Below are 57671 nucleotides of genomic sequence, written 5' to 3'. Positions count from 1 at the left end.
TGGCGTCCATCAGGTGGGTGCGGCCGGCCTTGACGACCTCGGCCCACTGCTCCGCCTTGACCTCGAGCGACTCGGCGAGCTGCTCGAGCGAGGGGATCAGCGACTCGATCAGCGCGCCGGTGACGGCGACGTGGACCGAGGTGGGGAACACGTCGTTGGAGGACTGCGAGGCGTTGACGTGGTCGTTCGGGTGCACGGTGCGGCCGAGGGCCGTGGTCGCCAGCGAGCCCAGCACCTCGTTCATGTTCATGTTCGAGGACGTGCCCGAGCCGGTCTGGTAGACATCGATCGGGAAGTGCGCGTCGTAGCCGCCCCCGACGACGAGGTCGGCCGCGTCGGCGATCGCCGTGGCGATGTCGGCGTCGAGCACGCCCAGCTCGGCGTTGGCCAGCGCCGCCGCCTTCTTGATGCGGGCGAGGGCCGCGATCTGGGCCGGCTCGAGGCCCGCACCCGAGATCGGGAAGTTCTCGACCGCCCGCTGGGTCTGCGCGGCGTAGAGGGCGTCGCGGGGGACCCGCACCTCGCCCATCGTGTCGTGCTCGATGCGGAAGTCGCCGGAGTCGTCGGTCGGGGAGTGATCCACCACGCTGTGTTCGTCCTTGTCTGATCGGTTGGTGCTGTGCTGTCCGGAGCCGCTCACGCGGGATCCGATCCCACCGCGCTCGGAGCGGCGGCGGAGGAGGCCGAGCCGGAGTCGCGCTCCAGCTCGGAGACGTAGGGGCTGAGCTCGGGCGGATCGATGCCGAGCACGACATCGGACATCACGGTGCCGTCCGAGAGCCGGTAGTTGGCGCCGACGAGGGCGAGCCGCCCGGTCGCGACAGCGTCGGCGATCAGCGGGGAGCGCTGGAGCAGCTCGGCGACCGTGTCGCGCAGGTGCTCGCGGCCGACGGCCAGCGCGTCGGTCGCTGACGGGTCGACGAGCACGCGGCCGTCCGGCTGAGCGCCCACGAGGCGGCGCACCGCGGGGATGATCGGCTCGATCAGGTGCTCGATGTGCGGGGGGAGCCGCTCGGCGCCGGGCGCCTGCGACTGGATCGCCGCCCGGACCGCTCCGCACTCGTCGTGGCCGAGCACGAGCAGCACCTTCACGCCGAGGACGGCGACGCCGTACTCCAGCGAGCCGATGATGGAGTCGGCGATCACCTGGCCGGCGTTGCGGACGACGAAGAGGTCGCCGAGCCCCAGGTCGAAGATGATCTCGGCCGCGAGGCGGGAGTCGCTGCAGCCGAAGAGCGCAGCGAGCGGGGCCTGCGCGGCGGCGAGCTCGGCGCGGCGCTCGACGTCCTGGCGGGGGTGGCGGGGCTCGCCGGCGACGAAGCGCTGGTTGCCGCGGAGCATCTCCTTCCAGACCCACGCCGGCGGGCGGGACTCGCGGGGGACGGTGCTGCTGGTTCCGAGGCTCATCGGGACTCCTCCTGGCCGATCTGCGGGGTGATGGCGTCCACGACCAGGCGGATCTCGTCCGTCGGGGCCGTGCCGTAGACGAGGTAGGTGCTGGAGCCCTCCGTCGTTTCGAGTGCGTAGGGCGTGTTGCCGGTGTCGTCGCCGGAGTCGCGGTGGTCGTAGACGGTCCAGTCGCGGCCGTCGATCGTCTCGACGCCGGTCGCAGCCCGGCGGTCGAGCTGCGTCGCGACCCAGGCCGCGTCCGCGTCGAGCCCCTGGCTCAGGCCGATGTAGCCCGCCTTCGGGGTGATCAGGCCGACGTACCAGTAGTCGGTGCCGTTCTCGCGGCGGAGCTCGGCCGCGTTGGCCTTCCAGCCCTCGGGCAGGGAGGGCACGGCGAGCGTCTGCTCCTCGCCCAGCTGGACCTGCGCGGCGACGCGGGGGACGTCGACCGAGGAGAGCTCCACGGTGTCGCCGCGGGGGACGAGCAGGACGATGAGCGCCACGGCGCCGACGGTCGCGAGCAGCGAGAAGACGAGGTTGTTGACCGTCTTGCGCTGACGGTAGAGCCGGGAGTTCTCGGCCTTGCGGGCGGCCGTCTCGGCGGCCGTCTCCGGGCGCCCGAGCTCGGCGACGACCCGCGCGGGCTTCGCGCGGCTCATCCGGCGGCCGCCCCTCCGGAGCGGGCCGCGTCCAGCCGGGCGCGTGCTCCGATCAGCCACTCCTCGCAGCGGGCGGCGAGGGCCTCGCCGCGCTCCCACAGGGCGAGCGAGCGCTCGAGGGTGGAGCTGCCCTGCTCGAGCTCGGACACGACGCGGACGAGCTCGTCGCGCGCCTGCTCGTAGGAGAATCCCGAGACGTCGGAGTCGGTCGCCGGGGCGTCGGGGGAGTCGGGCATGGGTCTGATCCTATCGATCGGGGCTGAGGGGGGACGGGTGGCGCGGCGGGCTCAGGACCGGCCGGCGGGATCGCCGGTGGGCCCCTCGGAGCGGGCGCCGACGGCCCCCACCGCGAGCGTGAGGACGAGTGCGCCGCCGGCCGGTGCGTCGCCGGGCGCCCGGACGACGTGCCCGGCCGCGTTCTGGACGATCGCGTAGCCGCGGTCGAGGGTGTGCTGGGGGGAGAGGGCGCGCAGGTGGCCGTGCAGGCGCTCGACCTCGAGGTGCGCGCGCTCGAGGCGGCGGTCCACCAGCTCGGCGCCGCGCGCGACCCAGCGGGTCAGCTCCTCGGAGTGCCGGTCGACCAGCACGTGCGGCTGGGCGAGCACCGGCCGCGAGCGCAGCTGCGAGAGCCGGTCGATCTCGTGCGAGACGAGCCCGCTCACGCGGCCGGTCATCCGCAGCCGGGCCTGCTGCACGCGCAGCAGCTCGTCGGAGACGTCGGGCACGACCCTCTTCGCGGCGTCGGTGGGAGTGGAGGCGCGCAGGTCGGCGACGTCGTCGAGAAGCGGGCGGTCGGCCTCGTGGCCGATCGCGCTGACGACCGGAGTGGAGCAGGCGGCGACGGCGCGCACGAGCGCCTCGTCGCTGAAGCCGAGCAGGTTCTGGAAGTCGCCGCCTCCGCGGGCGATCACGATCACGTCGATGCTGTCGTCGGCCTCGAGGGTCCGCAGGGCCGAGAGCACCTCCGGGACCGTCCGGTCGCCCTGCACGGCCGAGTGGACCACCCGGAAGCGCACCGCCGGCCAGCGCAGCTGCGCGTTCCGCAGCACGTCCTTCTCGGCGTCCGAGTCCTTGCCGGTGATGAGGCCCACGCCGTGCGGGAGGAACGGCAGCGGCTTCTTGCGGGAGGCGTCGAACAGCCCCTCCGACGCCAGCTGCCGGCGGAGCCGCTCGAGCTTCTCCAGCAGACCGCCCAGGCCGACGTGGCGCATCTCGAAGACCTGCATCGAGAGCGTGCCGCCCTTGACCCAGTAGTTGGGCTTCACCAGCGCGATGACCCGATCGCCCTGCTTGAGGTCGGCCGGGAGGCGGCTCCGCACCGACGACCAGACGGTGAAACCGACCGTCGCGTCTCCGGACAGGTCCTTCAGCTTTCCGTAGACGTTGCCGCCGGACGCGCCCCACTGGGTGATCTCGCCCTCGACCCACGCGGTGCCGAGGCGCTCGATCCAGCCCTTGATCTTGCTGGCGAGCAGGCCGACCGGCCAGGGTGCGTCGGCGGTGGGTGGGGCGTCGGTCATCGCTGCCTCTGCTCGGAGGGACGGGGGGAGCGGGAGTGCCCTCCCGCGACGACAACGGTACGGGACGGGTCCGACACCGGGACGGCCCGGGCACAGGATGCACCACGTAGAATCAGGGGGTGAGCCAAGTCCCGATCAGCCTGCCCATGCCGCGCATGCCCCGCGCCACAGGGCGTCTGCGCGACGTCCCCGTCGAGGGCCGCAAGCGCGTCCTCCTCGCCGCGCCCCGCGGCTACTGCGCCGGAGTCGACCGCGCGGTCGTCGCCGTCGAGAAGGCCATCGAGCACTACGGTGCCCCGGTCTACGTGCGCAAGCAGATCGTGCACAACGTGCACGTCGTCTCCACGCTCGAGAGCCAGGGGGCCATCTTCGTCGACGAGGTCGACGAGGTGCCCGAGGGATCGCACATCGTCTTCAGCGCGCACGGCGTCTCACCGGCCGTCGTCCAGGGCGCGGCCGACCGCGGTCTCCAGGCGATCGACGCGACCTGCCCCCTGGTGACGAAGGTGCACCGCGAGGCCGTCCGCTTCGCGCGCGACGACTTCGAGATCCTCCTCATCGGCCACGAGGGCCACGAAGAGGTCGAGGGCACCGCGGGCGAGGCTCCCGATCACGTCACCCTCGTCGGCAGCCCCGACGACGTGCCGAACATCGTCGTGAAGGACCCGGACAAGGTCGTCTGGCTCTCGCAGACGACGCTCTCGGTCGACGAGACGATGGAGACGGTGCGCCGTCTCCGCGAGCGCTTCCCCAACCTGCAGGACCCGCCGAGCGACGACATCTGCTACGCCACGCAGAACCGCCAGGTCGCGATCAAGAAGGTCGCCGCGGGCGCCGAGCTGGTCATCGTCGTCGGCTCCGCGAACTCCTCCAACTCCGTGCGCCTCGTCGAGGTCGCCCTCGAGTACGGCGCGAAGGCCGCCTACCGGGTCGACTACGCGAGCGAGATCAAGCAGGAGTGGCTCGAGGGCATCCGCACCGTCGGCGTCACCAGCGGCGCCTCGGTGCCCGAGGTGCTCGTCCAGGAGGTCCTCGACGACCTCGCCGCCGCCGGTTACGGCGATGTCGAGGAGGTCAAGACGGCGGAGGAGGACCTGATGTTCTCGCTCCCCAAGGAGCTGCGCAAGGACGTCGCCGGCAAGCGCGACGCCCGCGGCGTCGGTGGACGCATCAGCGCGGGAGCGGGCGCCTAGAGCGTTCCGGCCCGGACACGGAAGAGGCCGCCCTCCCTCGGGAGCGGCGGCCTCTTCCGTGTGCGGTGGAACGGGGATCGACGCTAGACGTCGGTGCCGGCGCCGCCCTGCGAGCCCGACATGCGCGTGACGTACTCCGCGAACGTCGGGTCGCCCAGGATGGCGATCGCCGCGACGATCAGGGAGAGCAGCACGGTCGCCGCGATCCCGAGGATCGGGACGAGCACGGCGCGCTTGCCGGCGCGGAGCCGCCGGATCGAGATCCACACCGCGAAGGCGACGATCAGCGACTGCGCGAGCGCCACCACGACGCCGAGGATCCGTGCGAGCTCCGGCGACGCGTAGGTGCCGATGCCCTGGGAGCGGTAGAGCTCCTGGAGGGTCGTCGCGAAGCTCGAGGGGTCGAGCAGCGTCGGCACGGCGAAGAACACGCCGAGCGCGAGCAGCACGATCGTGAGCAGGCGGTCGACGGGATGCGCGACCGGCTTCGCGGCCGGAGCGGTCGCGGGCCTCGGATCGGTCTCCGACCCCCGTGGGTCGGGGACGACCACGGCGTCCTCCGGCGGCTGCCACGACCAGCCGGGCGGCGCGTACTCGCCGTACTGCGGCTCCGGACGCCTGTCGCCCGGCTGATCGTGTGCGTTCGTCACGGAGCGGTGCCCTACTTCCCGGAGTTCCCGGCCGAGCCGAGCTGACGGGTCGCCTCGGCGACGCGCGCGGCCATCGCGGTCTCGGCGATCTTGCCCCACGAGCGCGGGTCGTAGACCTTCTTGTTGCCGACCTCGCCGTCGACCTTGAGGAAGCCGTCGTAGTTCTTCAGCACGGTGTCCGCGACGGAGCGGCTGAACGCGTACTGCGTGTCGGTGTCGATGTTCATCTTGACGACGCCGTTGCGGACCGCCTCGGCGATCTCCTCGTCGGTCGAGCCCGAGCCGCCGTGGAAGACGAGATCGAGGGGGAGCGCGCCGGTGCCGTACTTCGCCTGCAGGCCGTCCTGGATCTCGCGGAGCAGCTCCGGGCGCAGGCGGACGTTGCCCGGCTTGTAGACGCCGTGGACGTTGCCGAAGGTCAGGGCGGCCATGTAGCGGCCCTGCTCGCCGAAGCCGAGGGCCTCGACGGTCGCGATCGCGTCGTCGAGCGTGGTGTAGAGGTGCTCGTTGATGTCGTGCGAGACGCCGTCCTCCTCGCCGCCGACGACACCGATCTCGACCTCGAGGATGGCGTTGATGTTCTTGACGCGCGGGAGGATCTCCTTCGCGATGGCGAGGTTCTCGTCGAGCGGGATCGCGGAGCCGTCCCACATGTGCGACTGGAACAGCGGCTCGCGACCGGCCTTGACCTCCTCCTCGGAGGCGGCGATCAGCGGGTAGACGAAGCCCTCGAGCGCGTTCTGCGGGCAGTGGTCGGTGTGGAGCGCGACCGTGACCGGGTAGTTCTTGGCGACCTCGGTCGCGAACCTCGCGAAGGCGATCGCGCCTGCCGCGCGGTTCTTCACGGTGTGGCCGGCGAAGTAGTCCGCGCCTCCGGTGGTGACCTGGATGATGCCGTCCGAGCCCGCCTCGGTGAGGCCCTGGAGGACCGCGTTGATCGTCTGCGACGACGAGACGTTGAACGCCGGGTAGGCGAAGCCGCCCGCCTTCGCCTTGTCGAGCATCTCTGCGTACTGGTCCGGGGTAGCGACGGGCATGGCATCTCCTTTGACGGATGAACGAAGGGGGGTCGGGCGAGGCCCGCGTCGCGGACGAGTCTAGCGAGGCGCCCCTCCGCGGTCCCTCCGCCCGTGGAGGGCCCTGGACTAGGCTTCGGGCAGGGATGGGGATCCGCTCCGCGGGTCCTGCGACGACGTGCACGAACTCGACGACGAAGGACTCCGCTCTGTGATCGACAACGACTCGCTCTACCTCCACCCCGACCGCAACCTCGGCATGGAGCTCGTCCGCGCCACCGAGGCCGCCGCGATCCGCGCCGTGCCCTTCATCGGCAAGGGCGACAAGAACGCCGCCGACGGCGCAGCGGTCGATGCCATGCGCACCTTCCTCGGGACCGTGAACTTCGACGGAGTCGTCGTGATCGGCGAGGGCGAGAAGGACAACGCGCCCATGCTCTTCAACGGCGAGCACGTCGGCAACGGCTCGGGGCCCGCCGCCGACATCGCCGTCGACCCGATCGACGGCACCTCGCTGACCGCCGCCGGGCGCCAGAACGCGCTCTCGATGATCGCCGTCGCCGACCGCGGCGCGATGTTCGACCCCTCCGCCGTGTTCTACATGGAGAAGATCGTCACCGGGCCCGAGGGCGTCGGGATCATCGACATCCAGCGCCCGATCGGCGAGAACATCCGCGCCCTGGCCCGCGCCAAGCGCAAGCCCGTCGAGGAGATGCGCATCGCGGTGCTCGACCGCCCGCGCCACGCTCAGCTGATCGAGGACATCCGTGCGGCCGGAGCCGGCACGCGCCTCCTGCTCGACGGCGACGTCGCGGGCGGCATCAACGCCGCTCGCCACGACTCCCGACTCGACATGTGCGTCGGCACCGGAGGCACGCCCGAGGGCATCATCACGGCCTGCGCCATCCGCGCGCTCGGGGGAGTCATCCAGGGCATCCTCCGCCCGAAGGACGACGACGAGCGCCAGCGTGCCATCGACGCCGGGCACGACCTCGACCGCGTCCTCCACGCCAACGACCTCGTCCGCAGCGACAACACCTACTTCGTCGCGACCGGAGTGACGAACGGCGGGCTCGTGAAGGGCGTGCGCAAGGAGGGCCACGTCATCACGACGGAGTCCATCGTGCTGCGCTCCCGCTCGGGCACCATCCGCCGCGTGACCGCCCAGCACCTCGCGGAGAAGTGGGTCTAGGCCGTCACGCTCTCTCAGAGACGCCGCACTGCTGCCGAGGCGCCGCCCCGCTGACGGCGCACTCGTCGAGGACGGCGGCGTCTCGGCGTGCAGGACGCGGAAGGACACCGGCCTCGGTCACCGAGGCGAGCGGGCGGGGCCGCGGCGGGTCTCGAGACGCCTCGCGGGCGCTCCTCCGCCGAGCCGCGGAGGTGGAGCGCCGTCGCGAGCTGCGGTCGTCCGGGTGTCGAGCCGGATGGACGGCGCCGCTCGCGCCCGGCCTGCACGCCCGGTGCTCGCTCAGCGGGGACCCGGGACCCTACGCGCTCCGCTCGGACTCGTCGTCCGCGGCGAGCAGCTCGACGGCGGTGAGGCGGCGCGGCGAGGAGGCGACTCCTCCGACCGGGGCGATGACGCGCGACTCGTCGAGGGAGTCGAACTGGCGTGCGGTGACCAGCACGCGGCTCTCGAGCGAGCCGGCGAAGGCGTTGTAGGAGTCGACCGTCTTCTCGAGCGAGCGGCGCAGGCCCTCGGCGTGGTCGGCGAGGGTGCCGAGACGGGCGTAGAGCGTCTTGCCGAGGTCGAGCAGGCGCTTGGCGTCGTCGGTGAGCACGTCCTGCTGCCAGGTGTAGGCGACGGTCTTCAGCACCGACCACAGGGTCACGGGCGAGGCGAGGGCGACGCGCTTGCGGAACGCGTACTCGAGCAGGCTCGGGTCGGCGTCGAGCGCGCTCGCGAGCAGCGGCTCGCTCGGCACGAACGCGATGACGAACTCGGGGCTCGCCGGGAGACCGGTCCAGTAGGAGCGGGCGGCCAGCGCGTCCACATGGCCGCGGAGGGCGCGGACGTGCGCGCGCAGGAGCCCCGCGCGCCGCGCCTCCTCCTCTCCGCCGGCGCCCGCGGGGATCGCGCTCGCCTCCAGGTACGCGTCGAACGGCACCTTGGCGTCCACCGCGATCGCCTTGCCGCCGGGCAGGCGGACCACCATGTCGGCGCGGCCGCGGCCCGCCTCGCCCTCGAGCCCGAACTGCACGTCGAAGTCGACCCGCTGGGTGAGCCCGGCGGCCTCGACGACGTTCCGCAGCTGCGTCTCGCCCCAGGCGCCGCGGCTCGTGGTGGAGCGGAGCGCGGAGGCGAGGGTCTCCGTCGTCGAGCGCAGCTGCTCGCCCGCCGCCCGCTGTCCCTCGAGCTGCTCGGTGATCGCCCCGAACTGGGCGGCGCGCTCGCGCTCGAGCCGGCCGACCGCCTCCTGCATGCCGCGCAGGCTCTCGGCGACGGGGGAGAGCGTCTGCAGGATGCGCGCGTCGTGCCGCTCGCGCTCGGCGACGACGCGCAGCTGCTCCTGGAGCTCGCGGATCTGGTCGCGGGCGGAGCCGAGGTGCTCGCGGTGCTGCTCGACGACGGCCTCGTGGCGCTCCTCCAGGCCCTCCGCGCGTGCGCGGGCCGTCGCGAGGTCGAGGGCGAGGGCGGCGTCGGGCGTGCGGGAGCGGGCGAGGAGGACGGCCACGACTCCCGCGAGGAGCGCACCGACCACCAGGCCGAGGACGAAGGAGAGATCCATGCCGCCGATGACACCACGCACCTCCGACATCGAGCGATCGACGCGCCACGACCACCGAACGAGGGCCAGGACGCCCTGCGACCGCCTCGTAGACTTCGCGATCATGGGGAATCACCACCGCTCATCGCGCCTGCTCACGGCCGCGCTCGCTCTCGCCGTCGGGCTCGGCACCGCCCTCGTCCCGATCACCTCCGCCTCCGCCGCCGAGGACGCGCCGTCGACCGTCTCGGTCGAGACCGGCGCTCTCGACGCGTCCCTCGACCGCGCCGACCTCGGCGTCCCGGACCAGTCGACGCAGTACAGCGCCGAGGAGACGAAGAGCTTCCGCGCCGGCTTCATCGTCAGCGACGCCCAGTTCTTCGACGGCGACGCGCTGAGCACCGGTCAGGTGCAGTCGCTCCTGAACGAGAAGGGCAGCCGCTGCTCCACCGCCGGCACCGCCCCCTGCCTCAAGAACTTCTCGCAGGCGACTCCGTCGAAGGCGGCGGACGCGATGTGCAGCGCCTACCAGGGCTCCGGCAGCGAGTCGTCGGCCTCGATCTTCACGCGCGTCGGCCTGGCCTGCGGCATCAACCCGCTCGCCCTGGTCGTGCTCGTGCAGAAGGAGCGGAGCCTCGTCACCGACGCGACGCCGAGCCCCGAGGACTACGCCAAGGCGACCGGCTACAACTGCCCGGACACCGCGGCGTGCGACCCCGGCTCGGCGGGCTTCTTCACGCAGGTCTACAGCGCGGCCCGCCAGTTCAAGCGCTACGCCAACCCGCCCGGCTCCGGCTCGAACTTCACCACCTACGCTCCGGGCACGACGCCGAACGTCGCCTACTACCCGAGCACCGCGTGCGGCTCCTCGCCGGTCACCATCCGCAACCAGGCCACGGCCGACCTCTACTACTACACGCCGTACCAGCCCAACGACTACGCGCTCACCGGCTCCGGCAACGCGGCCTGCGCGACCTACGGCAACATCAACTTCTGGTACCTCTTCAGCGACTGGAACCCGAACGGCACCCTGGCCAACGCCGGGATCGCCCCCGCGGGACGCGTCGACGCCCCGCGCATCTCGGGCAGCACGCTGAGCGTGTCCGGCTGGGCCGTCGACCCGACGACGCAGCAGGCCGCGCTGACCACGACGGTCACGGTGACCGGCCCCGACGGCACCCGCACGGTCCGCACGCAGACCGCGAACGGCGACCGCGGCGACATCCCGGGCGAGTACTCCGTCGCCGGCCGCGCCCACGGCTTCGGCGCCACCACGCCCGTCTCGGCACCCGGCACCTACCAGGTCTGCGTCTCCGCCGACTCCGTCGACTGGAACCGCTGGGTCGGCACGGGCGACTCCCGGGGCCCCGGCCGGAAGGATCTCGGCTGCTCGTCCGTGAGCACGTCGGCCGGGATCGACGTCTTGCGTCTGGCCGGCACCGACCGCCAGGGCACCGCCGTCGCGATCTCGAAGGCCGTCTTCGGCCCGAACGTCCCCGTCGTCTACATCGCGACCGGCGCGAACTTCCCCGACGCGCTGAGCGCCGCCCCGGTCGCGGCCAAGCAGAAGGGTCCGCTGCTCCTGGTCGACCGCGACTCGATGTCGCAGCCCGTTCGCGACGAGCTCAGCCGGCTCAAGCCGGCGAGGATCGTCGTGGTCGGCTCCCCACTGAGCGTCGGCGTCGGCCTGCTGAACCAGCTGAGGTCCTACTCGCCGACGGTGGACCGCATCGGAGGGAAGGACCGCTACGACACGTCCAGGCTCATCATCCAGAGCGCGTTCCCGAGCGGCTCGTCGCGCGCCTGGCTGGCGACCGGCGAGAAGTTCCCGGACGCGCTCGGCGCGAGCGCCGCAGCCGGCTCGGTGAACGCTCCCGTCGTCCTGGTCAACGGCACCGGCAGCACGGCCGACGCCGTGACGAAGGGCATCCTCTCGAAGCTCAAGGTGCAGAACCTCACCATCGCGGGCAGCCCCCTGTCGGTGAGCGAGGGGATCAAGAACTCGCTTCCGGTGCCGACGATCACCCGCATCGGCGGAGTCGACCGCTACGACACCTCGGAGCAGCTGAACCGGGCAGCCTTCTCGAGGGCCGAGACCGTGTTCCTGGCGACGGGCGAGAACTTCCCCGACGCCCTCGCCGGAGCCACGGCGGCGGGCTACTCGAACAGCCCGCTGTTCGCCGTGCCGACGAACTGCGTGCCCCGCGCCGTCCTGACCGACATCGCGAAGTCGGGAGCTCAGCGGGTCGTCCTCCTCGGCGGTCCCACCACCCTCTCGGAGGACGTCGCGCGGCTCACCCCCTGCGGCTGATCGCCCGCGGCCCCGCCACTAGCGTGGAGGGATGACCCCGACCGCACCGTCCCCGACCGGCGTCCGACGCCGGCGGGGCGGTGCGGTCGTCGTCGTCGGGGCGCTGGTGGCGCTCCTGCTGGGAGGCTCCGTCGACGGCACGCGCCTCGCAGCGGTGCCGTCCGAGCCGCAGACCGTCCGGCTGTGGACCTTCCTCCAGCCGGGCCCCGTCGCGGCCGACTTCGACCCGGGCGACCTGATCTCCGACGAGGTCTTCTTCGCCGGCGACGCGCTCGGACCGCTCACGGTGCAGGCGTTCCTCGACGCCCGCGTCCCCGACTGCGCTGGCGGGCCGGTGCCGTGCCTGCGCGACTACGCCGAGGACACCGCGGCGATCACGGCCGACGAGCAGTGCGACGCGCTGCCCGCCGGACGCGACGTCCCGGCCGCGGAGATCATCACCTCGGTCGCCGGCGCGTGCGGCGTGAATCCGGCCGTCCTCCTGGTGCTGCTGCAGAAGGAGCAGTCGCTCGTGACCGATCCGGAGCCGAGCGAGCGGCAGTTCCGCAGTGCCACGGGCTACGGCTGCCCGGACACCGCCGACTGCGACACGGACTCCTACGGCTTCGCGGCGCAGGTGTACGGAGCGGCGTGGCAGTTCCAGCGCTACCGGAATCCGGACTCGAGCTTCGACTGGTACCCGGTCGGCGCGGCCAGCGACGTCCGCTACTCCCCGGACGAGTCCTGCGGCACCGCCCCGGTGACGATCGCCAACGCGGCCACGGCGGGTCTCTACTACTACACGCCGTACCAGCCGAACGCGGCGGCGCTCGCGAACCTCTACGGCGAGGGCGACGACTGCTCGGCCTACGGGAACCGGAACTTCTGGCGCATCTTCAGCACCTGGTTCGGCGACCCCCGCGGCTGAGCCGATCGTCTCGAGCCGGCTCGGCATGACGGACGTCAGGCGGCGACGGGGGCCTTCGGGCGCAGGCGCTTCACGGAGACGCCGGCCAGCTCGCCGAGCTCGGCCATGCTCGCGGCGCCGTGCCGCCGGGCCGCGTGCACGACGATCGCGGCGCACGCCTCGGCGTCGGCCGACGCGTCGTGGTGGCGGAAGTCCTCGAAGCCCGCGGCCATGGCGACGACGGGGAGGCGGTAGGAGTCGAGCTCGTACGTCTTGCGGGCGAGCTGCAGCGAGCAGAGGTAGTCGTACTCGGGGTGCTCGAGGGAGGTCGCCGCGCAGGCTGCGCGGATGACGCCCATGTCGAAGCCGGCGTTGTGCGCGACGAACACGTCCTCGCCGGCGAAGGCCGCCAGGTCGGCGAACTGGTCGACCCAGGAGGCGGCGGCGTGCACGTCGTGCTTGCGGATGCCGTGGATCCGCGTGTTCCACTCGAGGAAGTCGTCGTACCCCAACGGCGGGCGGATGAGCCAGCCGGCGCGGTCGACGACGCGGCCGTCGCGGACCTTGACGAGCCCGACGGAGCAGGCGGAGGCCCCGTGCGAGTTGGCGGTCTCGAAGTCGATGGCGGTGAAGTCGATGGGCACGCTCCAGCCTCTCACGCACCTTCGACGCCGCCGGGAGCGCCGCGCGCGCGTCGCCCCGAGCGGCCGGGAGCACCCGCCGGCCGCGGGCCGGGCGCCTCCCGTTCCTCTCCGCCCGCCCGCCCGGCCCTTCCGCCGCCACGCCGTAGGATGTTTACCCGTGGCTCTCACTATCGCAATCGTCGGTCTCCCCAACGTCGGCAAGTCGACGCTCTTCAACGCACTGACCAAGAACACGGTGCTCGCGGCGAACTACCCGTTCGCGACGATCGAGCCGAACGTGGGTGTGGTGAACCTGCCCGACTCCCGCCTCGAGGTGCTCGCCGGGATCTTCGGCTCCGAGCGCATCCTCCCGGCGCCCGTCTCCTTCGTCGACATCGCCGGCATCGTGCGCGGCGCGTCCGAGGGCGAGGGCCTGGGCAACAAGTTCCTCGCGAACATCCGCGAGGCCGACGCCATCGCGCAGGTCATCCGCGGCTTCGAGGACTCCGACGTCGTCCACGTCGACGGCAAGGTCGACGCCGCCAGCGACATGGAGACGATCAACACCGAGCTGGTCCTCGCCGATCTCCAGACCCTCGAGAAGGCCGAGGCCCGCTACGAGAAGGAGCTCAAGGGGAGGAAGATCGAGCCGATCGTGGTCGAGACCGCGAAGAAGGCGCGCGAGTTCCTCGACCAGGGCAAGCCGCTGTCGGCCTCCTCGATCGATCTGGAGCCGATCCGCGAGCTGGGCCTGCTGACCGCCAAGCCCTTCATCTACGTCTTCAACGTCGACGAGGCCGTGCTGACCGACGACGCCCGGAAGGCAGAGCTCGCAGCCCTGGTCGCGCCGGCGAAGGCGATCTTCCTCGACGCGAAGATCGAGTCCGAGCTGATCGACCTCGACGAGGCCGACGCCGCCGAGATGCTCGAGTCGACCGGCCAGACGGAGTCGGGCCTCAACCAGCTCGCGACCATCGGCTTCGACACCCTGGGCCTCCAGACGTACCTCACGGCCGGCCCGAAGGAGACGCGCGCCTGGACCATCGGGAAGGGCTGGACCGCGCCCCAGGCCGCCGGTGTCATCCACACCGACTTCCAGAAGGGCTTCATCAAGGCCGAGATCATCTCGTTCGACGACCTCGTCGAGACCGGCTCGATCGCCGAGGCCCGCGCGAAGGGCAAGGCCCGCATCGAGGGCAAGGACTACGTCATGCAGGACGGCGACGTCGTGGAGTTCCGCTTCAACGTGTGATCCCTCTCCCGCCCCTTCGAAGATTCTTGCTCACATCTTTCTTCCGGCGCTGGCAGTAGGACTGGTCTGGTCGTTAGGGCGGATGACAAGGCGGGCTCGACGGGTTGAGTGCGATGCAGTGCGTGGCAGGTTTTCCGCGAAGGCTTGATTTCTATATCTATGACTGCCGAGTGTGCCTTGAGAGTTCTTGCGTTGCGTCGCCCGGTGACGTGTTCTAGGGGCTCAACTTCTCGTCAGGCGCAACGCCGGTCCTTTATTCATACTCGATCTAGGGAGATCCCATGGCGAATAAGGCGCGCCCTGAGGAGTTACATGCGTTGGCAATCGCCGAAAGGGTGCTCGGAATAGAACTTATTCACACGGACTCGAATGGTCAGGTCGATTTACAGAGCGCTGACCCAGTAGGAAGCCTTGACGGCGAGGTGGCAATCGAGGTCACGACGGTGACCTCGCAAGAACGAATTGCGACCCTGAAGCGGCTTCGCAAGACTATAGAAGAGCGAGCAAGTAAGATCCCGGGCAACCTACCTCCGGTAGTGCTTGAGAATTGCTGGATAGTCCTGGCGCCGGACACGCAGCCGAATGTTCACAAGACGGTTCGGCTAGCGGAGAAGCATTTGGCGCTGTTGGAAAAGCACAATGTGTCGCGCTTTGATTCATTGCAGATTGCGCGGAGGCCGCAAGGCGGCGGTTCGGGCGCCAAAGAGCTGGATGGGGCGTACGCCAGGCTTGCGCAACTTGGCATCCAATTGGCGAGCGTGGTCGCTGGTTGCGAGCGGGAAGTGGAACGCGACGGATCGCCTCATCGGCATAAAGCGGTCTTCTCCCTCGGCAGCGGAGGATCTGCGTCAGGGAGCAATGAGAGCGTCGGACTTCTCTGCCAGGCGTTGGCTGGTCGGTCAGACAATTTGCAAAAGCTGCACATAAGCGGCGCAAAGCGTCGTCACCTTTTCGTCTGGGTTGACGATGACACGCAATTTAGCATCGCTAGGCCCCTTGCGCGGATCGAGCCAGAAGAGGGCGACGGTGGTCAATTCGGTCTACCTACCGTAGCGCCTAACCTCGGCCCTTCAGTCACAGACTTGTGGGTGGTCCACTCAAGGTCGTTGCGCGGTTGGTACTGGGATTCCGAATCTTGGCGGTCGCTCGAAAAGCCCGTTACGGTCAGGCCTGAGGCAGACTAACGATCTCGCCGGTTCGATTTACGCCTGCGGGCTCCGGTAAGGTATCGCCGTCTCTTTGCTTGTTAGGTGTGAGTTGAATCAGGACTCGGCATTCAAGGTGGGAGAAGTGACGCGTCAAGGGCTAGAACAATTCCTATTCAGCAGCTCGTGACAGCGATCCCTCGCTATAAAATTGGACGGAGCGCCCGAGTGTCGAGTGTTTATTTCGGGTCAAGGAGTTCACATAAATATGCCACTAGTCGCACAATGGAATCGCGATATTGCTGCATCTGAGGAATGCCGACTCCGCTGTCACCTCCATGGGAAATGTTGTCGCGAAGCTTACCGACACTGTGCAATGCCTCTACCTCGTCTGGAAGTTTCTGGATAAGAGCATCCCACCACTCAGGGTTTAGCGAATCAAGAGTTTCCTTCAGTTTTGTCTGGTTGATTCCCCAAAGTTTTCCCATCCGACCCTCGACAAATCGATGCACCGTAGCTGTCGACTGTTTCCGCGCATGCGCAGAGACAAGGTCCTTTACAGATTGTTCAGCAAATCCGGCAAGGCGAATGCAAAGATACCGGGCGTAGTGAGCCCGAGCTTCGCTGCCGACGTCCGCGCCATCGATCAATGCGAAGACGCTATCGAGCTTCTTTTGCTGACTGCTAACCTCGTCAGCGCCGTATAGCCGGGGCATTGGGGTCTAAACCTTGAAGGTGGTGGTGGCGCGGTCGAGGCGCAGGTTAACATAATCCTCATCCGAAGTCCGAAAAGTAGTAGCATTCGTAAATTCGTCGTCGTCAATGAGCTGGCGGTACATCGATTGCAGTTGCCCTTGCGTGAAAGGGTGACCGCTAGCAATGCGTCGCATCACACCCACGAGCACCGAGTCTGCGACCGCAACATTCAGCGCTCTCTCTGGCCGGAACGCCGGCTTCCCAATTTCGGCGTCGATGAGTCGCACTGCGTCAAGGAATAAACGGCCGAGTCCACTGTCGAACAGCAGGGCATCCTGCCTGTGGTCACCGAGATACTGATTGAGAAAAGTCTTCAGTGGCTTGCGGTATTTGGCTTGCCATTCATAGAGCGCGAGGGTTCGAAGAATCAATTCGTGATCGCGGAAGCGAGTTGAGCGAGGACCGTAAAGGCTGCGCCAGGAGCTGTCCTCGTTCAGTCGAGCTATACCGCGCAGAAAAGATCCCTCGTACAATGCAATTCGAATCTCCTGGGGTTGTAAAGGGCTGCCGCCGGTATTTAGCCGTTCATAAATTGAGTAGATGGCATTTTGAGATACATCTGTCGACTCGTCGCGAAGGACGGTGGCGTGAATTATGCTATCGTCAAGACGCCGTCTGTCTTCTGGTCGAAGGTCTTTGTATGACTGCCCGTCGAGCGGTGGTTGAACGCCAATTAGTCGAAACGTCCGGTCATCGATCGAACCTTTATAGAAGTGCTGTAAAGATCGAAGTCGCTGCTGGCCGTCAAGCACAAGAAGGCGATTGTCTCGATCCTTAACTAAGAAGATGCCCGGCACTGGAAGGCCAAGCAGGAGGCTCTCGATAAACCGGCTCATCTGAGTCTTGCGCCAGACAAATCCTCGCTGAAATGCTCCGACGTCCAAGCCCGGCTGGGATGGCTCGAAGGACGGGACAATAATATCTCCTTTATCCATCCGGCGGATGAGTCCCTCAACGTCGTAATCTGCGCCGTAAGAGGTAATTTCGTACGTTGTCGCGACAATTTCCTCATTTGCGTCGATATCGAACAGTTCGACAACCTCGTTCTCGTTGTTCTCATCGACGGAGGCACGAGGCGACAAAGGCTCGGTGCTGTTGGGTTCTGTCATGCAGTCAGGCTAGCCATCGTTGCGCATCGGCTCCAGGCTCGACAGAACCGTCCCGCGGCGAGCTCGGGGTGCTACGAGGATGATCGGGCTCTGAGGTGGTTGACGTTGGAGCGTCGTGGAGTTCCGCTTCAACGTGTAGGACGGCCGCGCTCGGCTCGAGGCGCCCGGTTCGCTCGGATCCCCGGATCCGCGAGCCGGGCGCTTCTGCGCGGAGGTGCGGCATCGCCGACCCCGGGAGTCCGACACGAGGCCGGTCACATCCCCGGACGTCCGCCCCGCCCCGTCAGTTCAGCACGTCCCCGATCAGCCAGCTCGACAGCCCGACGAGGGTGCAGACGCCGACGACCACCCAGGCGACGGTCCGGCGGACCGAGCGGGAGACCGCCTCCGAGCTGCGGGGAGTGGGACGCAGCGGCGCCGTGTACGAGGGCGGGACGGTGTAGGTCCGGGCCGGTGGGAGGAGTCGGGGGAGAGTGACCGGACGGCCGTCGACCCACTCGGCGGGCAGCTCCGCGGCCTTCGCGGCCTGCAGCGTGAGCTCGACCTTCAGCGGGGATCCGCGGAGGGAGGCGTAGGCGGCGGCGATGAGGCCGAGGCTCGCGAGGTGGCGGAGGGTCGGGGCGAAATCCGCCGAGAGGGTGGGGGAGAGCTCGCCCACCCGCTCGCCGTCGAGACGGAGCTCGACGAGGTCGCCGGCCGGGTGCAGGGTCACCAGCAGCAGGCCGCGGCCGCTCAACGGAACGACCGTCGAGAGGCGGGCGAAGTGCTCGTCCTCGCGCAGGACCGGCAGGCCCCGCGACCAGGGGAGGATCGAGTGGCGCTCGACGGGCGGCTCGTTGAGCGGCACGAGCAGCTCGGGGGCGACCAGGGCGACGCGGAGGACGGCCCGCAGGCCCTCCTCGCCGCGCTCGACCCGGAGGCGCGCGGTCGTGACCGGGACGGCTCCGCTCGCCACGACCCGGTCGAGAGCGGCCCGGTGGGCGGGGGCGTTCGGCAGGTAGCCGAGGACGCGGCCACCGGCCCGGACCGAGACGGCGTCGAGGCCGGTGGGGTGGTCGGGCTCGGGGATCAGGTCGACCTCGAGGGTCCGCTCGTCGATCTCGCCCGGCTCGAGCGAGCGGCCGATCAGATCGGCGATCTCCTCGATCCGCTCGGCCTCGGCGAGGGCGTCGACGCTCGGGGCGCCGTCGGCGTTCGGGAGGCGGTAGACGACGCGCTCCGTGACGGGGGCGACGGGTGCGTCCCGCACCACCGCGGCACTGTCCTGCGCGGAGCGGCGCGCCCCGGTGAACCGCCTGCCGTCCCACCAGCGCATCTCGGCCGCACCGGCCTCGTCGCGGTACCAGCCCGCCGGCGCACCCTCGTCCATCGACACCCCGTTCCTCCGGCGAACGAGTCTACGAGGAGGGCGGGAGCGTCAGAGACCCGGGTCCGTGGCGGCGGGATCCTCGGGGGCGAGCGCGGCCGCGAGCTCTCCCGAAGCGGGGCCGCTCCACGCACCGGACTCGTGCGCCCGAGGGCCGGCGATCCACTCCAGAGCCTCGCGGACGAGCATCCGGACGTGACGCGCGTGGCCGATGGTGACGGGGGCGGGATCCTCGAGGACCTCGAGCAGGCGGTGCAGCACGGCACGGCTCTGCAGTCGAGTCATGGGCCTCACGGTAGGGGGCCGGTCGCTCGGACGGTAGTGCCGATCCGCGACAGCGCACCCGTCTAGGCTCGCCACATGACTCGTCTCGACGGTGCCGTCGTCCTCGTCCTCGGAGCCTCGGGCGGCCTCGGCCGCCTCCTGGCCGATTCGCTGGAGGCGCGCGGTGCCGTCGCGGTGCGCTCGGGGCGCGACTCCGCGGCGCTCGGCGAGGCACCCCTGGTCGCCGACCTGCGCGGGGAGGACGAGCCCCGGCGCGTGGTCGCCGAGGTGCTCGAGCGGCACGGGCGCCTCGACGGCGTCGTCGTGGCCGCGGGCGTCGTGGCCTTCGGGCCCTCCGCCGAGCTCGATCCGGCCGTTCTGGAGGAGCTCGTCGAGGTCAACGCGCTGGCGCCGATCCGGGTGCTGACCGCCGCGCTGCCGTCGCTCGTAGCGTCGGCGGGCGAGGGGCGCGAGCCGTTCGCGCTGACCATCAGCGGCGTGGTGGCGGAGGCTCCGACCGCGGGACTCGCCGCGTACTCCGCCTCGAAGGCGGCACTGCACTCCTTCGTGAAGGCCTCGGCCCGCGAGTACAAGCGGGCGGGCGTCCTCCTGCTCGACGCGCGCCCCGGCCACACCGAGACCGAGCTGTCCCGGCACCCGCTCGCGGGAGACGCGCCCCGCTTCGGCGCGGGTCTGGCGCCGCAGGACGTGGTCGACCGGCTGCTCGACGCGGTCGAGGGCGGCGAGACCGACCTGCCTCCTGCGGCGTTCACCGGCTGACGCCGTCCCGAGACGAGGCGGAGCCGGTCGATCCTCGCGGGAGCGCCCCGGATCGAGCACTGCAGCCTCGGCTGCGTACAACCGCCGTGATCAGCCTGCGCATCCGGCGGCCGGGACCGCGATCGGCGCGGCAGCCCGTCCGACCGTCCTCCCCGCAGACGCGGGGATACCCGCCGTTCACCGGAGCGTTGCACGGCCGCACTAGCGTCCCTCCGTGCCCGACACCGCCGATGACGCCCTCCGTCCCACTCCCGAGCTGCTCCGCACGCTCACACCCGCCGACGCGCGGGACCTCGTCGTGCTGGACGAGGACGACGACGATCCGGTGCTCCTGCGCCGCGACGGCACGCAGGTCGACACCTGGCGCGAGGGCTACCCCTACGACGAACGGATGTCGCGCGAGGAGTACGAGGCGGGCAAGCGCCTCCTCCAGATCGAGCTGCTGAAGCTGCAGAACTGGATCAAGAAGCACGGGCGCCGACTCGTGGTCGTGTTCGAGGGGCGCGACGCCGCGGGCAAGGGCGGCACAATCAAGCGCTTCACCGAGCACCTCAACCCGCGCGGAGCCCGCGTGGTCGCGCTCGAGAAGCCGACCGAGCGCGAGGCCGGTCAGTGGTACTTCCAGCGCTACGTCTCGCACCTGCCGGCCGCCGGCGAGATCGTCCTCTTCGACCGCTCCTGGTACAACCGGGCCGGCGTGGAGCGCGTGATGGGCTTCTGCACGCCGGCGCAGTACGACGAGTTCATCCGCCAGACGCCGCTGTTCGAGCGGATGCTCGTCGGCGACGGCATCGACCTGGTGAAGCTGTGGTTCTCGGTCTCGGCGGAGGAGCAGCGCACCCGGTTCACGATCCGCATGATCGACCCCGTGCGCCAGTGGAAGCTCTCGCCGATGGACCTCGCCTCGCTCGACAAGTGGGGCGACTACACCGCGGCCAAGGAGGCGATGATGGCGGCGACCGACACCGCCGACGCTCCCTGGACCATCGTGAAGAGCAACGACAAGAAGCGCGCCCGGCTCGAGGCCATGCGCTACGTGCTGAGCCTCTACGACTACGACGGACGCGACGAGGAGGTCGTGGGCCCGCTGGGTCCGGACCCGCTGATCGTCGGATCGGCCGCGGACGTGTACGAGCGCGGCGAGCGCGCCGCGACGAGCTGACCGGGGGGACGGACATGGGGGAGTCGGGGATCGGCGCGGAGCTGCCGGGGGTGCACCTGCGCTGGCTGGCGCTCGACGAGCAGACGCTGGACGCCGAGCGGCTGCTGCCGCTGCTGAGCGACGAGGAGCGCGAGCGCTACGCCGGCACGGTCGCCGCGTCGGCGGCCGAGCGCTTCGTCTTCGGGCGGGTGCTCCTGCGGATGCTCGCGGCCGAGCTCACGGGGACGCGCGCGTCGGAGGTCCGGGTCGTCGCCTGCTGCCCGCGCTGCGGGGGCGCGCACGGCCGGCCGCGGCTGGAGGGACGCGGGATCGCGCTCGAGCTGCTGTCGGTGAGCATCGCGCACTGCGCGGGCGCCGTCGTGGTCGCGGCGAGCAGCGCCGGTGCGGTCGGCGTCGATGTGGAGCCGACGCTGGGCGCGCCCGAGCGCGGGGAGCGGATCACGCGCATCGCCGGGGCGCCCTTCGCCACGGGCGGGATGCGCCCCGCCGACCCCGTCCTGCACTGGACCCGGATCGAGGCCGCACTGAAGGCGGACGGCCGCGGGCTCGAGCTCGACCCGCGCCGGGTGCACGTGCACGAGTCGCACCACGCGGCGGAGGCGCGGATCGACGGCGTCCGCTTCCGGCTGGCCGAGCCGCAGCTGGACCCCGCGCTGCGGGTCAGCGTCGCCCTCGGGCCGATGGGGGACGCGGGCGCCGGGCCCATCATCGGCTGGCGGCGCGAGCACGGCGACGCGCTCGCGGACTCGCTGGTGTCAGCGCCGGGACGGTAGCGGCGGCAGCTCCTCGTCGAGGAGCCAGGTGTCGAGCAGGTCGTCCACGCCCTCGCCGAGGACCTCGGTGCAGAGCTCGCGGAACTCCTCGTCGGTGACGGCGGCGGAGGCGTAGCGGGACGTCCACTCCCGCAGCAGCCGGAGGAAGGGCTCGTCGCCGACGGTGAGCCGCAGCGCGTGCAGGGTGAGCGCGCCGCGCTTGTAGACGCGATCGTCGAAGAGCGCGACCGGCCCCGGATCGGCGAGCACGAGATCCTGCGCCGCAGCCCGCAGCACCGCGTGGTGGCGGCGGGCGCAGGCGTCGGCGGTGGCGCGGCCCGACTCCTCCGACCACAGCCACTCCGCGTAGCAGGCGAACCCCTCGTTGAGCCAGATGTGGCGCCACCGGGCGATGCCCACGCTGTTGCCGAACCACTGGTGCGCGAGCTCGTGCGCGATGAGGCGCTCCGAGCCGCCGCGGCCGTCGGCGTGGTTGGCGCCGAACACCGCCATCGCCTGCGCCTCGAGCGGGATCTCCAGCTCGTCCGCCGTGACGACGACGCAGTAGCGGGCGAAGGGGTAGGGCCCGAACAGCCGCGTGAACAGGGCGAGCATGCGCTCGAGCGGAGCGAAGTCGTGCGCGACCCGAGCGGCCAGGGCGGCGGGGCGGGCGAGGGTCACCGCGACGCCGGCGAGCACGCGCTCCTCGATCGCGTAGCGGCCGATCTGCACCGAGGCGAGGTACGCGGCGCTGGGCTCGCGCTGCTCGTAGAGCCAGGTGCGGCGGCCGGAGCGGGCGCTCGAGTCGACGAGCACCCCGTTCGCGAGCACGGCGTAGCCCTCCTCGGCGGTGACGCGCAGGCGGTACGGAGCCTTCTCGGCGACGTCGTCGTTGCAGGGGAACCAGGTGGAGGAGCCGGAGGGCTGCGAGGCGACGAGCACCCCGTCCTCCAGCTCCTCCCAGCCGAGCTCGCCCCAGTGGGTGGCGCGGGGGGCGGGGTGGCCGCTGTACTCGATCTCGACGTCGACGCTCTCGCCGGCGGCCAGCGGCTCGGCGGGGGACACCCGCAGCTTGTGCGGCGCCTGCTCGTGGCGGGCGCGGCGTCCGTTGATCCGGACGCGGGCCACGCGGAGCCGGGAGAGGTCGAGGGAGAACCGCCGGAGCGGCTGCAGCGCGACGATCCGCAGCACGGCCCGGCCGGCCAGGCGGTTCGAGGCGACGCGGTACTCGAGGTCGAGGTCGTAGGACTCGACGCGGTAGCCGGTGTTCCCGATGCCGGGGACGTAGGGGTCGCCGGCGGTCTCGAGCCCGGTCAGCGCGGGGCTCACTCGACGGGCGCGTGGTAGTCGGCGACGCGCACCTCGCGCCACGGGCCGATCGGGTTGCCGCTCCAGCGGCTGCCCGCGGGCACGAGCTCCCCCCGCATGACGAGCGAGGCCGGGCCGACCGTGCCGTGCTCGGCGATCCGCGCGGCGGGGAGGATCACGCTGTGCGGGCCCAGGGTGGCGCCGGCGTCGAGGCTCACGAGATCCATGCTCATGATTCGATCATGGAACAGGTGCGTCTGCACGACGCAGCCCCGGTTCACGGTCGCTCCGTCGCCGAGCGAGATCAGATCGGCCTCGGGGAGCCAGTAGCTCTCGCACCAGACGCCGCGTCCGATCCGGGCGCCGAGGCTCCGCAGCCACCAGACCAGCGCCGGAGTGCCCGCGGCGGCGTGGGCGAACCAGGGCGCAGCGACCATCTCGGTGAAGGCGTCGGCCAGCTCGCTCCGCCAGACGAACGAGGACCACAGCGGCTGCTCGCTCGGCTCGACCCGCTGGATCAGGATCCACTTCGCGGCGGTGGAGACGGCCGCGGCGACCGCCCCGGCGGCCAGCAGCACGACGCCTCCCACGAGCGCGGCGAGCACCGCCCCGAGCGTCTGGATCAGCGCGAGCAGTCCGGCGACCACGCCGAGGCCGATCGCGACCGAGACGACTACCGGGACGAAGCGGCCGAGCTCCCACGCGATGCGGGCCGCGCGGAGTCGGCGGGCCGGGCGGAAGGTGCGCGCCGACTCCGCCTCGACGACGGTGCGCCGCAGCCGCACGGGCGGTGAGCCGAGCCACGACGAGCCCGCCTTCGACTTCCGGGGCGCGGAGGAGAGGACGGCGACGAGACCGCCGGCGGGCACGGTGTGACCAGGAGCCGCCATGCCGGAGTTGCCGAGGAACGCGCGCTCGCCGATCTCGGCGCGGGCGAGCCGCATCCAGCCGCCGCCGAGCGCGTAGGAGGCGACGAGCGTGTCGTCGGCGAGGAACGCGCCGTCGCGGATGGTCGTCATCGCGGGCAGGAGCAGCACCGTCGAGGCCTCGACGTCGCGTCCGACCTTCGCGCCGAGGAGCCGCAGCCAGACCGGGGTGAACAGGCCCGAGTAGAGCGGGAAGAGCAGGACCCGCGCGGAGTCGAGCAGCCGCTCCGTCGACCAGACCTGCCAGCCGATCCGACCGCGCACGGGGTGGGTGCCCGGCTCGACGCCCCGGCCGAGCAGGCGCACCAGGACGACGACGAGGGCGGCGAGGACGACTCCGGAGACGGCGACGGCGGGCACGAGGGCGGCGAGAGCGGGCCCGAGCGCGGCGCCGAGGCCGGCCGAGCCGCGCACGGCGGCGGCCACGACGGCGAGCCCGGCCGCGAGGGCGAGGACCGGGACCGCTGCGAGGCCGACCGCGGACGCTCCGTACGCCCAGACCCAGCCCGGGCGGCGCGCCGGGCGCTCCGAGGGGAACCCGGCGTTCGCCCTGCCGAGCCGCTGGGCGGGGGATCCTCCCCAGCGCTGCCCGGCCGGCACCCGCCCGAAGACGGCCGATCCCGGCTCGATCTGCGCGTGCTTGCCGATCCGGGCGCCGGGGAGGAGCGTGCTGCGCGCGCCCACCGTGCTGCCCGCGCCGACCCGGACGGCGCCGACGCGCAGGACGTCGCCGTCGATCCAGTAGCCGGAGAGGTCGACCTCGGGCTCGATCGCGGCGCCGCGCCCGAGCGTGAGCATCCCGGTCAGAGGAGGGAGGGAGTGCAGGTCGACGTCGTCGGCGATGCGGGCGCCGAGCGCGCGGGCGTAGTAGGCGACCCAGGGCGCGCCCGCCAGGCTCACGGCCTTGAGCTGGAACGCGATCTGCTCGGCCAGCCAGAGCCGGAGGTGCACGCTCCCGCCGCGCGGGTGGTCTCCGGCTCGGATCCCGCGCAGCAGGGTGCGCGCGGCGAGGACGGTGAGCCCCATCCGCCCGAACGGCGTGAGGAAGAGCGCGAAGGCGGGGATCAGCGCGGCGAGCGGAGCGGTGGGCAGCCAGCCGAACCCCGGCACCAGGTCGAGCACCGCGGTGACGCTCAGGATCGCAGTGATCCAGCGGGCGCTGCCGAGCACGAGCAGTGGTGCGCCGAGGAGGGTCTGCAGCACGCGCATCCGGAGGGGGACCGGCGCGATGCGGTGAGCGGACACCTCCGCAGCGCCGGTCGAGCGGCTCTGGATCTCGGCGGCCATCGCCGCGAGACGCGGGTGGGCGTAGACGTCGGCGACCGTGAACTCGGGGTCGCGCTCGCGGATCCGCGCGACCAGCTGGGCGGCGGCGAGGGAGCCGCCGCCGAGGTCGAAGAAGTTCGCCCGCTCGTCGACCGGCACGCCGAGCACGTCGCGCCAGAGGGCGGCGAGCCACGCCTCCTCGGGGTCGAGGGAGGCGTCCTCGGTCGTGCCCACGGCGAGCGGCCAGGGGAGTGCGGCGCGGTCGACCTTGCCGGAGACGCGGGTCGGCAGCTCCTCGACCACGGCCAGCAGCGGCACGAGGGATGCGGGCAGCTCCTCACGCAGGCGGGCGAGCGCCGCGTCGCGGTCGAGCTCCCGGCCGCCGGCGAGGGCCAGGTAGCCGACGAGGACCTGGTTGCCGGCCGCCGTGGTGCGGACCGCGGCCGCCGCCCCCGAGACTCCGGGGAGCGCCTGCAGCGCCGCCTCGACCTCGCCGAGCTCGATCCGCCGACCGCCGAGCTTCACCTGGTCGTCCGCGCGCCCCTGGAAGATCAGGCCGGCGCTCTCGAAGCGCACCAGGTCGCCGGAGCGGTAGGCCCGCTCCCAGCCCAGGAGCGGTGCCGGCGCGTACTTCTCGGCGTCCTTGACCGGGTCGAGGTAGCGCGCGAGCCCGACCCCGCCGATGACCAGCTCGCCGACCTCGCCCTCGCCGACCCGCTGCCCGTCCGCGTCCACGACGGCGAGCCGCCAGCCGTCCAGCGGCAGCCCGATGCGCACCGGGGGAGGCCCGCCGAGGGGCGCGGCGCAGGCGACGACGGTGGCCTCGGTCGGCCCGTAGGTGTTCCAGACCTCGCGGCCCTCGACGGCCAGGCGCTCGCCGAGCTCCGGCGGGCACGCCTCGCCGCCGAAGATCAGCAGGCGGACGTTCTCGAGCGACTCCGCGGGCCAGAGCGCCGCGAGGGTCGGCACGGTCGAGACCACGGTGATGCCGTGCGTGGTCAGCCAGGGGCCGAGGTCCATGCCGCTGCGGACCAGCGAGCGGGGAGCGGGGACGAGGCAGGCGCCGTGCCGCCAGGCGAGCCACATCTCCTCGCAGGACGCGTCGAACGCGACGGAGAGACCGGCCAGCACGCGGTCCCCGGGGCCGAGCGGCTCCGCCTGGAGGAACAGGCGCGCCTCGGCGTCGACGAAGGCGGCGGCGGAGCGGTGGCTGACCGCCACTCCCTTGGGGGTTCCGGTGGAGCCGGAGGTGAAGATGATCCAGGCGTCGTCCTCGAGCGAGGGCGGCTGCAGCAGCGGGATCGACGCCGTGCTCGGGTGCGGCGCGCTCGCGGTGAACAGGCGCGCGGCCGGCTCGTCGGCGCCGGTGCGCTCGAAGCGGCCGGAGCCGGTGATCACGCCGCGGACGGCGGCCTCGCCGAAGACGAGGCGCGCCCGCTCCTCGGGGTCGTCCGCGTCCACCGGGACGTACGCGGCTCCCGCGGCGAGGACGGCCAGGATCGCGAGGTAGAGCTCGCGGGAGCCGCTGGGCATGCGGATCCCGACGCGGTCGCCGCGTCGGACCCCTGCGGTGGTGAGCTCGCCCGCGAGCTGCACCGTGCGGGCCAGCAGCTCCCGGTAGCTGAGCGCGCCGGCCGGGTCCTCCAGGGCGGAGGCGTCCGGGTGGCGCTCCGCGGTGTCGCGGAGGACGTCGACCAGCGTGCGGGGAGGCGGGGTGGCCGCTCCGGCGTCGAGCACGTCCTGGGGGCCGGCCGTCTCGGTCACGTCTCGTCTCCGTCCCGGCCGCGCGATCAGGAGCGCGGCGGCCGGGGCGACACCGTAGGGAGGCGGAGTGACGCGGAGGTGAACAGGCGGGGTCGGCCCGCCCGGCTCAGTGCGCCATCGGGAGCGGCGCGTCCGACTCCGCCGGGCGGCGGACGAAGAACGCGGCCACGATCGCGACCGTCGCGATCGACGCGCCCCACAGGAACGCGGAGTGGATGCCCCCGGCGTAGGAGGCGGCCTGGTCGGCTCCGCCCTGCGCGAGCTCCGCCGACCGGATCGAGAGGACGGTGACGAACAGCGCCGTGCCCGCCGCGCCGCCCAGCTGCTGCACGGTGCCGATGATCGCGCTGCCGTGCGAGTAGAGCGAGGGGCGCACCGAGCCGAGGCCGGCGGTGAACAGCGGCGTGAAGACGAAGGCGAGGCCCAGGCTGAGGGTCACGTGCAGCGAGAGGACGAACCAGGGCGACGAGTCCGCCGCGAGCAGGGTGTACCCCCACAGCGCGCCGGCGACGACGATGGAGCCGGGCACGAGCAGCACGCGCGGGCCGAAGCGGTCGTAGCCGCGGCCGACGAACGGCGCGAGCAGGCCCATCAGCAGGCCGCCGGGGAGCAGGAGCAGCCCGGTCTCCAGCGGAGTGAGGCCCAGCACGTTCTGCGTGTAGAGGGGCAGCAGGATCAGGGTGCCGAAGAGCGCCGACATGCTGACCGCCATCATCGCGATGACGATGGTGAAGTTCGCGGAGGAGAAGGTCCGGAGGTCCAGCAGGGCCCGGTCGGTGCGCTGCAGCAGCAGCTGGCGCGCGATGAAGCCCGCGAGGCCGAGGCCCGCGACGACGAACGGGATCCACGGCGCGACGACAGCGCCTCCGCCCTCGCCGAGGCTCGACAGTCCGTAGACGAGGCCGCCGAAGCCGAAGACCGAGAGGACCACCGAGAGCGAGTCGATCGGGATGGAGCGGGGCTCGGTGACGTTCTCGACCTTGCGCAGGCCCAGGAGCAGCGCGCCGATCGCGATCGGCAGCACGATCCAGAACATCCAGCGCCAGCCGAGGAAGTTGAGGATGACGCCCGAGATCGTCGGTCCGACGGCCGGAGCCACCGAGATGACGATCGAGATGTTGCCCATCATCCGGCCGCGGATCGCCGGGGGCACCAGCGTCATCACGGTCGTCATCAGCAGCGGCATCATGATGGCCGTGCCGCCGGCCTGCACCACGCGGGCCGCCAGGAGGACCGCGAAGGTCGGGGCGAGCGCGGCGGTGAGGGTGCCGAGGCTGAAGAGGATCATCGCGGCGGCGAAGAGCGTGCGGGTGTGCAGCCGCTGGATCAGGTAGCCCGTGATCGGGATGACGACGGCCATCGTGAGCATGAAGGCGGTCGAGAGCCACTGGCCCACGTGCGCCTCGACGTCGAAGTCGCGCATGAGGTCGGGCAGCGCCACGCTCATGATCGTCTCGTTGAGGATCACGACGAACGCCGACACCAGCAGGAGGCTGATGACCAGGCGGCTGCGCGGTTCGAGGGTCGTGGCGGCGGCGGGTGCGGCGGGCCGCGCGGCGGGAAGGGTGCTGCGCTCGGTCACAGGTGTTCTCCGGTCGTGAGGGGGATCGGTGTGAGGGGCGCATCGACGGCTCGACTCGCGGGCGCGGATGCGGGGTACGGAGGGAGAACAGAGGCGAACACCCCGGACATTCCCGATCGACGGGGATCCGCTGCGAGAGGTCTCAGGCGAGGACCGCGGAGAGCGCGGAGGACGCGCCCTCGGCCTCCTCGAGCGTGGCGCCCTCGCCGAAGCTGAACCGCACGGCGGTCCGGGCGACGTCGGAATCGAGGCCGAGGGCCAGCAGCGCGGGCGAGGGCTCGTCGCGCCCGGCGGCGCACGCCGAGCCGCTCGAGACGACGACGCCGCGCTCCTCCAGCTCGAGGAGCGTCGACTCGCCGCTGCGCCCGGGGACGGCGTAGGCGGCGATCGAGGGGAGCCGGTGCGCCGCGGAGCCCAGCGGCACGGCCCGGGGCGCCAGGGCCGCGACCCGCTCGGCGAACGCGTCCCGGACGGCTCCGACCCGCGCCGCGCGGTCCGGGTCGAGCAGGCGCACCGCGGTGCCGAGCGCGACCGCGAAGGCCACGTTCTCGGTGCCCGAGCGCCGCTCCCGCTCCTGGCCGCCGCCGTGCAGCAGGGGCTCGAACGGGAGCCGGCTGCGCAGCAGCAGCGCCCCCACGCCCTTCGGCGCCCCGAGCTTGTGCCCCGAGACCGAGACCGCGTCGGCGCCCCAGCCCGCAACGTCCAGCCAGCCGGCGGCCTGGACGGCGTCCACGTGCAGCGGCACGCCCCGCGATCGGCAGAGCGCCGCGATCGCCGGAACGTCCTGCACCGTCCCGATCTCGTTGCTCGCCGCGAGCACCGAGACCAGTGCGGTGTCCGGCCGGACCAGCGCGGCGAGCGCGTCGAGGTCGAGCAGGCCGGTCGCGTCGACGGGGGCCGTCGACACCTCGAAGCCGTGCAGGCGCCGGAGGTGGTCGGCCGACTCGACGGTCGCCTCGTGCTCGAGCGCCGAGATCACCAGGTGCCGTCCGCGCGGCGATCCCAGCGCGAGGCCCTTGACCGCCGTGTTGATCGACTCCGTGCCGCCGGAGGTGAAGAGCGTCTCGGAGGCGCGGCCGCCGAGGAAGCGGGCCACGTGAGCGCGCGCCGCCTCCAGCGCGCGCGCCGCGGCGTCGCCGAGCGAGTGGCTGCTCGACGGATTGCCGTACTCGGCGGTGAGGAACGGCCACATGGCCTCCAGCACCTCGCGGCGCACGGGCGAGGTCGCGGCGTGGTCGAGGTAGATCACTCGACCGCGATGTCCAGGCCGAGGTCGAGCGAGCGGACGCTGTGGGTGAGCGCGCCGACGGAGATCACGTCGACCCCCGCCTCCGCGATCGCGCGCACGGTCGAGAGGTCGACGCCGCCGCTCGCCTCGACCACGGCCCGCCCGCCGATGAGGGCGACGCCCCGGCGGAGCAGTTCGGGGGTGAAGTTGTCGAGCATGATCGTGTCCGCGCCTCCCGCCAGCGCGGGCTCGATCTGGTCGAGCCGGTCGACCTCGACCTCGAGGTGCGCCGTGTGCGGGATCGAGGCGCGCGCCGCCCGCAGGGCCGCGGTCAGGTCGATCCCGCGCGCGGCGAGCACCGCGAGGTGGTTGTCCTTCGCCAGCACCGCGTCCGAGAGCGAGAAGCGGTGGTTGCGGCCGCCGCCGCTGCGGACGGCGTGCCTCTCGAGCGCGCGCAGGCCCGGCGTGGTCTTGCGGGTGTCGACGATGCGGGCGCGCGTCCCCTCCACCGCGGCGACGTACTGCGCCGTCAGGGTGGCGATGCCGCTCATCCGCTGCACGAGGTTGAGCGCGACGCGCTCGCCGCGGAGCACGCCGCCCGCGGGGCCCTCGATCCGGGCGAGGGTCTGCCCGGCCTCGAAGACCGCGCCGTCCTCCACGAGCACCGAGCAGCGGATCCGGGAGTCGACCTGCCGCATCGTGCCGACGAGGACGGCGCCGCCGCTGAAGACGCCGGGCTCGCGGGCCACGAGGGCGGCGCTCGCGGTGGCGTCCGCGGGGAGGAGGGTGTCGGAGGTCAGGTCGCCCCAGGGCGCGTCCTCCTCGAGGGCGAGGGTGACGACGCGGTCGATGCTCTGGCGGGTCAGCACGGAAGGGCCGCCTCTCTGGTGGGGGCGGCGGCGCTCGCCGTCGCGGGGTCGGGGGAGTCGGTCCGGTGGTGGGCGCCGACGGAGTGCGTGCGCGCGAGCGCGGCGTCGATGAGAGCGAGGGCGCAGGTCAGCAGGTTCGCGTCCTCGAGCGTCCTCAGTCCGAGCGGAGCGGGCGTGGCGGAGGCGACGAGTGCGTCGCGCGCCGCGGTGAGCCCCGCCGCGTCCCGGGAGAGGCCGGCTCCCGCCCACATCGCGTCCTGGAGAGCGGTCCGGTCGAGCGTCATCGGGACGACGGCGCGGGGAGGGGCGACCGGGCCGCCGCTCCAGGAGAGGGAGTCGAGGGCGAGCGCCGCGCGGCGCGCGAACACGACCCCCTCGAGGAGGCTGTTGGAGGCGAGGCGGTTCGCGCCGTGGACGCCGGTGCGGGCGACCTCGCCGACCGCGAGCAGCCCGGGGAGGCTGGTGCGCCCGTCCAGGTCCGTCGCGATCCCGCCCATCCAGTAGTGTGCGGCCGGAGTCACGGGCAGCAGGTCGTCGGCGAGCGAGAGCCCGTTCTCGCGGCAGGCCGCCGAGATCGTCGGGAACCTCTTCGCCAGCACCTCGGAGTCGATCGCCCGGGCGTCCAGGTGCACGGGCAGTCCGCCCTGCAGCCGCATCCGCTCCGCGATCGCGCGCGCCACGACGTCGCGCGGCGCCAGCTCGGCCTCGGGGTGCAACCCGGCCAGGAACCGCTCGCCCGCGGCGTCGCGCAGCACCGCGCCCTCGCCGCGCACCGCCTCCGAGACGAGGAAGCCGCCCGGCAGCGCGAGCGTGGTCGGGTGGAACTGGTAGAACTCCAGGTCCGCCGTCTCCGCTCCTGCCCGCAGGGCGGCGGCGAGCCCGTCCCCGGTCGCGACGGACGGATTGGTGGTGTGCCGGTAGAGCTGCCCGGCGCCTCCGGTGGCCAGCACGACCGCGTCGGCCGCCAGGCGCTCGAGCACGCCGTCGTGCAGGACGTCGGCGCCCGTGACCGAGCCGCCCTCCCGCACCAGGTCGACCAGGGCGGCGTGCTCGCGCACCTCGACCGACGAGGCCCGCACCGCCGCCACGAGAGCGGCCTCGATCGCGGCGCCCGTCGCGTCGCCGCCGGCGTGCAGGATCCGCGGACGCGAGTGGGCGCCCTCGAGTCCCCGCGCCAGCTCGCCGCCCTCGCGGTCGAAGCCGACGCCCCACTCCTGCAGCACCGCGACCGCCTCCGGCCCCTCGGCGCAGAGCACCTCGACCGCCGAGCGCACGGCGAGGCCCGCACCGGCGGTGAGCGTGTCCTCCACGTGCAGCGCCACGGAGTCGCCCGGCGCCGTGACCGCGGCGATCCCGCCCTGCGCGGCGCGCGTCGACGACTCCGCCAGCGCGCCCTTGGTGACGAGCAGCACCTCGTGGCGGCGCTGCGCCGTCAGCGCGGCGACCAGCCCGGCGATGCCGCTGCCGACGACGACGACCCGCGCCATGTCAGACCGCCGCCGGCCCGGCGGGCGGAACGGCCGCGAGCATCCGCTCGAGGGCGATGCGCGCCTCGGCCTGCACCGACTCCGCGACCTCGATCCGGTTGAGCACCGTCCCCGCGACCAGTCCCTCGAGCACCCAGGCGAGGTAGCCGGGGTGGATGCGGTACATGGTCGAGCAGGGGCAGACCACGTCGTCGAGGCAGAAGATCGTGTGCTGCGGGTACTGGACGGCGAGGCGCTGCACCAGGTTGATCTCGGTGCCGATTGCGAAGGTCGATCCCGCGGGTGCCGCCTGGATCGCCTTCACGATGTAGTCGGTCGAGCCGTACTCGTCGGCCGCGTCGACGACCGCCATCGGGCACTCCGGGTGCACGATCACGCGCACGCCCGGGTGCTCGGCGCGCGCCTTCGCGATCTGGGCCGTCGTGAAGCGCTTGTGCACCGAGCAGAAGCCGTGCCAGAGGATCACCTGCGCGTCCAGGAGCGTCGCGGTGTCGGAGCCGCCCTGCGGCTTCCGCGGGTTCCACATCGGCATCCGCTCCAGCGGCACGCCCATCGCCTTGGCGGTGTTGCGGCCGAGGTGCTGGTCGGGGAAGAACAGCACCCGCTGCCCGCGCGCGAACGCGTCCTCGAGAACGGTCGCCGCGTTCGAGGAGGTGCAGACCACGCCTCCGTTGCGGCCGCAGAACGCCTTCAGCGCGGCCGAGGAGTTCATGTACGTGACCGGGACGAGCGGCACGCGGCCGTCGGCGTCCGGCTCGGTGCCGTAGAGCTCGGTGAGCTCGGCCCAGGCGTCCTCGACGGAGTCGATGTCGGCCATGTCCGCCATCGAGCAGCCGGCCGCCAGGTTCGGGAGGATCACGGCCTGCTCCGGTCCGGAGAGGATGTCGGCCGTCTCCGCCATGAAGTGCACGCCGCAGAAGACGATGGCCTCGGCGTCGGGCCGGCTCGTCGCCGCCTTCGCCAGCTGGAACGAGTCGCCCACGTAGTCGGCGTACTGCACCACCTCGTCCCGCTGGTAGAAGTGCCCGAGCACGACGACCCGCTCGCCGAGCGTCTCCTTCGCCGCGAGGATGCGGTGGTGCAGCTCGTCGGCGCTCGCCGTCGTGTACTCCTCCGGCAGACGTCCCTGGACCGGGGCGTCGGCCGGGATCGGGTCGGCCTGGGAGGCGCCGGGCCCGTAGGCGGGCAGGCCGAGGTCGAAGGACCAGGGGGCCTCCGCGAGCTCGGGCGCGCAGGTGGCGCCGGGCGTGGAGCCGCCCTCGATGAGCCGGATGGTGCTGTCGACGGATGTCACGGTGTTCTCCTCGTGAGGCGGGTGGGGGAGTCGGGCGGCGCGCTCAGACGGGCAGCGGGCCGTTGTCGACGAGCGCCGCCGACTCGTCGTAGCGGTAGAGGCGCGGGGGACGGTGGCGGGTGCCCGTCAGGCGCTCCCCGGTGGGCACCACGGTGCCGGAGCTCTCGATCGTCCGGCGGAAGTTGGCCGGGTCGAGGGGCTTCTGCAGGACGGCCTCGTGGACCTCCCTCAGCTGGGACAGGGTGAAGGCGCCGCCGAGGAAGGCCTGCGCGATGCGGGAGTACTCCATCTTGTTGCGCAGGCGCCAGAGGGCGTAGTCGACGATCAGTCCGTGGTCGAAGGCGAGCTCGAGCGGCAGATCGGTGCAGAGCCAGGCGACGTTCTCTCCCACGATGGCCTCGTCGGCCTCGGCGGAGCGCACGAGCGCCCAGTAGACGATCGACACGACGCGGTCCTCGCCGGGGGAGCGGTCGGTGCCGCCGACGGCGTAGAGCTGCTCGAGATAGCGCGGAGCCAGGCCCGTGGTCTCGCGGAGAGTGCGGCGGGCCGACTCGGCGAGGTCCTCGTCCGGATGCAGCGGTCCGCCGGGCAGTGCCCAGAGTCCCTCGAACGGCTCGCGGATGCGCCGGACGACGGGGATCCAGACGGTGCTCGCTCCGGTCTCCGGGTGCGGCCGCAGGGCGAAGATCACCGTCGACACGGCGAGCTGCACGTCCGGCATCCGGTGCCCCCTACTAAGAGTCGCACCGACTGTAAGTGCTGGCATCACCTTAGTGTCACGAACACCTGAAGACCTAGCGGAAGAAGCGACACGCCGCGCAGGGTCCGCCCTCACCGCTAGGCTGACCGCACAACCGAATACCGGGCCGCAATACGCGACGCGGGAGAGCCGACTCCGGTCGGCACCGAAGGAGCAAGCCTCCCCGCCAATCTCTCAGGTCTTGTACCGCGTCGAACTGGCCACTCTGGAAAGCGATCCGCTCGGATCCGCCCATGGTGAAAGCGCTCGACCCCTCGGGGCGGCGCGAATCTCTCAGGCTCCACGACAGAGGGGGAGTTCCCACGGCACTGCTGTGCTCTGCCGCGAACGCGGCGCGAGTCCAGCACTGCGACGAAATGGAGAACTCATGTCCGAGACCCCGACGACCAGCCCCGAAGCCCGCTACTCGCCCCTGCACGAGGTGCACGTCGCCGCCGGCGCGTCCTTCACCGACTTCGCCGGGTGGCAGATGCCGGTCCGCTACTCCGGCGATCTCGCCGAGCACCACGCCGTGCGCACCGCCGCCGGCCTCTTCGACCTCTCGCACATGGCCGAGATCCTCGTCGTCGGCCCCGAGGCGGTCGACGCCCTCGACTACGCGCTGGCGAGCGACATCTCGGCCGTCGCCGCCGGCCGCGCGAAGTACACCCTCCTCCTGGAGCGCACGGGCGGCGTGATCGACGACCTCGTCGTCTACCGCACGGGCGAGGACCGCTTCATGGTCGTCGCGAACGCGGCCAACCGGCACATCGTCGTCGAGACGCTCCGCGACCGCACCGCGATGTTCGAGTGCGAGCTGTTCGACGAGAGCGACGACGTCGCCCTCATCGCGCTGCAGGGCCCGCGCTCGCTCGAGATCCTGCAGAACGTCCAGGGCCTCGCCGTCGAGACCGAGCGGGGAGCGGAGTCGGTGCTCGACACGGACGACGCCGCCCGCCTGCTCGCGGAGCTGCGCTACTACCGCGCCGTATCCGCGACCTTCGAGGCGCACCCGATCCTGATCGCGCGCACCGGGTACACGGGCGAGGACGGCTTCGAGATCTACGTCTCGCCCGACTCCGCTCCCACGCTCTGGCAGGCTCTCGCCGAGACCGGCGCCGGAGCGGGCCTCGTCCCCGCCGGCCTCGCCGCCCGCGACACCCTCCGCCTCGAGGCGGGCATGCCGCTCTACGGCCACGAACTCTCCCGCGACGTCTTCCCCGCACAGGCCGGCCTCGGCCGCGTCGTCGCCTTCGGGAAGCCGATCGACTTCGTCGGCCGCGCGGCCAGCGAGGAGGGTCCCTCCGGAGACGCTCCCGTGCTCGTCGGGCTCGTCGGCGAGGGCCGCCGCGCCGCCCGTGCCGACTACACCGTCCTCTCCGGCGACGACGAGGTCGGAGTGGTCACCAGCGGCGTCCTCTCGCCGACACTGGGCGTCCCGATCGCGATGGCCTACGTCGCCCCCGCCTCCGCGCAGCCCGGGACGGCGCTCGCCGTCGACATCCGCGGCACGCGCCTCCCGATGACCGTCACCGAGCTCCCCTTCTACTCGAGAAAGAAGAACTGACATGGCCGTGCCCACCGAGCTGCAGTACACCTCCGACCACGAGTGGATCCGGGTCGACGGAGAGGTCGCGACCGTCGGCATCACCGCCTACGCCGCGGACAAGCTGGGCGACGTCGTCTTCGTCGAGCTCCCCGAGGCGGGAGCCCGCGTCGAGGGCGGCAGCGTCGTCGGCGAGATCGAGTCGACCAAGTCGGTGGGCGAGCTGTTCGCCCCCGTCGACGGCGAGGTCCTCGAGGCCAACACGGCCGTCGTCGACAGCCCCGAGCTCGTCAACTCCGACCCGTTCGGCGAGGGGTGGCTGATCCGGGTCCGCTTCGACGCCCTGCCCGACGGCCTCCTCGACTCCGCCGCCTACACCGAGCTGGTCGGCGAGTAGATGGCAGCCACCAGGACCCCCGGCGCCTTCGAGTCCCGCCACATCGGGACCGACGCCGACGCGCAGCGCACCATGCTCGCGGCTCTCGGGTACGACTCCGTGGAGGAGCTCGTCACCGCCGCCGTCCCCGAGTCGATCCACGTCCGCGACCTCCCGCAGGTGCTGCCCGCTCCGGCCACCGAGACGGAGGCGCTCGCCGAGCTGCGCGCCCTCGCCGCGAGGAACACGGTGCGTCGGCCGATGATCGGCCTCGGCTACTACGGCTCGCACACCCCCGCCGTGATCAAGCGCAACGTGCTCGAGAACCCCAGCTGGTACACGGCCTACACGCCGTACCAGCCCGAAATCTCGCAGGGGCGCCTGGAGGCGCTGATCAACTTCCAGACGATGGTCTCCGACCTCACCGGCCTCGACACGGCCGGCGCGTCGATGCTCGACGAGGGCACGGCCGTCGTCGAGGCGATGCTGCTCGCGCGCCGCGCCTCGAAGGCGCGCACCGACGTCTTCGTCGTCGACTCCGACGCTCTCCCGCAGACCCTCGCGCTGCTGCGCGGCCGGGCGGAGGCCGTCGGCATCCGCATCGTCGAGCTCCCGCTCTCGCGCACCGCCGCGGAGGAGGTGCCGGAGTGCTTCGGCGCCCTCGTGCAGTACCCCGGCGCGTCCGGGCACCTCTGGGACCCGTCGGCGGTGCTCGCCGCGGTGAAGGCCCACGGCGGCCTGGCCGTCGTCGCCGCCGACCTGCTCGCGCTGACCCTGGTGCGCTCGCCGGGCGAGCTCGGCGCGGACGTCGCGGTCGGCACCACGCAGCGCTTCGGCGTCCCGCTGGGCTTCGGAGGACCGCACGCCGGCTACCTCGCCGTCCGCAAGGGACTCGAGCGCCAGCTGCCGGGCCGCCTCGTCGGCGTCAGCCAGGACGCGGACGGCCACCCCGCCTACCGCCTGTCCCTCCAGGCCCGCGAGCAGCACATCCGCCGCGAGAAGGCGACCTCGAACATCTGCACCGCGCAGGTCCTCCTGGCGGTCATGGCGGCGATGTACGCGGTCTACCACGGGCCGGACGGGCTCGCCGCGATCGCCGAGCGCGTGCACGGCCGGGCCGCGCTCCTCGCGCGCCTCCTCCTCGACCGGGGCCACTCCCTCCGGCACGCCGACTTCTTCGACACCGTCTCGGTCGTCGTGCCCGGCGGCGCGGAGGCGGCGGTCGCCCGCGCCCGCCAGGCCGGCTTCGACGTGCGCCTGGTCGACGCCGACACGGTCTCGGTGTCGATCGACGAGACGGTCACCGACCTCGAGGTGATCGCCGTCGCGACCGCCGTCGGGCAGCTGGACTCGTCGTTCGGCTTCCTCAGCGGCTCCGCGCGGAGCATCCCCGCCGAGCTCGACCGCCGCACGCCGTTCCTCGTGCACCCGGTCTTCAGCAGCCACCACAGCGAGACCTCGATGATGCGCTACCTCAAGCGCCTCGCCGACTCGGACTACGCGCTGGACCGCGGCATGATCCCGCTCGGCTCCTGCACCATGAAGCTCAACGCCGCCACCGAGATGGAGGCGGTCAGCTGGCCCGAGTTCGCGGACCTGCACCCGTTCGCCCCCGAGGCGGACGTGCAGGGTTCGCTGGCGCTGATCGACCAGCTGGAGGGGTGGCTCGCCCACCTCACGGGCTACGACTCCGTGTCGCTCCAGCCCAACGCCGGCTCGCAGGGCGAGCTCGCGGGCCTGCTGGCGATCCGCGGCTGGCACCGGTCGAACGGCGACGAGGACCGCACGGTCTGCCTGATCCCCTCGAGCGCCCACGGCACCAACGCCGCGAGCGCGGTCCTCGCCGGCATGCGCGTCGTCGTCGTGGCCTGCGACGAGCTCGGCAACGTCGACCTGGACGACCTCCGGGCGAAGATCGCCGAGCACGCGGGCTCCCTCGCCGCGCTGATGATCACCTACCCGTCGACCCACGGCGTCTACGAGCACGAGGTCGCCGAGATCTGCCGCCTCGTCCACGAGGCCGGCGGACAGGTGTACGTGGACGGCGCGAACCTCAACGCGCTTCTGGGCTTCGCCCGCTTCGGAGACTTCGGCGGCGACGTCTCGCACCTCAACCTGCACAAGACGTTCTGCATCCCGCACGGCGGAGGCGGTCCCGGCGTCGGTCCCGTCGCCGCGAAGGCGCACCTCGCGCCGTTCCTGCCCGGCCACCCGCTCGCGCAGCGGCTCGAGCACGGCGTGGGCACGCAGGGCGAGCGGATCGTCCACGGCGGCGCACCGGTGTCGGCAGCGCCCTACGGCAGCCCCGGCATCCTGCCGATCTCGTGGGCGTACGCCCGGATGATGGGCGAGGAGGGCCTGCGGGCCGCGACCGGGGCGGCCGTCCTCTCGGCCAACTACGTCGCCGCGCGCCTCCGCGAGCACTACCCAGTGCTCTACACGGGGGACAACGGGCTCGTCGCCCACGAGTGCATCCTCGACATCCGTCCGCTGACGGCGGCGACCGGAGTGACCGTGGACGACGTCGCCAAGCGCCTCGTCGACTACGGCTTCCACGCCCCGACCATGAGCTTCCCCGTCGCCGGGACCCTGATGGTCGAGCCGACGGAGAGCGAGGACCTCGCCGAGATCGACCGCTTCATCGACGCGATGATCGGGATCCGGGCCGAGGCCGACCGCGTCGGCGCGGGGGAGTGGCCGGTGGATGACAACCCGCTGCGCGGCGCCCCGCACACCGCGGAGTGCCTGACGGCCGAGGAGTGGACGCACCCCTACAGCCGCGAGCAGGCCGTCTACCCGGTCCGCTCGCTGGTGCGCGGCAAGTACTGGCCGCCGGTCCGCCGGATCGACCAGGCCTACGGCGACCGCAACCTCGTCTGCGCCTGCCCGCCCATCGAGGCCTTCGCCTGATCCGCCCGCACGCGCTCGTCCGCAACCGAGGGTGAGAGAGCAGGAACGGAGCCTCGAGCCCGTCCTGTCATCTCCCACCCTCGGCTGCGGACACCGTCGGTCCCGCACAGGCGCGGAGTGGGGCGCAGTTCTCCCGATCCGGGGGGAACGGCGCACGGCGACTCCGATGCACGAGGGAGCCCGACCGTGTGGAACGCGTGGTGGAGGTGCCGGCAGGGCTCGACGGAGTCGCGACGAGCGAGCAGCTCCACCGTGCGGGCGTCACGCCGCGGCTCTTGAGAGCCGCCGTCGAGCGCGGCGCGGTCCTGCGGCTCCTCGGATGGGATCGGTCCGACGTCACGTCCGCGGAGCCGGCGGCGCGAACAGCTCGGGCCAGAGGGCGACGGCCAGCGGGTAGCCGACGAACGAGACGATGTCGATGATCGAGTGGGCGATCACCAGGGGCAGGGTGCGACCGAAGCGCTGGTAGAAGAGTCCGAACACCAGGCCCATGACCACGTTCCCGATGAAGGGCCCGATGCCCTGGTAAAGGTGGTAGCTGCCCCGGAGCAGCGCACTGGTCACCAGGATCCGCCACCGCCCCCAGCCCAGATCGCCCAGGCGGGCGAAGAGGTACCCGATCACGACGACCTCCTCCTGCACTCCCGCCCGGATCGCGGAGAGCACGAGCACCGGCACCGTCCACCAGTACGCATCCAGCGGCGAGGCCACCACCGCCACGGTGATGCCCAGCGCGCGTCCGACGGCGTACAGCGCGATGCCCGGCGCGCCGATCGCCACCGCGAGGACGGTCCCGGTCCCCAGGTCCGCGAACGGCCGGCGCAGGTCGAGCCCCAGGCGCCCGAGCGGACGGCCCGAGCTCTGCCAGAGCAGGAACGCGCAGAGGGCCACCGGCACCAGGTCGAAGAAGAGCGCGAGCAGCTGGTAGACGAGGTCGAAGCCCGGGCGGTCGCTGAGGGCGCCGTTGATCGTCGCGGTCTGGTCGGCCAGTGCGGTCGAGCGGGTGAGCCGGTTGGCGATGGAGACCACCGAGTAGACCGCGGAGGCGCCCAGCGAGAGCCCGAGGACCAGCAGGATCTCGATGCGGATCCGGCGCCGTCCGGGCGCGGATCCTGACAGGTCGGTGGGCACTCCGTGCGTCTCCTCTGAAGTCGATGTGTTGCGCGACGGCCGCCCGGTACGCACGTTTCGTGCAGAACAGCGCAAGGATTCCACCTCCCGGTTACCGCTGTGTAACGGTTGCCACATGCTTTTGTGCAGATAGCGGGCGAATACATAGTCTCGTTGAAGGCATCCGCGCGACGGCCACCAGTCTCGTGCGCCGCCGCCGTCGCCACGCGCACGGCACTCCACGCGTCAGGGAAACCACTTCTCGCGCGCCCCCACATCACTGGAGGAATAGTGAACATCAGACGTTACGGATTCGGGGCTCTGGCGCTCGTCGCCGCGAGCACGCTGGTCCTGGCCGGCTGCAGCAGCTCGAACGACTCGGGCGGAGGTGCATCGGGAGGCGACGCCGCCGCGATCATCTCCACCAACGGCTCCGAGCCGCAGAACCCGCTGATCCCGACGAACACCAACGAGGTGGGCGGCGGCAAGATCCTCGACGAGATCTTCGCGGGCCTGGTCTACTACGACGCCAAGGGCGCCCCCGAGAACGACGTCGCCGAGTCCATCGAGTCGGACGACGCGCAGAACTACACGATCACAATCAAGTCGGGCCTGACCTTCACGAACGGCGACCCGGTCACCTCCAGCTCGTTCATCGACGCCTGGAACTACGGCGCCAAGCTGTCGAACAACCAGCTCAGCGCGTCGTTCTTCTCGAACTTCGAGGGCTTCAGCGACACCGAGGACAGCGAGCTCACCGGCCTCAAGGCCGTGGACGACACCACCTTCACCGTCGCGCTCAAGTCCCCGCAGTCGGACTTCCCGATCAGCCTCGGCTACTCGGCGTACTACCCGCTGCCCGCCGCCGCGTTCGACGACATGGCCGCCTTCGGTGAGAACCCGATCGGCAACGGCCCGTACAAGCTCGACGGCGACGACGCGTGGCAGCACGACGTCCAGATCGAGCTCGTCAAGAACGACGAGTACACGGGCCCCCGCGAGGCCCAGAACGGCGGCCTGAAGATCGTCTTCTACGCCACCCAGGACGCCTCCTACGCCGACCTCCTCGGCGGCAACGTCGACGTGATCGACCAGATCCCGGACTCCGCCTTCGGCACCTTCGAGAGCGACCTCGGCGACCGCGCCGTGAACCAGCCCTCGGCCGTGTTCCAGTCCTTCACCATCCCGGGCCGTCTCCCGCACTTCGACGGCGAGGAGGGCCAGCTCCGCCGCCAGGCGATCTCGATGTCCTTCGACCGCAAGGAGATCACCGACGTGATCTTCGAGGGCACCCGCACCCCGGCCTCCGACTTCACCTCCCCGGTGATCGACGGCTACAGCGACGCCCTCTCCGGCGCCGACGTGCTCGAGTACAACCCCGACGAGGCCAAGGCGCTGTGGGCTCAGGCCGACGCGATCAGCCCCTGGGACGGCACCTTCAAGATCGCCTACAACGCCGACGGCGGCCACCAGGGCTGGGTCGACGCGGTGACCAACTCGATCAAGAACACGCTGGGCATCGACGCCGAGGGCGACGCGTACCCGACCTTCGCCGAGGCGCGCACCAAGATCGTCGACCGCTCGATCGAGACCGCGTTCCGCACCGGATGGCAGGCCGACTACCCGAGCCTCTACAACTTCCTCGGACCGCTCTACGTGACCGGCGCCTCGTCCAACGACGGCGACTACTCGAACCCCGAGTTCGACACCCTGCTCCAGCAGGGCCTGTCGGACGCCGACGCCGACGCTGCGAACAAGACGTTCCAGCAGGCCCAGGAGATCCTCCTGAAGGACCTCCCGTCGCTGCCCCTGTGGTACGCGAACGTGACCGGCGGCTACGGCGAGGGCGTGTCGAACGTCGAGTTCGGCTGGAACTCGGTGCCGCTCTACTACGAGATCACCAAGAACTAAGCTCGAACCACTGGGGCGCTTCGCCCGTGCCGTCGGCCACCAGGTCACGGCACGGGCGGAGCGCCCTGTTTCGGTCACAATCGAATGAGGTCCCCATCCATGCGACTCCGGAACCGGCTGGGCTGACATGCTCGCCTACATCGTCCGACGCATCCTGCAAGCCGTCCCCGTGCTCATCGGCACCACGTTCCTCATCTACTTCATGGTCTTCTCCATGCCGGGGAACCCGCTCCTGTCGCTCTTCGGCGACAAGACGCCGAGCCCCGCACTCCTCGCCCGCCTCGAGGAGCAGTACCACCTGAACGAGCCCTTCTTCGTCCAGTACCTGTACTACCTGGGAGGCGTCGTCCGCGGCGACTTCGGCATCTCGTTCTCCGGCCAGTCCGTCAACGAGATCCTCGCCCGCACCTTCCCGGTCACCCTGACGCTCGCCATGATGGCGATCGTCATCGAGATCGTCGTCGCGCTGACCATCGGTCTCATCAGCGGTCTGCGCAAGGGCAGCTTCTTCGACGCGAGCGCGCTGGTCGTCAGCCTCCTGCTCGTGTCGGTGCCGATCTTCGTGCTCTGCTTCATCGCGCAGTCCTTCTTCGCGATCCAGCTGGGATGGTTCCCTCCGACCGTCGGAGCCGACGCGTCGTTCCAGAGGCTGCTGCTGCCCGCGATCGTGCTCGCCCTCTTCGTGGTCGCCTCGGCCATCCGCCTCACGCGCGGCTCGGTCATCGAGACGGCCGGCTCGGACTTCGTCCGCACCGCGTACAGCAAGGGGCTCTCGCGACGCCGCGTCATCCCCGTGCACGTCCTGCGCAACTCGCTCATCCCGGTCACGACGCAGTTCGGAGCCGACTTCGGCCTCCTGATCGTCGGCGCGACCGTGACCGAGGGCATCTTCAACGTTCCCGGAGTCGGGAACACGCTCTATCAGGCGATCATCCGAGGTGAGCGGCCGACCGTCGTCTCCTTCGTCACGGTCATGGTGCTGTTCTACCTCGTGGTGAACATCCTCGTCGACCTGCTCTACGCCGTACTCGACCCGAGGATCCGCTATGCCAAATGAGTCCACCGGCGGCGCGCAGAAGGCCCGCCGCATCGACCACTTCGTGGCCCCGCTCGAGGAGACGCCGATCGCGTCGGTCGACGCCGTCAGCCTCGACGAGAAGCCCAGCAACCTCTGGACCGACGCGTGGCGCGACCTGCGCAAGCGGCCCATGTTCTGGATCTCGGGCGTCCTGATCCTCGTCATCATCGCCGTCGCGCTGTTCCCGGGTCTGTTCACCTCGGTGGACCCCCGCCAGTGCGCGCTCTCGTTCAGCAACCAGGGCCCCGGCGACGGCAGCCTGCTCGGCTACACCAAGCAGGGGTGCGACGTCTTCTCGCGGATCATCCACGGCACGTCCACGTCGCTGACCGTCGGCCTCATCGTGATCGTGATCACGACGGTCTCCGGCGTCATCGGCGGCGCTCTGGCCGGCTTCTTCGGCGGCTGGGTCGACACCGTGATCATGCGCCTCGGCGACATCTTCTTCTCGATCCCCTACATCCTCGCCGCGGTCGTCATCATGTCCGTCTTCTCGGCCTACCGGAACGTGTTCGTCATCGCCCTGGCGATCGGCGCGTTCGCCTGGCCGACGACGGCGCGCGTCCTGCGCTCCGAGGTCCTCCGCGTGAAGCAGGCCGACTTCGTCGGCGCCGCCACCGCGACCGGCCTCTCCCGCATGGCGATCCTGTTCCGGCACGTGCTGCCGAACTCGATCGCTCCCGTCATCGTCGTCACGACGATCTCGCTCGGCGCGGCCATCACCGCGGAGGCGACGCTGTCGTTCCTCGGCGTCGGCCTGCCCGGCTCGGTCATGTCGTGGGGCAACGACATCAGCCAGGCCCAGCGCGATCTGCGCACCAACCCGCAGACGCTGATCTACCCGTCGATCGCCCTGACGGTCACGGTGCTGAGCTTCATCCTCCTCGGCGAATCGCTCCGCGACGCGCTCGACCCGAAGGCGAGGGCCCTCCGATGACCGCCACGACACCGAACGCACCGCACGGGCCGCTGCTCGAGGTCACCGACCTCGAGGTCGGCTTCCAGACCGGCAGCGGACTGGTCCCCGCCCTCCGCGGCGTGAGCCTCACGATCGAGCACGGCCAGACCGTCGCGATCGTGGGGGAGTCGGGCTCCGGCAAGTCGACGACCGCCGCCGCGATCATCGGCCTGCTCCCCGGCACCGGCCAGGTCACCGCCGGCTCCGTGCTGTTCGACGGCAAGGACCTCGCGAAGGCGACGAGGACCGAGCTCGAGGGCATCCGCGGCCGCCGGATCGGCTACGTCCCGCAGGACCCGATGTCGAACCTGAACCCCGTGTGGTCGGTCGGCTTCCAGGTCGAGGAGACCATCAAGGCCAACGGCCTCGCGACCGGTCGGAAGGAGGTGCGCGCCAAGGCGATCGAGGTCCTGCAGAACGCGGGCCTCGCCGACGCGGAGAAGCGCCTCAAGCAGTTCCCGCACCAGTTCTCGGGCGGCATGCGCCAGCGCGTGCTGATCGGCATCGGCCTGGCCGCGGCTCCCCAGCTGCTGATCGCCGACGAGCCCACCTCGGCGCTCGACGTCACGGTCCAGCGCCGGATCCTCGACCACCTCGAGACGCTGACGAAGACCGACGGCACCGCGCTGCTCTTCATCACGCACGACCTGGGCCTCGCCGCCGAGCGCGCCGAGAAGCTCATCGTCATGTACAAGGGCCGCATCGTCGAGTCCGGCGCCTCGGTGGAGGTGCTGCAGAACCCGCAGCACCCCTACACGCAGCGCCTGATCGCGGCGGCGCCCAGCCTCGCGTCGCGCCGCATCCAGTCGACGGCCGGCCGGGCCGTGGAGTCGGTCTCCGGCGAGTCGGAGGCCGTGCGCGAGGTCGACCTGGTCGGCGCGGGCGCCGCGCACCACGCCGGCGCGGTCGCCTCGGGCGCCCCGATGATCGAGGTCGACGGCCTCACGAAGGTCTTCAAGATCCGCCGCGGCGGCCTGAAGGCCGAGGACTTCACCGCCGTCGACAACGTGTCGTTCTCGATCCCGAAGGGCACCACCACGGCGCTCGTGGGCGAGTCCGGATCGGGCAAGTCGACGATCGCCCGCCTGGTGCTGGGCCTCGAGACGGCGACGTCCGGAGCGATCTCGATCGCCGGTCGCCGGACAGAGAAGCTCAAGGGCCGCGACATGCTGGCGCTCCGGCGCTCCATGCAGCCGGTGTTCCAGGACCCGTACGGCTCGCTCGACCCGCTGCACAACATCGGCAACACCATCTCGGAGCCGCTGCGGGTGCACAAGGTCGGCGACCGGACGTCGCAGCGCGAGCGCGTCCTCGAGCTGCTCGACCAGGTGTCCCTCCCGCGCGTGATCGCGAGCCGGTACCCGAACGAGCTCTCCGGCGGCCAGCGCCAGCGCGTGGCGATCGCCCGCGCACTCGCGCTGAAGCCGGAGATCGTGGTGCTCGACGAGGCCGTGTCGGCTCTGGACGTCCTCGTCCAGGCGCAGATCCTCCGCCTCCTCGCCGACCTGCAGGCCGAGCTCGGGCTGACCTACCTGTTCATCACGCACGACCTGGCGGTGGTCCGCGTGATCGCCGACGACGTCTGCGTGATGCAGAAGGGCAGGATCGTCGAGCACGCCCCGACGGACACCGTGTTCGACTCGCCGCAGCAGGAGTACACCCGCGAGCTGCTCGACGCCATCCCCGGCGCCGGCATCGAGTTCGCGGTCTGACCGACCGTCACCTGGGCCCCGGCCCCGCCTGGAGCGCTCCTCGGAGCCCTCCGGAGCGGGGATCCGGGGCCCTTCGCCGTGCGGACGCCTCGCTGCGGTACGATGGATGGTCCCCCTTTTGCACGAGAACACGAGACGAGTCCGTATCCATGGCAAGTGCCACCCGCTCCGACCTGCGCAACGTCGCGATCGTCGCCCACGTCGACCATGGCAAGACCACGCTGGTCGACGCCATGCTCAAGCAGACGAACTCCTTCGACGCGCACGCCCACGTGGACGAGCGCGCGATGGACTCCAACGAGCTCGAGCGCGAGAAGGGCATCACGATCCTCGCGAAGAACACCGCTGTCTCGTACAGCGGCAAGCACGCGAGCGACGGTCCCATCACCATCAACGTCATCGACACCCCGGGCCACGCCGACTTCGGCGGCGAGGTCGAGCGCGGCCTGTCGATGGTCGACGGCGTCTGCCTCCTCGTCGACGCGTCCGAGGGCCCGCTGCCCCAGACCCGCTTCGTGCTGCGCAAGGCGCTCGAGGCGAAGCTCCCCGTCATCCTCCTGGTCAACAAGACCGACCGCCCCGACGCGCGCATCGACGAGGTCGTCGCCGAGAGCCAGGACCTGCTCCTCGGCCTCGCCTCGGACATGGCCGACGACGTGCCGGACCTCGACCTCGACGCGATCCTCGACGTCCCCGTGGTCTACGCCTCCGGCAAGGCCGGCCGCGCCTCGGCGAACAAGCCCGAGGACGGCACGCTGCCGGACGCCGAGGACCTGGAGCCGCTGTTCGAGGCGATCCTCAAGCACATCCCCGCGCCGACCTACGACGACGACGCGCCCCTCCAGGCCCACGTCACCAACCTCGACGCGTCGCCGTTCCTCGGCCGTCTCGCCCTCCTCCGCGTCTTCAACGGCACGATCAAGAAGGGGCAGACGGTCGCCTGGGTCCACCACGACGGCACCCACACCAACGCGCGCATCACCGAGCTGCTGATCACCAAGGCGCTCGACCGCTACCCGGCCGAGTCCGCGGGCCCCGGCGACATCGTCGCGATCGCGGGCTTCCCCGAGATCACCATCGGCGAGACCATCGCCGACCCCGAGGACATCCGCCCGCTGCCGGCCATCACGGTCGACGACCCGGCGATCTCGATGACGATCGGCACCAACACCTCGCCGCTCGTCGGCAAGGTGAAGGGCCACAAGCTCACGGCGCGCATGGTCAAGGACCGCCTCGACCGCGAGCTCATCGGAAACGTGTCGCTCAAGATCGTCGACATCGGACGCCCCGACTCGTGGGAGGTCCAGGGCCGCGGCGAGCTCGCGCTGGCCATCCTCGTCGAGCAGATGCGCCGCGAGGGCTACGAGCTGACCGTCGGCAAGCCCCAGGTGGTCACCCGCCAGGTCGACGGCAAGACGCACGAGCCCTTCGAGCACCTCACGATCGACGCCCCGGAGGAGTACCTCGGTGCGATCACGCAGCTCCTCGCCGCCCGCAAGGGCCGCATGGACGGCATGTCGAACCACGGCACCGGCTGGGTCCGCATGGAGTTCATCGTTCCGTCGCGCGGCCTGATCGGCTTCCGCACCGAGTTCCTCACCACCACGCGCGGCACCGGCATCGCGAACGCGATCCTGCACGGCTACGAGCCGTGGGCCGGCGCGATCGTCACCCGCAACAACGGGTCGATCGTCGCGGACCGCAACGGCGTCGTGACCCCGTTCGCCATCATCGCGCTCCAGGAGCGGATGACCTTCTTCGTGAACCCCACCGAGGAGGTCTACGAGGGCATGGTGATCGGCGAGAACTCGCGCAACGACGACATGGACGTGAACATCACCAAGGAGAAGAAGCTGACCAACATGCGTCAGTCCACCTCCGACACCTTCGAGTCGATGACGCCGTCGCGTCAGCTGACGCTCGAGGAGTGCCTCGAGTTCGCCCGCGAGGACGAGTGCGTCGAGGTCACCCCCGAGGTCGTCCGCATCCGCAAGGTGGAGCTCGATGCGAACGCCCGCGCGCGCATGACGAGCCGCCTCAAGAAGCAGGGCTGAGCCCCGGGCGCCTCGGCGCCCGCCCACGACGAGACCGGCCGGAGCGATGCTCCGGCCGGTCTCGTCGTCTCCGCCCGGTGCTGCAGCGTGCAGCGCCGATCCCGTCCCTCGCGGTCCGGATCAGCCCGCCGGACTCGGAGAGGGAGAGGGGGTCGAGGACTCCGCCTCGAGCGTCGAGGTGACGAAGGAGACGAACGCCGCCGCGTCGTCCGGCTTCCCCGTGTACTGCTCGCCGTTCACCAGCACGGTGGGCGTCGACTCGAGCTTCGGCAGCGAGGAGTTAGCGAGGGGGAGCGAGGTGGCCCGCTCGGTCGCGGCCTTCACCCAGGGCCGGAACTCGCCCCCGGTCATGCAGGCGAGGACGTCGTCGTCGGTGACGCCCGCTCCGGTCACCAGCGCCCGTAGAGCGTCGTCGTCGAGGCCCGTCGTCCCCTCCGCCGGCTGCTGCGCGAAGAGCGCCGCGTTCACGGCGAGGAAGCGGTCCGGATCCTCGTCGGCGACGCACGCCGCGGCGTTCGCGGCCCGGCTGGAGTACTCGGAGCCGGCCGAGGAGGAGTCGAGGATCGCCACCGGGTGGATCTCGAGCGTGATCGCCTCCTTCGTCAGCCACGACTGCAGCTGCTCGGCGTTCGCCTTCTCGAACTGCCCGCAGTACGGGCAGAGGTAGTCGACGTAGAGGTCGACGGCGACGACTCCGCCCGCCCGTGTGGCGCTCTCGTCGGTCGGGACGGGGGAGGCTCCCGGAGCGATCGCCGCGCTCGTCGTCGCCGTCACGGCCGAGCCGTCGCCCGCGAGGACGATGCCGTCGCTGAGCATGTTCGCCGGGCCGGCGCTCGCGACCTCCTGCTGCGACCAGACGTTCCAGCAGACCAGGGCCACGACCGCGAGGAGCCCGACGACCGCTCCGCCCTGCCCGAGCAGCCGGTTCCGGCGCCGCCGGCGCCTCTCGGCTTCGCGGCGCTCCCGCGCCTGCGCTCGGGCGAGCTCCTGGCGCTCGCGCTTGGTCAGGCCGCTTCTCGCACTGTTCCCGGACATCGCCGACGACGCTACGGGCGGAGGCTTCGGCGCGCCGTGGAGTGAGCCCGCCGGATCCTGGGACGGAGTGCGGGTCCTCTCAGGGATCAGGCGAAGAGGCCGGAGCCGAGGAAGTCGGTCTCGTCGCGAGCACCGGGCGGCACCGCGAACACGGCCGAGCCGACGTGCTTCACGTACTCGTTCAGTGCGTCCGTCGCGAGGTTCCGCTGCACGGTGACGAACTGCTCCGGGGAGCGCTGGAACGAGAGGAAGAACAGCCCCGCGTTCAGGCGTCCGAGCTCGTCGTTGCCGTCGACGAAGTTGTAGCCGCGCCGCAGGAGCCGCACTCCGTTGTTCACGCTCGGGTGCGCGAGGCGCACGTGCGACTCCTGATCGATCAGCGGGGCACCGGTGGCGCCGGCCGCTGCGAAGTCGGGCTCGGTGGACTCCGTGCCGCCCGAGAGCGGGGCTCCGGACCCCTTGCTGCGGCCGATGACCCGCTCCTGCTCGCCCAACTGGCTGCGGTCCCACGTCTCGATGATCATCCGGATCTTCCGCGCGACCAGGTAGCTGCCGCCGACCATCCACGCGGGGCCGTCGGAGGAGGGGACCCAGACGTGCTCCTGGACGGCGTCGGCCTCCTCGGACTTCACGTTCGCCGTGCCGTCCTTGAAGCCGAACAGGTTGCGCGGAGTCGCCTGGGCGGTGGACGTCGAGGAGGTGCGGCCGAAGCCGAGCTGCGACCAGCGGAGCGAGGCCCGGCCGAACGCGATCCGGCTCAGGTTGCGGATGGCGTGCACGGCGACCTGCGGATCGTCGGCGCAGGCCTGGATGCAGAGGTCGCCGCCGCCGGCCGACGGGACGAGCGCGTCGCCGCGGAAGCGGGGCAGGGCCTGCAGCTGCGGAGGCCGGCGGTCGGCGAGGCCGAAGCGGTCGGCGCCGGACTCGTCCGTGAAGAGGGTGGGTCCGAAGCCGACCGTGACGGTGAGCGACGCGGCGTCGAGCCCGAGCGCCTCCCCGGTGTCCTCCGGGGGAGCCGTGTCCGGCCCGTCCACCGCGCCGTTCTCGCCGACCTCGAAGCCCTGGGTCATCCGGGAGGCGGCGAGCGTCCAGTCCTTCAGGAGCTCGACGAGGTCCTCGCGCGTGGTGCCCGCGGCGAGGTCGAACGCGGCGAAGTGCAGCCGGTCCTGCGCGGCGGTGGTGATGCCCGCCTGGTTCGCGCCGAAGAACGGCACGGTGCGCGGGGCGGAGGAGGCCGTCGCGCTCGCGGACGATGTGACGGCCACCGTGCCGCCCACTCCGGCGGCCAGCCCAGCCGTCCCCGCCGAGACGAGGCCGAGCAGCCCGCGCCGCGAGAGGCGGCGGGGTTCGTCGGCGGGCTGCTCGGACTCCGTCGGCCGGGCTCCCTCGTGCTGCTCGGCGTCCACTATGCGGTCGGCTCCTCGACGCCCAGCACCGTGTGGGTCAGCTGCGAGAGCGGCTCGGAGAGAGCGTTGACCGCGTCCGAGAGCTCCTTCTTCTGCTCCGCGGTGAGAGTGGAGTACGCGGCGAAGCCGGAGTCGATCGAGCCGTACTGCGCGAGCAGAGCGTCGAGCTCGGAGAACCGCTGCGTGATCCGTCCGGTGAGGTCGGCGCCCTCGTCGCCGCTGGCGGTCGCGATCGGCTCGACGTTGCCGAACGCCACCTCCGCGCCCTGGACGTTCGCGGCGAAGTCGGTGAGGTCAGTGCTCGACCACCAGTCCTCCTCGCCCGTGATCTTGCCGGCCGCGACCTCGTCGAGCAGGCCGATGGCGCCGTTCGAGATGTCGCCCACCGACACGGTGAAGCCGGGCGCGTTCACGAGGTCGGCCAGGCTCTGCACGTCGTCGACGAGGCCCTGGCCGAACTGGGCGCGCTGCTCGGGGGTGGAGGGCGCCCAGTCGAGGAGCGCGCTCGTGCCGTCGGAGTTGAGGGCACCCTCCGCGGGGGCCCACAGGTCCTTCTCGATGCGGTGGAAGCCGGTCCAGTCCAGGCCCTCGGCGACGGCGTCGACCTCGCGGTAGTCGATGCGCGGGTCGAGGTCGCCGAACGCCTCCGCGGTCGGCTCGATCCGCTCGTAGAAGACGCGGGTCGACGCGAAGAGGCCGCGCGCCTTCTCGTCGTCGCCTGCCTCGTAGGCCTGCGCGAACTCGGCGACCGCGGGGAGCAGCTCGCCCACCTGCGACTTCACGTACGCCACGTAGTTGGTGACCGCCGCCTCCGTCGCCGCCTTCTCGTCCGCCGACTGTGCGGTGGCCTCACCGGTCACGGTGAACTCGCTCAGCCCGACCGGGGCGCCGACCTGCTGGAACTTGCAGGCGGTGTAGTAGGTGCCCGGCTCGAGCTGAGCGACGTAGGAGACGCTCTGGCCCGGGGTCACGTTCTCCTTCTCGCCCACGATCCGCAGCTTGTCCTCGGCCAGGATCTCGAACTCGTTGACGTCCGAGCCGCCGTTGGTCAGTGAGAACGTCACCGCTCCCGCCTCGGCGGTCGCCGTCGACACCTCGCAGGCGTCGTCCCTGATCGCGACGTCGAGCGCGGCGGAGGAGGAGGACGCGGGAGTGTTCGGCACGCAGCCCGTGAGGATCAGCGCCAGGGCGCCGGCGCCGGCGAGGCCGAGGGTGACGCGGGGGAGGGTGGGACGAGCGCGCGAGGACATGCTTCTCCTGGATCGGGGCGAGTGCGCCGGCGGTGCCGGAGCGGGTCAGACGGAGGTGGGAGCGGGAGCGGCGACCGGGGCCGCGCTGCCCCGTCGCGGGCCGCGCAGGCGGACCTGGCGGACGAACAGGGCACCGACGACGACGAGGTAGAGCAGCCAGGCGGCGAACTGCAGAGCGGTCGGCTCGGGCGTGTAGTTGAAGAGGCCGCCGACCACCGCGGTCACGGGCGGCGGGAGGATCGGGCCGAGCGAGAACAGCGGGGTGCCCCAGCCGGGCAGGAGCGACGCCTCCTGCAGGTCGCCGACGCCGTAGGAGAGGACGCCGGCCGCGACGAGGATGAGGAAGCCGCCCGTCCAGGTGAAGAAGCGCCCGAGGTCGATCCGGACGAAGCCCCGGAAGATCAGGTACGCGATGACGACCGAGCTGAGGATGCCCAGCAGCGCGCCGACCGTGCCGACCCACGCGCTGGATCCCGACCCCGCACTGCTCGAGGACACGCTCGCCCAGACGAAGAGCGCCGTCTCGATGCCCTCGCGGCCGACGCTGATGAAGCCGAGGACCACGATGCCGAGGGCCGAACCCGCGACGGCGCCGTCGAGCCGGGACTCGAGGTCGCCCTTGAGGCTGCGGGCGTTCGCGCCCATCCAGAAGATCATCCAGGTGACCAGGCCGACCGCGAGGATCGAGAGGCCGCCGCCGATGAGCTCCTGAGCCTGGAACGACAGGGTCGAGGGGCCCCAGGTGAGGATCGCACCGGTGACGAGCGAGATCGCGATCGCGGCGGCGATGCCGGTCCAGAGCCGCGGCAGCACGTCGCGCCGGCCGAGCTTGGTCAGGTAGGCCACGAGGATGCCGACCACGAGGCCGGCTTCGAGGCCTTCGCGGAGGCCGATGAGGTAGTTTGCGAGCACGCGTGTTCTCTTGGTCGATGGTGGACGAGGAGGGGGCGACTCCCGCCCCGAGTCGATCCGGTCGGCGGGGCTCCGTTGTTCGGTAAGCCTTGCCTAACCCGGGTCGACTGTAGTCCGCTGCCCGGTCGCTGTCCAGAAGCGCCCGCAGCGGAGGCCGCGCAGGACGAGAGGCGGAGAGTGGACGCGGGCCGGGACGCAGCAGCGGAGCGGGTGGTGGCGGTGCACGCCCACCCCGACGACGAGACGATCACCATGGGCGGGACCCTGGCGCGGCTGGTGGCGCAGGGCGCCTCCGTCACCGTCGTCACCGCCACGCGGGGCGAGTGCGGCGAGGTCATCCCCGAGGACCTCGCTCCGCTCGAGGGCTCGGCCGAGCTGGCCGCGCACCGGACGACCGAGCTCGTCGTCGCCCTGACGGCCCTCGGCGTCGCCGACCACCGCTTCCTCGGCGAGGCCGGCGCCCGCGCACCCGGCCTCGCTCCGCGCGTCTACCGGGACTCCGGCATGCAGTGGGGGCCCGGCCGCGTCCCGGTGCCGCTCGAGCCGGTGCATCCCGCGTCCTTCACCGCCGCGCCCGAGGACGAGGAGGTGGCGGATCTCGTCGCCGTCCTCCGGCAGGTCGACGCGGGCGTCGTGCTGTCCTACGACGCGGGCGGCGGCTACGGCCACCCGGACCACGTCCGCACCGCCCGGGTCGCCGAGCGCGCCGCCGAGCTGCTGGGCCTGCGCTTCCTCGCCGTCCTCCCCGACGCGGCCCCGCCCCTCCCCGGGGACGTCGTGATCGAGCTGTCCGCCGAGGACCACGCCCGCAAGCGCGCGGCCCTCGAGGCGCACGCGACGCAGCTGGTGGTCGACGGCGACGAGGCCCGCCTCTCGAGCGGTCCGCCGTTCCCCATCGGCCGCATCGAGCGCTTCCGCCCGGTCGCGCAGGCGGGGCGTCCGGCGCCGCTGCCGGAGGAGCGTCCGACGCTGGGATCGCGGGTGCTGTCGGGCGTCGCCGGAGTCCTGGTCGGCGCGGTGGTCGGAGCGATCACGACCGTCGCCCATCAGAGCACCGTGTCGGTCGGCGGTGTCGTCCTCCCGGTCGGCCTCGCCGCCTCCCTCGCCGGCGTGCTGCTGCTCCTGCTCGGGCTGCGCCTCGTGCTCATCGACCGGTTCGTCGCGTTCTGCACCGCGATGGGCCTGCTCGGGATGATCGGGCTGCTCGCCCTGCGCAGCACCGGCGGATCCGTCCTCGTCCCGGCGAACGGCCTCGGCGTGGCCTGGACCTTCCTCCCCGCCCTCATCGCCCTGGTCGTGATCGCCTGGCCGCGGCTGCGGGCGGCCGCTCCCGCCGCCGCCCCGCGGCCAGCGGACGCCGACGCCCCGTCGGCCCCCGTACGATAGAGACACTGTTCGAAGGGACCTGGAGCACCGTGACCTACGTGATCGCACTTCCGTGCGTCGATGTCAAAGACCGCGCCTGCATCGACGAGTGCCCGGTCGACTGCATCTACGAAGGCGAGCGCTCGCTCTACATCCACCCGGACGAGTGCGTCGACTGCGGTGCCTGCGAGCCGGTCTGCCCCGTCGAGGCGATCTACTACGAGGACGACCTCCCCGAGGAGTGGTCCGACTACTACAAGGCCAACGTCGAGTTCTTCGACGAGATCGGCTCCCCGGGCGGAGCCGCCAAGGTCGGCGTGATCGCCAAGGACCACCCGGTCATCGCGGCGCTGCCTCCGCAGAGCCACTGAGGCCGCTCCCGTGGCCCTCGGCGCGCTGCCCGACTACCCCTGGGACCTGATGGCGCCCTTCGCCCGCACGGCGGCGGAGCACCCCGGCGGGATCGTCGACCTGTCGATCGGCTCGCCGGTGGACCCGACGCCCGCCCCGATCCGCGACGCGCTCGCCCACGCGACGGACTCGCACGCGTACCCCACGACCGTGGGCACCCCCGCTCTGCGCGAGGCGATCGCCGCCTGGTACGCGCGGCGGCGCGGAGTCGAGGGCCTCGGGATCGACGAGGTCCTGCCGACGATCGGCTCCAAGGAGCTCGTCGCCTGGCTGCCCTTCCTCCTCGGACTCGGGGAGGGGGACGTGGTCGTGCATCCGCGCGCCGCCTACCCGACGTACGCGATGGGCGCGGCGATCGCCGGCGCCGAGGCGCTCGCCTCCGACGACCCCGCCGAGTGGCCTGTGACGACCCGCCTGGTCTGGCTCAACTCTCCCGGCAACCCCGATGGCGCCGTGCTCGACGTGCCCGCCCTGCAGCGCGCCGTCGCGCGTGCCCGTGAGCTGGGCGCTGTGATCGCGGGGGACGAGTGCTACGCCGAGCTCGGCTGGGACGGCCGCTGGGCCGACGAGCCGATCCCGAGCGTCCTCGACCCGCGCGTGGTGGGGGAGGACCGCACCGGGGTCCTCGGCGTCTACTCGCTGAGCAAGCAGTCGAACCTCGCCGGCTACCGCGCCGCCTTCGTCGCCGGGGACGCGGCCCTGATCGCGCGCCTGGTGACCGTCCGCAAGCACGCGGGCATGATCGTGCCCGGTCCGCTGCAGGAGGCGATGATCGTCGCCCTCGCCGACGACGAGCACGTCGCCGCGCAGAAGGAGCGCTACCGCTCCCGCCGCGACCGCCTCCGGCCCGCCCTCGAGTCCGCGGGCTTCCGGATCGACCGCAGCGAGGCCGGCCTCTACCTGTGGGCGACCGAGGGCCGCCCGGCCTGGGAGTCCATCGACCGGCTCGCCCGCCTCGGCGTCCTCGCGGGCCCCGGCGCCTTCTACGGGGAGGGCTTCCCCGAGCACGTGCGCCTCTCGCTGACGGCCTCCGACGAGCGGATCGACGCGGCCGTCGAGCGCCTGTCCGGGGGCCTCTGAGGCGTTCGACCCGGCCGATCCTGGCGGGTTCCGACAAGGCCCCGGCCCCAGCGCTGGGCGATGTCACAGTGCCCCCGCTTTGCCCATAGGCTGTATGTGGTTCGGTCGACGGTGCCTCACGAGGCCCCGGCTGCACCACGATCCAGACCCGGCGCCGCCCGCTCCGCGCGAGCGCTTCCGGGGTGCGACCGCGACGACCTGGGAGGCGTTGTGACCGAATCCGGCACGCAGAGCGACGGAACCGCGACGGTGGGCTCCACGGAGCCCGCGACCGGGAGCGCCACGACGCCGCCTCCCGCGCCGGCGGAGCAGGAGCTCCCCGAGAAGGTCACGCTCACCTTCGGCGACCGCACCGCGGACTTCCCGGTCCTGCGCAGCGTCGACGGCTCCTCGAGCATCGACTTCTCGACCCTGTCGAAGCAGACCGGCTTCATGTCGCTCGACTACGGCTTCGTGAACACGGCGGCGACCAAGTCGCAGATCACCTACATCGACGGCGACCAGGGGATCCTCCGCTACCGCGGCTACCCGATCGAGGAGGTGGCCACCAACGCGACCTACCTCGAGGTGGCCTGGCTCCTCATCTACGGCGAGCTGCCGACGGCCGACGAGCTCGCGGGCTTCGACGAGCGCATCCGCCGCCACACGCTCCTCCACGAGGACCTCAAGCGCTTCTTCGACGCGCTCCCGCACAGCGCGCACCCCATGTCGGTGCTCTCGGCCGGGGTCTCGGCTCTGTCGACGTACTACGAGGACAGCTCCAACCCGAAGGATCCGGAGGCGGTGGAGCTCACCACGATCCGCCTCCTGGCGAAGCTGCCCGTGATGGCGGCGTACGCCCACAAGAAGGCGATCGGCCAGGCGTTCCTCTACCCGGACAACTCGCTGAGCTTCGTCGACAACTTCCTCCGCCTCAACTTCGGAACGATGGCCGAGCAGTACCAGGTCGACCCGGTGCTCTCGAAGGCGCTCGACCGCCTCCTGATCCTCCACGAGGACCACGAGCAGAACGCGTCGACGTCGACCGTCCGCCTCGTCGGCTCCACCGAGGCGAACCTCTACGCCTCCGTCTCGGCCGGCATCAACGCCCTGTTCGGCCCTCTGCACGGCGGAGCGAACGAGGCGGTGCTCACCATGCTCGGCCGGATCCGCGAGTCGGGCGAGAGCGTGTCGACGTTCGTCGAGCGGGTGAAGAACAAGGAGGAGGGCGTGCGCCTGATGGGCTTCGGCCACCGGGTGTACAAGAACTACGACCCGCGCGCGAAGCTGGTCAAGGAGAGCGCCTCCGAGGTCCTGCAGGCCCTCGGCGTGAAGGACCCGCTGCTCGACATCGCGATGGAGCTCGAGGCCCTCGCTCTCGAGGACGACTACTTCAAGGAGCGGCGCCTCTACCCGAACGTCGACTTCTACACGGGCGTCATCTACAAGGCGATGGGCTTCCCGACCCGGATGTTCACCGTCCTCTTCGCGATCGGCCGCCTGCCCGGCTGGATCGCCCACTGGCGCGAGATGAACACCGACAAGCAGACCAAGATCGGCCGCCCGCAGCAGCTCTACATGGGCGCGCCCGAGCGCCACTGGCCGACCGACCGCTGACCGGTCCCCGAGAGCCCGTCCCCGCCGGGGGCGGGCTCTCGCCGTGCGGCGCACCCGCCTCTCGTCGGCCGTCCGAGGCTCGAACCGCTTCTTCGAGGCGGGACGCAGAGCGGCGTGGTCGCCGCGGACTCGATCAGCTCGGATCGTTCCGGGGCGCCGCATGCGGGACCAGCGGCGCCGGACGCCCGCCCTCAGGCGTGCAGGGCGGCGTTCAGCTCGATGCCGGCGCCGGTGCGGGGGAGGACCTCGACGGCCCCGGTGAGGGAGTTGCGGCGGAAGAGCAGGTTCGGCACGCCCGAGAGCTGCACGGCCTTCACCGTCTGCGGGGCGCCGTCGGCGCGCGGCGCTCCGCCGACCACGACGACCTTGGTGCCGGCGGTCACGTAGAGGCCGGCCTCGACGACGGTGTCGTCGCCGAGGGAGATGCCGATGCCCGAGTTCGCACCCAGCAGGGCCCGCGCGCCGATCGAGACGCGCTGCACTCCTCCGCCCGAGAGGGTGCCCATGATGGAGGCGCCGCCGCCGATGTCCGAGCCGTCGCCGACCACGACGCCCTGCGAGATGCGCCCCTCGACCATCGAGCTGCCGAGGGTCCCGGCGTTGAAGTTGACGAAGCCCTCGTGCATCACCGTCGTGCCGGGTGCCAGATGCGCCCCGAGGCGGACGCGCGAGGTGTCCGCGATGCGCACCTTCGCGGGGGTGACGTAGTCGGTCAGCCGCGGGAACTTGTCGATCCCGGTGGCCTGGATGCCGTGGCGCCGGAGCGAGGGGCGCAGGCGGGTGAACGACTCCGGCGAGACCGGACCGGCGTTCGTCCACACCACGTTCGGCAGGTGCGCGAAGACGCCGTCGAGGTTCACCTCGTTGGGGCGGACCAGGAGGTGAGAGAGCAGGTGCAGCCGCAGGTAGGCGTCGGACGTGGAGGCGGGCGGCGCCTGCACGTCGATCTGCAGC

48 protein-coding genes and 1 riboswitch (2 of these 49 running past the window's edge) are annotated in these 57671 nt (G+C 71.6%); of the genes, 20 read left to right on the top strand and 28 right to left on the bottom strand.

Annotated elements, in window-relative coordinates; translation table 11 throughout:
- The 5 genes in view from C5C44_RS01570 to xseA are tightly spaced (at most 51 nt apart) and all read right to left on the bottom strand, a layout consistent with a single transcriptional unit that may run on beyond the window.
- Positions 1-586 carry the beginning of an aspartate ammonia-lyase gene (locus C5C44_RS01570; protein WP_104335132.1) on the bottom strand. It extends 830 nt beyond the left edge of the window, so 586 of the gene's 1416 nt are visible here — the first part of the coding sequence; it begins with the start codon at positions 584-586; its stop codon lies off the left edge, out of view.
- Positions 587-636: 50 nt separating this feature from the next.
- Positions 637-1407: a carbonic anhydrase gene (locus tag C5C44_RS01565; RefSeq protein WP_208543312.1), complete on the bottom strand. Its 771-nt coding sequence runs from the start codon at positions 1405-1407 to the stop codon at positions 637-639.
- A complete protein-coding gene (locus tag C5C44_RS01560) occupies positions 1404-2048 on the bottom strand; it encodes a DUF4245 domain-containing protein (RefSeq protein ID WP_104225525.1) in 645 nt (214 codons plus the stop codon). Before C5C44_RS01560 ends, C5C44_RS01565 begins: the two co-directional genes overlap by 4 nt.
- Complete coding sequence (locus C5C44_RS01555; RefSeq protein ID WP_104224418.1) at positions 2045-2284, bottom strand: exodeoxyribonuclease VII small subunit; 240 nt, start codon at positions 2282-2284, stop codon at positions 2045-2047. Before C5C44_RS01555 ends, C5C44_RS01560 begins: the two co-directional genes overlap by 4 nt.
- Before the next feature lie 51 nt (positions 2285-2335).
- Positions 2336-3568 carry an exodeoxyribonuclease VII large subunit gene (xseA, locus tag C5C44_RS01550; RefSeq protein WP_104335131.1) on the bottom strand — a complete coding sequence of 411 codons (1233 nt, stop codon included), beginning with the start codon at positions 3566-3568 and terminating at the stop codon, positions 2336-2338.
- 146 nt (positions 3569-3714) lie between these two features.
- Between xseA and C5C44_RS01545 the strand changes: the two genes are divergently transcribed.
- On the top strand, positions 3715-4761 hold the full coding sequence (locus C5C44_RS01545; protein WP_104225527.1) for a 4-hydroxy-3-methylbut-2-enyl diphosphate reductase: 1047 nt from the start codon (positions 3715-3717) through the stop codon (positions 4759-4761).
- An 83-nt stretch (positions 4762-4844) separates the two neighbouring features.
- Here the strand turns inward: C5C44_RS01545 and C5C44_RS01540 are convergent, their stop codons facing one another.
- On the bottom strand, positions 4845-5411 hold the full coding sequence (locus C5C44_RS01540) for a DUF6264 family protein (protein WP_104224415.1): 567 nt from the start codon (positions 5409-5411) through the stop codon (positions 4845-4847).
- Between the two features lie 11 nt (positions 5412-5422).
- Positions 5423-6448: a class II fructose-bisphosphate aldolase gene (fbaA, locus tag C5C44_RS01535; RefSeq protein ID WP_104224414.1), complete on the bottom strand. Its 1026-nt coding sequence runs from the start codon at positions 6446-6448 to the stop codon at positions 5423-5425.
- A gap of 238 nt (positions 6449-6686) precedes the next feature.
- Between fbaA and glpX the strand changes: the two genes are divergently transcribed.
- Entirely contained in the window at positions 6687-7619 is a 933-nt protein-coding gene (gene glpX, locus C5C44_RS01530) for a class II fructose-bisphosphatase (protein ID WP_097165697.1), read from the top strand.
- 298 nt (positions 7620-7917) lie between these two features.
- Here the strand turns inward: glpX and C5C44_RS01525 are convergent, their stop codons facing one another.
- Positions 7918-9159, bottom strand: a complete 1242-nt coding sequence (locus C5C44_RS01525) for a DNA recombination protein RmuC (RefSeq protein WP_219812324.1) — start codon at positions 9157-9159, stop codon at positions 7918-7920.
- 103 nt (positions 9160-9262) lie between these two features.
- Here C5C44_RS01525 and C5C44_RS01520 point away from each other — a divergent pair, with 103 nt between their 5' ends.
- Both C5C44_RS01520 and C5C44_RS01515 read left to right on the top strand, forming a co-directional pair.
- On the top strand, positions 9263-11449 hold the full coding sequence (locus C5C44_RS01520) for a cell wall-binding repeat-containing protein (protein ID WP_104335130.1): 2187 nt from the start codon (positions 9263-9265) through the stop codon (positions 11447-11449).
- A 31-nt stretch (positions 11450-11480) separates the two neighbouring features.
- The gene (locus C5C44_RS01515; protein ID WP_104317616.1) at positions 11481-12356 is read left to right on the top strand and encodes a hemagglutinin; all 876 of its coding nucleotides are present in this window, start codon (positions 11481-11483) and stop codon (positions 12354-12356) included.
- 35 nt (positions 12357-12391) lie between these two features.
- Here C5C44_RS01515 and C5C44_RS01510 read toward each other — a convergent pair whose 3' ends face one another.
- On the bottom strand, positions 12392-12979 hold the full coding sequence (locus tag C5C44_RS01510) for an exonuclease domain-containing protein (RefSeq protein WP_104224410.1): 588 nt from the start codon (positions 12977-12979) through the stop codon (positions 12392-12394).
- A 157-nt stretch (positions 12980-13136) separates the two neighbouring features.
- On the opposite strand from C5C44_RS01510, the gene ychF reads away from it, so the two are divergent.
- Positions 13137-14210 (top strand): redox-regulated ATPase YchF, encoded by a 1074-nt coding sequence (ychF, locus tag C5C44_RS01505; protein WP_104222958.1) that lies wholly within the window; start codon positions 13137-13139, stop codon positions 14208-14210.
- Between the two features lie 899 nt (positions 14211-15109).
- Here the strand turns inward: ychF and C5C44_RS17275 are convergent.
- The 5 genes from C5C44_RS17275 to C5C44_RS01490 all read right to left on the bottom strand — a co-directional run bounded on the left by C5C44_RS17275 (position 15110) and on the right by C5C44_RS01490 (position 18871).
- Positions 15110-15244: a hypothetical protein gene (locus tag C5C44_RS17275; protein WP_258066607.1), complete on the bottom strand. Its 135-nt coding sequence runs from the start codon at positions 15242-15244 to the stop codon at positions 15110-15112.
- Between the two features lie 350 nt (positions 15245-15594).
- Positions 15595-16071 carry a HEPN domain-containing protein gene (locus C5C44_RS17505; RefSeq protein WP_146084283.1) on the bottom strand — a complete coding sequence of 159 codons (477 nt, stop codon included), beginning with the start codon at positions 16069-16071 and terminating at the stop codon, positions 15595-15597.
- 6 nt (positions 16072-16077) lie between these two features.
- Positions 16078-17220, bottom strand: coding sequence for a DUF262 domain-containing protein (locus C5C44_RS01500; protein ID WP_104335129.1), 1143 nt, complete (start codon positions 17218-17220; stop codon positions 16078-16080).
- Positions 17221-17503: 283 nt separating this feature from the next.
- Positions 17504-18589: a DUF2510 domain-containing protein gene (locus C5C44_RS01495; RefSeq protein WP_146084282.1), complete on the bottom strand. Its 1086-nt coding sequence runs from the start codon at positions 18587-18589 to the stop codon at positions 17504-17506.
- A gap of 48 nt (positions 18590-18637) precedes the next feature.
- Positions 18638-18871 (bottom strand): hypothetical protein, encoded by a 234-nt coding sequence (locus C5C44_RS01490; protein WP_104325343.1) that lies wholly within the window; start codon positions 18869-18871, stop codon positions 18638-18640.
- Positions 18872-18946: 75 nt separating this feature from the next.
- Between C5C44_RS01490 and C5C44_RS01485 the strand changes: the two genes are divergently transcribed.
- The 3 genes from C5C44_RS01485 (at position 18947) to C5C44_RS01475 (ending at position 21565) form a co-directional block, all read left to right on the top strand.
- Positions 18947-19630 carry an SDR family oxidoreductase gene (locus C5C44_RS01485; RefSeq protein ID WP_104222961.1) on the top strand — a complete coding sequence of 228 codons (684 nt, stop codon included), beginning with the start codon at positions 18947-18949 and terminating at the stop codon, positions 19628-19630.
- Between the two features lie 301 nt (positions 19631-19931).
- Entirely contained in the window at positions 19932-20792 is an 861-nt protein-coding gene (ppk2, locus tag C5C44_RS01480; protein ID WP_258066620.1) for a polyphosphate kinase 2, read from the top strand.
- A gap of 14 nt (positions 20793-20806) precedes the next feature.
- Positions 20807-21565 carry a 4'-phosphopantetheinyl transferase superfamily protein gene (locus C5C44_RS01475; RefSeq protein ID WP_104335127.1) on the top strand — a complete coding sequence of 253 codons (759 nt, stop codon included), beginning with the start codon at positions 20807-20809 and terminating at the stop codon, positions 21563-21565.
- Here C5C44_RS01475 and C5C44_RS01470 read toward each other — a convergent pair.
- The 8 genes from C5C44_RS01470 to C5C44_RS01435 form a co-directional block, all read right to left on the bottom strand.
- Entirely contained in the window at positions 21548-22873 is a 1326-nt protein-coding gene (locus C5C44_RS01470; protein ID WP_258066606.1) for a M1 family metallopeptidase, read from the bottom strand. The genes C5C44_RS01475 and C5C44_RS01470 overlap by 18 nt on opposite strands.
- Positions 22870-26808 carry a Pls/PosA family non-ribosomal peptide synthetase gene (locus C5C44_RS01465; protein WP_258066605.1) on the bottom strand — a complete coding sequence of 1313 codons (3939 nt, stop codon included), beginning with the start codon at positions 26806-26808 and terminating at the stop codon, positions 22870-22872. Before C5C44_RS01465 ends, C5C44_RS01470 begins: the two co-directional genes overlap by 4 nt.
- Positions 26809-26914: 106 nt before the next feature.
- Positions 26915-28390 carry a DHA2 family efflux MFS transporter permease subunit gene (locus C5C44_RS01460; RefSeq protein ID WP_104335125.1) on the bottom strand — a complete coding sequence of 492 codons (1476 nt, stop codon included), beginning with the start codon at positions 28388-28390 and terminating at the stop codon, positions 26915-26917.
- Positions 28391-28532: 142 nt separating this feature from the next.
- On the bottom strand, positions 28533-29639 hold the full coding sequence (locus C5C44_RS01455; protein WP_104335124.1) for a cysteine desulfurase family protein: 1107 nt from the start codon (positions 29637-29639) through the stop codon (positions 28533-28535).
- The gene (gene nadC / locus C5C44_RS01450) at positions 29636-30487 is read right to left on the bottom strand and encodes a carboxylating nicotinate-nucleotide diphosphorylase (RefSeq protein ID WP_104335123.1); all 852 of its coding nucleotides are present in this window, start codon (positions 30485-30487) and stop codon (positions 29636-29638) included. Before nadC ends, C5C44_RS01455 begins: the two co-directional genes overlap by 4 nt.
- On the bottom strand, positions 30481-31974 hold the full coding sequence (gene nadB / locus C5C44_RS01445; protein WP_104335122.1) for an L-aspartate oxidase: 1494 nt from the start codon (positions 31972-31974) through the stop codon (positions 30481-30483). Before nadB ends, nadC begins: the two co-directional genes overlap by 7 nt.
- 1 nt (position 31975) lies before the next feature.
- Positions 31976-33268 carry a quinolinate synthase NadA gene (gene nadA / locus C5C44_RS01440; protein ID WP_104335121.1) on the bottom strand — a complete coding sequence of 431 codons (1293 nt, stop codon included), beginning with the start codon at positions 33266-33268 and terminating at the stop codon, positions 31976-31978.
- A gap of 43 nt (positions 33269-33311) precedes the next feature.
- On the bottom strand, positions 33312-34034 hold the full coding sequence (locus C5C44_RS01435) for an NUDIX domain-containing protein (RefSeq protein WP_258066602.1): 723 nt from the start codon (positions 34032-34034) through the stop codon (positions 33312-33314).
- A 105-nt stretch (positions 34035-34139) separates the two neighbouring features.
- Positions 34140-34227: riboswitch (glycine riboswitch) on the top strand.
- Between the two features lie 168 nt (positions 34228-34395).
- On the opposite strand from C5C44_RS01435, the gene gcvT reads away from it, so the two are divergent.
- Genes gcvT through gcvP form a run of 3 tightly spaced genes read left to right on the top strand, consistent with a single transcriptional unit; the run spans position 34396 to position 38839 of the window.
- On the top strand, positions 34396-35574 hold the full coding sequence (gene gcvT, locus C5C44_RS01430; protein ID WP_104335120.1) for a glycine cleavage system aminomethyltransferase GcvT: 1179 nt from the start codon (positions 34396-34398) through the stop codon (positions 35572-35574).
- 1 nt (position 35575) lies between these two features.
- Positions 35576-35950 carry a glycine cleavage system protein GcvH gene (gcvH, locus tag C5C44_RS01425; protein WP_104237541.1) on the top strand — a complete coding sequence of 125 codons (375 nt, stop codon included), beginning with the start codon at positions 35576-35578 and terminating at the stop codon, positions 35948-35950.
- Positions 35951-38839 carry an aminomethyl-transferring glycine dehydrogenase gene (gene gcvP / locus C5C44_RS01420; protein ID WP_104335119.1) on the top strand — a complete coding sequence of 963 codons (2889 nt, stop codon included), beginning with the start codon at positions 35951-35953 and terminating at the stop codon, positions 38837-38839.
- A 336-nt stretch (positions 38840-39175) separates the two neighbouring features.
- Here the strand turns inward: gcvP and C5C44_RS01415 are convergent, their stop codons facing one another.
- Entirely contained in the window at positions 39176-39970 is a 795-nt protein-coding gene (locus C5C44_RS01415; protein WP_258066600.1) for a CPBP family intramembrane glutamic endopeptidase, read from the bottom strand.
- Positions 39971-40240: 270 nt separating this feature from the next.
- On the opposite strand from C5C44_RS01415, the gene C5C44_RS01410 reads away from it, so the two are divergent.
- From C5C44_RS01410 to typA, 5 genes are all read left to right on the top strand, one after another.
- Positions 40241-41860: an ABC transporter substrate-binding protein gene (locus C5C44_RS01410; protein ID WP_104222974.1), complete on the top strand. Its 1620-nt coding sequence runs from the start codon at positions 40241-40243 to the stop codon at positions 41858-41860.
- 127 nt (positions 41861-41987) lie between these two features.
- Entirely contained in the window at positions 41988-42917 is a 930-nt protein-coding gene (locus C5C44_RS01405; protein WP_104222975.1) for an ABC transporter permease, read from the top strand.
- On the top strand, positions 42907-43875 hold the full coding sequence (locus tag C5C44_RS01400) for an ABC transporter permease (RefSeq protein ID WP_104222976.1): 969 nt from the start codon (positions 42907-42909) through the stop codon (positions 43873-43875). Before C5C44_RS01405 ends, C5C44_RS01400 begins: the two co-directional genes overlap by 11 nt.
- A complete protein-coding gene (locus C5C44_RS01395) occupies positions 43872-45608 on the top strand; it encodes an ABC transporter ATP-binding protein (RefSeq protein ID WP_104335117.1) in 1737 nt (578 codons plus the stop codon). The genes C5C44_RS01400 and C5C44_RS01395 overlap by 4 nt, the downstream gene beginning before the upstream one ends.
- A 149-nt stretch (positions 45609-45757) precedes the next feature.
- On the top strand, positions 45758-47662 hold the full coding sequence (typA, locus tag C5C44_RS01390) for a translational GTPase TypA (protein WP_104222978.1): 1905 nt from the start codon (positions 45758-45760) through the stop codon (positions 47660-47662).
- Between the two features lie 120 nt (positions 47663-47782).
- Here typA and C5C44_RS01385 read toward each other — a convergent pair whose 3' ends face one another.
- The 4 genes from C5C44_RS01385 to efeU all read right to left on the bottom strand — a co-directional run bounded on the left by C5C44_RS01385 (position 47783) and on the right by efeU (position 52265).
- Positions 47783-48697, bottom strand: coding sequence for a thioredoxin domain-containing protein (locus tag C5C44_RS01385; protein WP_104335116.1), 915 nt, complete (start codon positions 48695-48697; stop codon positions 47783-47785).
- A gap of 86 nt (positions 48698-48783) precedes the next feature.
- A complete protein-coding gene (gene efeB, locus C5C44_RS01380; protein ID WP_104335115.1) occupies positions 48784-50103 on the bottom strand; it encodes an iron uptake transporter deferrochelatase/peroxidase subunit in 1320 nt (439 codons plus the stop codon).
- Positions 50103-51353: an iron uptake system protein EfeO gene (gene efeO / locus C5C44_RS01375; protein WP_104335114.1), complete on the bottom strand. Its 1251-nt coding sequence runs from the start codon at positions 51351-51353 to the stop codon at positions 50103-50105. Before efeO ends, efeB begins: the two co-directional genes overlap by 1 nt.
- A gap of 45 nt (positions 51354-51398) precedes the next feature.
- Positions 51399-52265 (bottom strand): iron uptake transporter permease EfeU, encoded by an 867-nt coding sequence (efeU, locus tag C5C44_RS01370; RefSeq protein ID WP_104232741.1) that lies wholly within the window; start codon positions 52263-52265, stop codon positions 51399-51401.
- A gap of 177 nt (positions 52266-52442) precedes the next feature.
- Between efeU and C5C44_RS01365 the strand changes: the two genes are divergently transcribed.
- The 4 genes from C5C44_RS01365 (at position 52443) to C5C44_RS01350 (ending at position 56717) form a co-directional block, all read left to right on the top strand.
- Entirely contained in the window at positions 52443-53651 is a 1209-nt protein-coding gene (locus C5C44_RS01365; protein ID WP_146084281.1) for a PIG-L family deacetylase, read from the top strand.
- A gap of 29 nt (positions 53652-53680) precedes the next feature.
- Positions 53681-54001 (top strand): ferredoxin, encoded by a 321-nt coding sequence (gene fdxA / locus C5C44_RS01360; RefSeq protein WP_104222984.1) that lies wholly within the window; start codon positions 53681-53683, stop codon positions 53999-54001.
- 10 nt (positions 54002-54011) lie between these two features.
- Positions 54012-55121, top strand: coding sequence for a succinyldiaminopimelate transaminase (dapC, locus tag C5C44_RS01355; protein WP_104335113.1), 1110 nt, complete (start codon positions 54012-54014; stop codon positions 55119-55121).
- A gap of 210 nt (positions 55122-55331) precedes the next feature.
- On the top strand, positions 55332-56717 hold the full coding sequence (locus C5C44_RS01350) for a citrate synthase (protein ID WP_244229452.1): 1386 nt from the start codon (positions 55332-55334) through the stop codon (positions 56715-56717).
- A gap of 191 nt (positions 56718-56908) precedes the next feature.
- On the opposite strand, the gene dapD is transcribed toward C5C44_RS01350, so the two are convergent.
- Positions 56909-57671, bottom strand: partial view of a 2,3,4,5-tetrahydropyridine-2,6-dicarboxylate N-succinyltransferase gene (gene dapD, locus C5C44_RS01345; RefSeq protein WP_104335112.1) — the 3' portion only. It continues 218 nt past the right edge of the window; the window shows 763 of its 981 coding nt (coding positions 219-981); the start codon falls outside the window, past its right edge; its stop codon occupies positions 56909-56911.

Origin of the sequence: Rathayibacter sp. AY1F6 (assembly GCF_002932035.1) — a bacterium.
Lineage (GTDB): Bacteria > Actinomycetota > Actinomycetes > Actinomycetales > Microbacteriaceae > Rathayibacter.
Note: the sequence above shows the minus strand (reverse complement) of the source record. Positions and strands in the feature narration are given on the sequence as shown.

Bases quoted from the DNA above. Each gene is read 5' to 3' on its own strand.
- fbaA (WP_104224414.1), bottom strand. From the start codon at position 6,448: ATGCCCGTCGCTACCCCGGACCAGTACGCAGAGATGCTCGACAAGGCG.
- nadB (WP_104335122.1), bottom strand. From the start codon at position 31,974: ATGGCGCGGGTCGTCGTCGTCGGCAGCGGCATCGCCGGGCTGGTCGCC.
- C5C44_RS01560 (WP_104225525.1), bottom strand. From the start codon at position 2,048: ATGAGCCGCGCGAAGCCCGCGCGGGTCGTCGCCGAGCTCGGGCGCCCG.
- C5C44_RS01435 (WP_258066602.1), bottom strand. From the start codon at position 34,034: ATGCCAGCACTTACAGTCGGTGCGACTCTTAGTAGGGGGCACCGGATG.
- C5C44_RS01485 (WP_104222961.1), top strand. From the start codon at position 18,947: ATGACTCGTCTCGACGGTGCCGTCGTCCTCGTCCTCGGAGCCTCGGGC.
- C5C44_RS01525 (WP_219812324.1), bottom strand. From the start codon at position 9,159: ATGGATCTCTCCTTCGTCCTCGGCCTGGTGGTCGGTGCGCTCCTCGCG.
- C5C44_RS01385 (WP_104335116.1), bottom strand. From the start codon at position 48,697: ATGTCCGGGAACAGTGCGAGAAGCGGCCTGACCAAGCGCGAGCGCCAG.
- efeO (WP_104335114.1), bottom strand. From the start codon at position 51,353: ATGTCCTCGCGCGCTCGTCCCACCCTCCCCCGCGTCACCCTCGGCCTC.
- C5C44_RS01400 (WP_104222976.1), top strand. From the start codon at position 42,907: ATGCCAAATGAGTCCACCGGCGGCGCGCAGAAGGCCCGCCGCATCGAC.
- gcvT (WP_104335120.1), top strand. From the start codon at position 34,396: ATGTCCGAGACCCCGACGACCAGCCCCGAAGCCCGCTACTCGCCCCTG.
- C5C44_RS01490 (WP_104325343.1), bottom strand. From the start codon at position 18,871: ATGACTCGACTGCAGAGCCGTGCCGTGCTGCACCGCCTGCTCGAGGTC.
- typA (WP_104222978.1), top strand. From the start codon at position 45,758: ATGGCAAGTGCCACCCGCTCCGACCTGCGCAACGTCGCGATCGTCGCC.
- C5C44_RS01405 (WP_104222975.1), top strand. From the start codon at position 41,988: ATGCTCGCCTACATCGTCCGACGCATCCTGCAAGCCGTCCCCGTGCTC.
- C5C44_RS01555 (WP_104224418.1), bottom strand. From the start codon at position 2,284: ATGCCCGACTCCCCCGACGCCCCGGCGACCGACTCCGACGTCTCGGGA.
- gcvP (WP_104335119.1), top strand. From the start codon at position 35,951: ATGGCAGCCACCAGGACCCCCGGCGCCTTCGAGTCCCGCCACATCGGG.
- C5C44_RS01395 (WP_104335117.1), top strand. From the start codon at position 43,872: ATGACCGCCACGACACCGAACGCACCGCACGGGCCGCTGCTCGAGGTC.
- C5C44_RS17505 (WP_146084283.1), bottom strand. From the start codon at position 16,071: ATGCCCCGGCTATACGGCGCTGACGAGGTTAGCAGTCAGCAAAAGAAG.
- gcvH (WP_104237541.1), top strand. From the start codon at position 35,576: ATGGCCGTGCCCACCGAGCTGCAGTACACCTCCGACCACGAGTGGATC.
- C5C44_RS01495 (WP_146084282.1), bottom strand. From the start codon at position 18,589: ATGGACGAGGGTGCGCCGGCGGGCTGGTACCGCGACGAGGCCGGTGCG.
- C5C44_RS01565 (WP_208543312.1), bottom strand. From the start codon at position 1,407: ATGAGCCTCGGAACCAGCAGCACCGTCCCCCGCGAGTCCCGCCCGCCG.
- C5C44_RS01520 (WP_104335130.1), top strand. From the start codon at position 9,263: ATGGGGAATCACCACCGCTCATCGCGCCTGCTCACGGCCGCGCTCGCT.
- C5C44_RS01515 (WP_104317616.1), top strand. From the start codon at position 11,481: ATGACCCCGACCGCACCGTCCCCGACCGGCGTCCGACGCCGGCGGGGC.
- C5C44_RS01545 (WP_104225527.1), top strand. From the start codon at position 3,715: ATGCCGCGCATGCCCCGCGCCACAGGGCGTCTGCGCGACGTCCCCGTC.
- xseA (WP_104335131.1), bottom strand. From the start codon at position 3,568: ATGACCGACGCCCCACCCACCGCCGACGCACCCTGGCCGGTCGGCCTG.
- C5C44_RS01475 (WP_104335127.1), top strand. From the start codon at position 20,807: ATGGGGGAGTCGGGGATCGGCGCGGAGCTGCCGGGGGTGCACCTGCGC.
- C5C44_RS01500 (WP_104335129.1), bottom strand. From the start codon at position 17,220: ATGACAGAACCCAACAGCACCGAGCCTTTGTCGCCTCGTGCCTCCGTC.
- glpX (WP_097165697.1), top strand. From the start codon at position 6,687: ATGGAGCTCGTCCGCGCCACCGAGGCCGCCGCGATCCGCGCCGTGCCC.